We start from the raw sequence: 57,671 nt of genomic DNA, 5'->3' as shown, positions 1-57,671 counted from the left end.
TATGCGCGGGTGAATCTATTTTGGCTGTTGCTGACGGGTGGAACTTATGTGGGAGCTGCGTGAGCCACCGATCGTATTCCTTTACGTAAAAAGCCGCTGATTACTCAGCGGCTTGATCATTGCTTACTGCGGGCCTTGCTTGTCGATCAGGGCGGCCAGAGCTTCATACTCGTCCGGCAGCAGATCGGTCAGCGGGGTACGCACCGGGCCTGCGCCGTAACCGGAAATGGTTGCACCGGCCTTGACGATACTGACCGCGTAGCCGGCTTTGCGGTTGCGGATATCCAGGTACGGCAGGAAGAAGTCGTCGATGATCTTGCCCACGGTGGCGTGATCTTCACGGGCCACTGCGTGGTAGAAGTCCATCGCGGTTTTCGGGATGAAGTTGAACACCGCCGAGGAGTACACCGGCACGCCCAGCGCCTTGTAGGCCGCAGCGTAGACTTCGGCGGTCGGCAGGCCACCCAGATAGCTGAAGCGATCACCGAGGCGGCGACGGATCGACACCATCAACTCGATATCACCCAGGCCATCCTTGTAACCGATCAGGTTGGGGCAGCGTTCGGCCAGACGCTCCAGCAGCGGCGCGGTCAGGCGGCAGACGTTGCGGTTGTAGACGATCACGCCGATTTTTACCGACTTGCACACCGCCTCAACGTGGGCGGCAACGCCGTCCTGGCTGGCTTCGGTCAAGTAATGTGGCAACAGCAACAGACCTTTGGCGCCCAGGCGCTCGGCTTCTTGAGCGTATTCGATGGCCTGGCGGGTCGAACCGCCGACACCGGCGAGGATCGGCACGCTGGTGGCACAGGTATCAACTGCGGTCTTGATCACTTGTGAGTATTCGCTGGCAGCCAGGGAGAAGAACTCACCCGTACCACCGGCTGCGAACAGGGCCGAAGCGCCATACGGGGCCAGCCATTCCAGACGCTTGATGTAACCCTCACGGTGAAAATCACCTTGAGCATTGAAGTCGGTTATCGGAAAGGACAACAGACCGGAAGAGAGGATGGACTTCAGTTCTTGTGGATTCATTATTCGAACACCCTGGGAGCACGTTGTGATGAGAAATGCGTTAGCGCTTCGTTACGTCGTACGTCATCGTACAACTTAACAAGGGAACGTCAATCTCATTTCTTGAAATCGTGCCTGGCTTGGGGCAAATCAGCTTCGATAAAAACGAAAATGCCCGTCTAGTACGGGCTCTGGGTGCGGTGCGCAGAATTTAAATTTAATTTTTAAAAGAGACCGGTTGTCCGAGAACAATCAGAAATCTGTAGATACTCTGTTGCAAGTCAAGCCCAACCAAAAGCCCCTCACCCTAGCCCTCTCCCGGAGGGAGAGGGTTGGGGTGAGGGGCTTTGAGCCATCACTTTCTCCCCAACTTGTAGCCGCTTTGCTCCTCAACGGCTACACGTCGGGAGCGCCCTACCCGCGCTGCGCCTCTGCTTCCTCGTGGGCATGACGCAGGCGCTCGCGGCTGTTGGTCAGGTGCAGACGCATGGCCGCACGGGCCGCTTCCGAATCCTGACGAGCAATGGCCTGGTAGATTTCTTCGTGTTCGCGGTTGAGCCGGTTCATGTACTGCTGCTGGTCATCATGGGCCAGACGCGCCGAATTGAGGCGGGTACGCGGAATGATGCTGGTGCCCAGGTGAGTCATGATGTCCGTGAAGTAGCGGTTGCCGGTCGACAGCGCAATCTGCAAGTGGAACTGAAAATCCGAGGCCACTGCATCGCCATTACGGGCAGTGTTTTCGTTCAAGGCATCCAGTGCGGCACGCATTGCGCCCAGCTGTTCGGCACTGCGCCGCTGCGCTGCCAGCCCGGCAGACTCAACTTCCAGGCTGATACGCAACTCAAGAATCGCCAGCACATCGCGCAGAGTAACGACGGTTGCCGGGTCGATGCGAAAACCGCTCGGGCTCGGTGTATCCAGCACAAAGGTACCGATGCCGTGCCGCGTCTCGACTTGCCCTGCGGCCTGCAGTCGGGAAATCGCCTCGCGTACCACCGTACGGCTTACACCATGAGCCTCCATGATTGCCGACTCGGTGGGCAACTTGTCACCGCGCTTGAGCATGCCGTCGCGAATCTGCTCGGACAGCACCGTCACCAACTCTTGCGCCAGGCTGCGGCGCTTGCGAGGGAGGCGGGGTACGTCGTTGTGGTTTTCCATGGTGAACATTTTTCTCGAAATCAATGGGATCGAAAGCAGGTTTTTAAAGCAGCTGAAAAATCGCCCTGGCGCACCGGACGTCCGTGCTGCTGTGCTTGCGTATGGTCGCATCATAGCTCATGGCGGTTGTACGATCACCAGTTGACCTGCAATACCCCGCTTGTCCTGCCTCAACTGCACAGGGCTGGGAAAACCGTGCGTGGCAAATCTCACACTTTTGAAATGCCTTACGCCAGTTACAGTTCCCTCCCCCCAAGAGCCCCGCTGCGTCTGATACGCATCCTTTAGCTGATTGCCCATGCTCCCTTGACTGCACAGTCAAGCCAAAGGGCTTTAAACATGTTGAATTCGAAAACACGCTACAGGAACGTGCCGCCCCGCTTTCCCCCCCACTCATTAAATCACCGGACTCTCACCGCAGGCCTGATTGCTGCTCTGTGGGCAGTCCCGGCCCAGGCAGTAACGTATGTCGAACAAGGACGCCTGCATGACGCTGCCAGCTGGCATAACGATGAGTTCAAGCGCGAGTGGGGGCTGACGGCCATCGGTGCTGACCACGCGTATGCCCGAGGCTTGAGCGGCCTTGATGTTCGCCTTGGGATTTTCGACAGCGGTACCGATTTGCGACATCCGCAATTTGCCGGAAAAAACCATAAACCCGTCACTCTCGCCGACGCTGGCTGCGCCAGAGAGACCTTTGCAACGGATGACCATGACGGATGCTACCGGGCTGACGGCGATCAGCCACAATTCGACTACACGCTTGAGTTGCCGCAGGACACGCTGCAAGAAGCCCTCGCCAGCGGTGAATATACAGCCCAGGAGCTGGACGACTATCTGAGCAGACAAGGCGCCCGATACAACCCTCACGGCACGCACGTCGCCGGAACAATGCTGGCCAATCGCGACGGCAAGGGCATCCACGGCGTCGCCTGGGGAGCCGACCTGAGCCCGGTCAGAATATTCAGCCACAGCTATGACAGCTACTTGTCCGATAAGGGCGAACTGCAGGTTGATCCAGGCCACGAGGCCTACGCTGCGGTGTTCAAACAATTGCGTGAACAAAATGTTCGCGCCATCAATCACAGCTGGGGTTCACCGAAGGTCTTCCAGACTCTTGATGAGCTGGATGCAGAACTCGAAAGGCAACGCTTCGGCCTGGGCAATACGCTGGCTCAAGGGTCACGGGATGCAGGCTTTTTGCAGGTATGGGCATCCAACAATACCCGCACGAACAACCTGTCTCCCGAAACCGCGCCCTATGCCGACATATTGACGGCCTTGCCGCGCGTGATGCCTGAAATCGAAAAGTACTGGCTGAGCGTGGTCAACGTGAACGACACCCTGACGCTGGCCCCCGGCTCGTTCCGCTGCGGCTACAGCATGAACTGGTGCGTGGCGGCTCCGGGCACCGGTATTATTTCCACCTACATCGCCGGTGAGTTGGACGTCGAAACCCTCTATCAGGACGACGGCGAGATAAACGGAGTGCAAGTCACAAGCGACCGCCCCAGGTTCGGTTATGGCATCGACACGGGCACGTCAATGGCTACCCCCCATGTCACCGGCAGCCTTGCACTTCTTATGGAACGCTTCCCCTACCTCGACAACCCGCAAATCCGTGACGTGCTGTTGACCACTGCCCGCGACCTCGGAGCTCCCGGTGTCGATGACGTGTACGGCTGGGGCTTGATCGACCTGAAAAAGGCCATCGACGGGCCCGGGCAATTGCGGGTTGATACCGATGTCATCATGGACCGCCGGGCCGGGGGCGCCAAAGTATGGCAAGGCGATGCATGGGATGACTGGCGCAACGACATCAGCGGTCCGGGCCGACTGGGCAAAAGCGGCGCTGGCTGGCTACGGCTCAGTGGTAACAACAGCTTTGCCGGTGCAACCCTCAACGGCGGTACTCTGGAGCTTAATGGCAACAACCGTTTCAGCCGCGATGTGAACGTCGAAGGGGGTTTGCTACGGCTCAATGGCACGTTACTGGCCACTGACCTCAACATAAACGGTGGTATCGCGCAGATCAGCGGCCAGCAGATCGGGGCCAACACCTACGTGGGCTCAGGCGGACTGCTTAGCGGTGATGGCGAACTGTCGAGCACCCGGGTGCTGGGCACTATTGTGCCCGGCAGTGGACTGCGGGCAATGACCATCAATGGTGATTACTCACAGGGCCACGGCTCATTGCTGATTGCCAGTGCGGGCCGCCAACCTCATACCCCTGCCCTGCACATCACCGGGCAGGCACAACTGGACGGTGGCACCCTGCGCGTGAACCGCCAGCCCGCTGTTTTTCCCTTGGGCCAGCATTACCGGGTGCTGCAGGCCGATGCAGGGGTCAATGGCCAATTCAGCGCACTGGATCACAGTTCCTTCTCGCCGTTTTTAAGCTTCACCCAAACCCGTGACGATACCGCTCTGGGAATCAACGTAGGCCGCGGCCTGCCACTGGTTGCGGCTGCCCGTACCGCCAACCAGCACGCTACGGCTCGCGGCGCTGACATGCTTGATATGTCGCAGCCCGTTGCACAGCGCCTGACCTCGCTGTTCCCCGACGCGGCCACCAGAGCGCTGGATCAGCTAAGCGGTGAACTGCATGCTGGCACCCGGTCGGTGCAAATCGAAAACACCCGGGTACTGCGCGATGCTGCGCTGGCCCATGCCCGAGGAGCGCTGGACAGCCCAGCCCGGCAAACGGACAACTCACGCCAGGCTGTGTGGCTGCAGCCACTGCTGCAAAGCGGTCGCCTGGACGGTGACGGCAATGCGGCTTCTGTCAGTCACACACTCACTGGATTGCTGGTCGGCGCAGATCATGACTTCGAACAAGGCTCTCGCGCCGGGGTGCTGTTGTCCAGCGGTCAAAGCCGGATAAAAAACGCACGTGGCGACCGGGCCAGTCTCGACGGTTACCAGATCGGCATGCACGCGGGGCACACCTGGAATGCGTTCGGACTGTACGGCGGACTCGCCTATGGCCAGGACCGGATAAAAACCAGCCGTTACGTCAGCTTTCCCGGCCTTGATGAAAAGCTGTCAGCCGACTATCACGGCCGTACCCGACAAGCCTTTGTTGAAGGTAACTACCGCGTGCTTCAAGGCGCATGGAACTGGCAACCCTTTGTGCAATTTGCCCGCGTCAACAGCCAGACTGACGGGTTCCGTGAGCGCACCGCAAAGAGTGCGCTGCAGGGGCGTGCAGCCAGCAGCACGGTTAACCTGGCCACCGGCGGCTTGCGTTTCAAGGTGGATTTGAACAGCACCTCAACCGGCCCCTTCGGGCTCAGCCTTAACGGCAGCGCCGCCTATACCCACGCCAGCGGCGATCTGTACCCGACAACCGACGTTGCCTGGCAAGATGCAAGCAACATGCGTATTGCCGGTGTGCCGCTGAGCAAAACGGCGCTGCAACTGAACCTGGGCGCTGTAGCCCGACTCAACCGCAGCAGTTCCGTGAGCCTGGACCTGAAAAATCAGCGCGGGGAACGCTCGAACGGGCGAAGCGTATCAATTCAGTATCAGTTCGAGTTCTGAAGACTGATCATCCTCGGCATCGCTCACGACAAATGTGTCGTCCGGGATCCAGAACAAAAACGGGTCCCGGGCCGGACGCTCGTCATAGGGCCGCACACGCCCTTCCTCATCGACTGCACCTGCACGCCGAAATCCATACACATGACGGCGCTCGACATGAATGCTTGGCGCCGCGCCTTCGCCGCTGGCAGGCTCGATGTTCATGGCCTTCAAGGTAGCCAGCAAATCATCAATGATCTGCTGGCGATCGAGGGTAAAGGCCGATGCAAAGCAGCGCCAGAAACGCCATCCCGCACGTTCCAGAATACGCTGGCGGCGCATGTCGCTGTCCCAGCGATCCGGTCCGTGGAAACGGTCGCCGTCACATTCGATGGCCAGGCGGCTGTCGTTGTCGCCCTCTACTACCATGTCGATGCGATATGCCCCCACGCCCACCTGTGGAATCACCCGATAGCCACGTCGGGTCAATTCATCGTACATCTCGCGCTCAAAGCCGGATTCGCACAACTCGCGCAAATCACTGACCTGGGCAGCATCCTGGGTAAAGGGTGTCTCGAAGTGCTCAATCAAGCCGCGGCGCAAACTGTCCACAGGGCTGAGGTCCGTTAACTCGACACTGCGCACCAGGTACATGCGATCCCGCGCCCGCGAAGCGGCCACGTTGAAGCGCTGGGCTATCGAGTCGCGGCTATTGGCAAAGCAATCGCCGGGAGATGCCACCATGCTCAGGAACATGATGTCGCGCTCCTTGCCCTGGAACGTGCGGGCATCCCCACAGCTGATCTGGAACTGGGTGATGACCTCTTCTCCCAGCTCTTTGGTCAGCATCTGCATGATCTTTTGCGCTTGCTCGGCGCCCAGCAGCGAGACCACACCTATGCTGCGCCCGGCGATCTGCGGCAGGGCGATCAGGCGGCGGATTTCCTCGACTATCACATGGGCTTCGCCGAGGTTGAACTTGCCTTTCTTCTCCCCGTCCATGACCAGCAGATCCACCAACGGCGGGTCAAGACGCTCAGTCATCATCGGCAGGCGCAGCGGTTTGAGCTCGTGGTTGTAGAACTCGCGCTTGGAGTACTCGATGATCGGCGCCACACAGCGAAAATGCTCGCGCAGCATGGTGCCACTCTTGGCAAACACCACTTTGAACAGGTCGTACAGCGAACGCTCGGGGGACATCAATGGACGGTAGAGCCCGACCTGATTGCCCAAGAAGCGCGCCATCATGCTCTGCACACGCTCTTCTTCCATGCCGATACCGTCCGGCGAGACCTGTTTGTCATCGCCCACCACCAGCACTTTTTTCGCCCGCAACAACGCTGGCAGCGCCGTCAGGTCAGACTGGGACGCCTCATCGATAATCACCAGATCAAACGCACCGTACTGCGCAGGCAGGCTCTCGCAAATACGGTAATGAGGCATGATCCAGCACGGGATTGCAGAAATCGCAACATCGGCCGCCAGTCGCGCATCCTGACGATAACGCCCGGCGCGCACGCCGGTACCCTTGCCGATCTTGCGAATTGCGGTGCGATACAGCTCAAGGGCTGCCCTGACACTTGGCGTGGCGTTTTCCGACAGGCGCAACCAGGTTCGCTTGACCACCGCATCCTGATAAAGACGCGACAGGCTTAGTTCCAGTTCACCGCGCAGTTTGAACAAACGCTTGAGGTCTTCGCGCCCGTCGATGCTTTCGAGATAACGGGCCAGACGGCTCAAGCGCCACAGGTCCAGGCAGTTGTCCGGCAGCAGGCCATCGATCGGCCCTGTGCCCGGCTCTTCACGCAAACGGGCGGCCCAGAGCAGACCGCCACTTTGCGCGACGAGGTCGGTGACGCGCTGTACAGTCTCAAGGGCTGCGGCCATGGCCATCACCCGGCGTAACTCGTCCATCAGCCCGGACCATTGGGTCTGCAGAGTGGCTATATCGACCTGCGGCTGGCCAAGACTCAAATCCAGAAAGCCTTGCAACCGCTCACTGATATCACCACCGCAACCGGCCAGCGCTTTGTTGAAGGTTTCCTTGATAGCCCAGGTGGCGGCCAGACGATGACGCATCAGGTAGTGGCGCAAGATGCTTTCGGCCTCGGCCAATACCGTGGCGTTGCTGCGCAACTGACTGACGTCGGCCCAGCCCGGGAACAACTGTTTAAGCTCGCTGCTGGCACGGGTTTCACCTTGCTCGGCAAGCACAATCGCGTCGAACTGCTCAATCGCCCGAGCTGCCGCCATCAGTTGGTCGGCGTCGGTTTCCAGCGTCGGCAAGGGTATTTCGGCAGCCAGTGCATTCCAGCGCAGCAGCAAGGTGCGGCTGTGTTGCAGGAAGCGCACAAAGGCTTGCACGTGTTGCCAGTCCTGGTCGCTTTGCGGCTTGCTGCCCAACACCACAATGGCGTCCAGCAACTGCTTTTGCGTGCCCTTGCCAATCAGGCCGGACAAGCCGAATGGACGTCGTCCTTCGGCCAGGTTATCGATGGCACCCACTAGTTCGGGTTGCGTGTGCAGCTCGAACGACAGGCTTACCGGTCGGGCCACAAAGGCCTTGCGCCCTGCCAGAGTCTCTTCAATCTCGCCCTTGAGGCTGGCGAACAGCGCCAGCACATCATCGTTGCCACCACGCATCAGGCAAGCCTGCATGGGCGCGGCCCAGTGATGGCCCGAGGTGTTGATCTGTGTGCGCAGGGCTTGCAGTTGGCCCAAATGCTCGGCCAGCGCCTGGGCCTGCTCCAGGGTCCGGGAGCTGTTATCCAACAGACGCGGCACTTCGCCAGTGCTTTCCTTGAGCTGCAACTGGCTTTCCTGTGCCAGATCCTGATGCACCTGAATCAGTGTCTGCGCGTCCGGGAAGTCGGCCAGTTGCGGCAGTTTCTGGCCCAGATAGCTCAGCGATTCCTTGAGCTCAAGCCGGGCTTCGCGCAAGGCAATGATGTCTTGCAACGTGAAGCGCGGGCGATGCTCTTCACCCACGCCGATCCGATCGGCAAAACAGTTGATCTCGGCTTGCGCCGCCGCCACTTGCAAGGCCGCATGGGTGGGGCTCAGGCGTTCACCGTCAATTTCCAGGTCCGACAGGTTACGCTCGGCCCAATGGGTGATCTCACGGTCCACGCTGGCCATCTGACCGTGAAGAGTATTGATTTCGTCGTCAATCTGGCCAATTTCGCGCTTATACAGTGCTCTATCTATGCGCTGTACTTCGGCTGAAATCTTTTGAATAGCGAATTCGAACTGCTTCATGCCATCCGCTTCGCTGCTCAGCAAGCTGATCGCCAGCGGGCGAATCTCTTCCGGGAGTTTTTCCTGCAGTACTGCCAGGGCCGGGTCTTTCATCGACGTCACCAGCACTCGCTTGCCATTGGCCAGGTAATGGCTGATGACGTTGGCGATCGTGTGAGTCTTGCCCGTGCCGGGCGGGCCTTGCACCACCACCCCGTCATGCACCTCCAGCAACTGGATGATTTGCACCTGCTCATCGTTGTACGGCTTGGGGAAGTACAGCTCGTGTACCTTAGCGGCTGGCGCATCGCCGCCTTGAGAACCACTGACGTAGGACAAACCACGAAACGGTGGTAGGGCCACGTCCTCCAGCACACTGGACGGTTCAGTGAGAATGGCCCGCAAGGCCGCCGGCAACTCATCGGCTTCCTCGATCCCGCCTTCAAAGCGAGCCAGGTCTTCAATAAACATATTGCTGTCGCGGGTTCGGGCAAACAGGCACCAGGTATCGGTGACGCACAAGAACTCTGCGGCCTTGGGTACTGAACGATCACCTTCGGCCAGCGTCACCGGCAAAAACTGACCATGGGCATCAAGCAAGGTCGACGCCGAACGAATCACCGGCTCGTAACTGGCGGCGTTGAACGGGCTGATACCGGCCTGATCCTGTTTGAAAAAATCCTTGGCCAGGGTTGCCAGCGGCCCGACGCCGGCAATATCGGCCGCCACATAGGCATCCACTTCCAGTCTGGGCTCAGCGGCACGCGGGCGTACTTCTATCGCCATACTGTCGGGGTTGATGGCAATTTCAACCAACTGGCTGATTAACGGGTAATGGATGACACCGACCACGGGATGTTCCCACGTCGAAACCCCCAGCCCCCACACCAGCTCCAACTGTGCGTCGCCCAGGTTGCCCTGCATCTGTTGCACCAGCATAAACAGCTCGGCATACAGCTCAATGCTTTTGCGGCGCTGCTTTTCTTCTGCGGCCCACAGGCGCCAAGCCGTTTGACTGTAGGACTTGAACTGCGCGCGGATCTCACCGGCGTCCAGGCAGTCTTCCAGATTGACCCACTCTTCGACGCTGACGTCTTCATCGATCTGCAGGGCCACAGGCATCAAGCGTGAGCGCTCGTCCTCGGAGATCGCCGTGCTGTTGACCAGGACCTCCCGTGCCAGACGCACCTTGAGTACAGGCTCGGTCTGCGGGGTGCCCTTGAGCTCGATCCACAACGCAAGCAATGGACTGAGTGGGGCTGGAGGTTTAGTCTCATGCAAGCGTTCAAGCTGCAGCCAGACTTCGTCTTCCTCACCGTTGTGCAGATCCAGACTGACTCCGGGTAACGCTCGCAGTTTTTCTTCGCTGGCACTGAAAGCGTTGTGTTGGCTGAGAGTTAACGCTGGCCGCTTTTGCATCAGCGCAGTCTGTTTAACAAATTCGATCAGGCCGGCGAGACGGGCACGTACTGTTTCCATGGGTGAGCTGAACCACTTCGATAAGGGGGCACTTCGATAAAATCTGGAAGCGCCAAGTAAAAGCGAAATTTCCTACGATGACCGATACGATACAGAGGTTCTGGTGGTATTCAGATACATGATTTTGTAAAAACGTCCCGCGATAAAAGACGGTCCGGTTATTTCCGAGAAGGTCACTGGTTATGCTGTTGAAGTTTTAATCACTCAACGCATGTCTTCGCAGCTACCCATGGTCAGGCATTTCAAAGCGCACAAAAAAGGCCCTCCCCGAAACCGGGGAGGGCCTTTTGTTTAACGCTGGGGGAATTAGCCCAGGTTAACGCCAAAGTTCGAAGCCAATGGCGCCAGGCCACCTGCAAAACCTTGGCCGATTGCCTTGAACTTCCACTCTTCGCCATTGCGATACAGCTCGCCGAACACCATCGCGGTTTCGGTGGAAGCGTCTTCGCTCAGGTCAAAACGTGCCAGCTCTTTACCGTCAGCCTTGTTCAAAACACGGATATAGGCGTTAGATACCTGACCGAAGTTTTGCTTGCGGCCATCCGCTTCGTGAATGGTCACCGCGAAGGCCAGTTTCTTGGCTTCTTGCGACAGACCCGCCAGGTTGACGTTTACTTGCTCGTCGTCACCGTCACCGGCGCCCGAACGGTTGTCGCCCTGGTGCACAACGTTGCCGTCCGGCGAAGTCTTGTTGTTGTAGAACACAAAACTGCCGTCGTTCAGCACTTTGCCGTTCTCACCAACGATAAACACCGAGGCGTCCAGGTCGAATTCCTGACCGTCAGTCACCCGTGGGTCCCAACCCAGGCCTACAACCACTTCGGTAAGGCCCGGTGCTTCTTTGGTCAGGGAGACGTTGCCGCCTTTACTCAGACTTACTGCCATGTTCGTGAACCCTTATATGAAAAGTTGATGGGGTGCAGATTAAAACTTCAGGCCGTAGCTTTCCGCCAACGGCTTGAGACCGCCAGCAAAGCCCTGGCCCACAGCGCGGAACTTCCACTCGGCGCCATTGCGATACAGCTCGGCAAAGATCATCGCGGTTTCGGTGCTGGCGTCTTCTGCCAGGTCATAACGCGCCACTTCACTGTTGTTGTCCTGGTTCACAATGCGGATGAAAGCATTGCGCACCTGACCGAAGTTTTGACGGCGAGCGTCAGCTTCGTGAATGGTCACGGTAAACGCGATCCGGTCGATGTCGGCGGGCACTTTGGACAGGTCGACCTTGATCGCCTCGTCATCGCCGTCGCCTTCACCGGTACGGTTGTCGCCCGTGTGTTCAACCGAGCCGTCAACGCTTTTGAGCTGGTTGTAAAAAATGAAATCGGAGTCAGCGCGTACTTTACCGTCAGCCTTGAGCAAGAAAGCGCTCGCATCCAGGTCGAAGTCTTGACCATCGGTGGAGCGAGCATCCCAGCCCAGACCCACGAGGACTTTGGTCATCCCGGGGGCTTCTTTGGACAGAGACAGGTTGCCGCCTTTGGAAAGGGAAAGTGCCATGTGTAGTTCTCCTTAGTAATGTGCGATCAAGCTTTCGTGTCGTTGTTAACGTCGGATTGCTCTTCTTCCTTACCGGGAAAGATGATGCTGGCCACGATACCGATAGCCAATACCACCAACACCACAATCAGACTGGTGTTTGGATCAATTTCATAACCATGGCCAAACAGGTGATCGGTTGCGTTCAGGGCCAGCTTGCCGGCAATAAAGAACAACAGCGCGATAACCGCTTTTTCCAGGTGCACCAGGTAACGTTTCAGTGCTTCCAGAACAAAGTACATGGTCCGCAGACCCAGAATGGCGAACATCATGGCCGAGTACACGATCAAGGGTTCACGGCTCACGGCAATCACGGCCGGTACGGAGTCGAAGGCAAACAGAATGTCCGAAACCTCAACTACCACCACACACAAAAACAGTGGGGTCGCAAAAAGAGCGCCCTTGCCTACAAGGGTCATTCCCTTGTTCTGCGGCTTCGTGATCTCTTTTTCAAGCTCTGTACGTGAAACAAAGAAATTATGTCCGTGCAGCTTCGGCCAGACAGGGAACAGTTTTTTCGCAAAACGGTAGGCGATGTGCTTGGAGTAATCCTCCTCCTCATCCTCTTCCTTGCTGCGCAGCATCATCACTGCGGTCCAGGCCACGACCACGGCAAACAGCACTTCGACCCAAGGGCCAAACGCCAGCAGGCCAGTACCGATCGCCACGAAAATCAGGCGGAATACGATGGCGCCGATGATGCCCCAGTACAGAACACGGTGACGCAGCGCGTCCGGGATCTTGAACCAGGCAAAAATCGCCATGAACACGAACAGGTTGTCGACGCTGAGCACTTTCTCCAGCGCGTAACCGGTCACGAACAGGCTGGCCACACTTGGGCCGTGGGCCACATACAGATAGCCCGCAAACATCAGCGAGATCACCACCCAGAACACCGACCAGACGGCGGCGTTGGTCAGCGAGACCGGTTTATCGCTTTTGTGGGTAAACAGGTCGATTGCCAGAGCAATGACCGCCAGAGCCACAAATACAGCGATGGTAGTTGGCGGAAAGCCAATTGCCGTGTTTTCCATGATGTCCTCAGAGATCAAAATCGCCAGGGTTCAGCCCCAGCTCATTGCAGATAGTGCGGCAGGCAGCCCGCTCACTTTCATCAAAGTTGCCGTCGGCGCTACCGATTGCGCAGCAAACACGCACCAGCAGCCGGGCGGCATCTTCTTTTTTACGTAGCTGACCGATCGATTTCAGCGCTTCCGCACGACCGATCTGCTGGTCAAACTCAAACTTTTCGCACACCGAGTTGAAGGCCTTGATCACGTCCTTGACGTCAAAGACCTTCAGCTCATTCGAGTTTTGAATAAACCCGACCATCTTCTGTTTTTCGTCGCTGCTGATGTTGCCATCGGCAGCGGCCACCAGTGCGCACCCGGAAACCACGGCTTCCATGAACTCACGGTTCTTGAACTTGCTGACTTCCGTCGACAGCTTGTCACGGGCGGCGGTAGCGTTGGTTTTGAGCCATTCGAGCATTGGAGTCACCTTGTCAGAAATTGCAGGTACGGCGCCTGGTTCATCAGGCGGCCACTTACAGAGCGCTCATTTGGAACCGGCAGCCCAGCGCATGCCCCAGCCGAAAGCTTTATCCATATCGGAATGGCCCTTGAAGAACTCAACCCGACGGTTGACCTTCACGCTGCCACCGACGTTTTCAAGCAAGGCGATAGCGCACATGCCTTTGGTCCCGCCCTCTTCGCTCAGACGCACTTCAATCGGCGGCTCGCCGGGGATATACAGGGTGATGACACCGTCGGTCGCCTGCCAGTTCGGCGCGCCTTCGTAGATGAACGCGTAAACCAGCACGCGACGCATCTTGCGCCACTCCTTGCCATTGATACGCAGCCACTCGCCGTCGCTCACGGAGCCGGTGCGGTCGTCGCCCATCAACTGGATAAACGGCTCGTCACGGAAATCACCGAAGGCATTGCCCAGGGCCTGGACCGCGCCTTTGCGGCCGTTTTCCATTTCGTACAGGCAACCCACGTCCAGATCGATGCCGCCCGACTTGCCGGTGGCCTTGTTGCGCAGGGTTGCGAAAAAGCCGCCAGCACCACCGGCGCCGCTGTCATTCGGGTGGGTGCGATTCCAGTTCAGGTTGATCTTGATCTCGCCGAAATCACCGTCCTTTTTCTCAAGGCTGATGGACGGACGCTGCTTGTCCAGAGTGATTTTCGACAGATTGATCTTCGATGCAGGTGCAGCAGGTGCAGGCGCTGGCGGTGACACAGGTGTCGGCGCGGCTGCCGGAGCAGGTGCCGGAGCGGGTGCCGCGATATCAACACCAAAATGTTGAGCCAGAGGCGCCAGGCCACCGGCAAAGCCCTGGGCCACGCAACGGAACTTCCACACACCCTGGCGGCGATAGAACTCACCCAGGATCAACGCGGTTTCCTGCATGCCCTGGGTCGGAATCGGTGCGTCAATGCCGCCACTCACGGTGACAGTCAATTGCGGGAAGGCATCGAAGCGGGCCTTGTTCTCGTAGATGGTCGCAGTCAGGGCGACTTTCTCGATGGCCGGGTCAATGGCGTCCAGATTGACACTGAACACACTGCGACCTGCCGCCGATTCCATCAGCTTGACCGCGCCATTGTTGACGCTTTGCTGGCCGAAGAAGCACATGTCGTTATCGCCGCGCACCTTGCCCGACTCATTGAGCAAGAACGCCGATACATCCAGGTCTGCGCCAGCCACCGGGGTGTAGCTGACGGTGACGCTCAGGGTGCCACTGGCAACGCCCGTATTGGCGCCTGGAGTCAGGGTAGTCATGCGCGCACCGCCTGGGCCGCATCAGTGGCCAGATCCTGGGCGGTACGGCCATTGGCCACGGTGCCAATAGCGGTCAGGTCCCAGCCCGCCGATGTGCGGCTGATGTACGCCATGACCACGCCGGTGTGACGGCCCTTGTCCGACAGGTTGAAGCGCGCCAGCTCTTTGCCGGTCAGCTCGTCAACGATACGGCAGTAGGCGTTTTCTACTGCCTCGAAGTTTTGCCCGGTAAAGGAGTTGACGGTAAACACCAGGTGTTTGACCCCGGCCGGCAGTTGTTCCAGGTTGACCTGGATCGACTCGTCGTCACCCTCGCCCTCACCCGTACGGTTGTCGCCGGAGTGAACGATAGAGCCGTCATTGGACTTGAGCTGGCGAAACCACACCAGATCCAGTGGTTGTTTGGCACTGTCGAGCAGGATGCACGAAGCATCAAGGTCGATGGCGGCATCACTGCTCAGCAGCTTGGCGAAAAAACCGCTGGGCTTGACCGGGTCCCAGCCCAGGCCCATACGGATTTTCTTGAGACCGGTTCCCGCTTCTTTCTCGAGAGAGATGGTTTGATTCTTGGACAGCGAAATGGCCATGAAGCGTCTCCTTGTCTGCACTGATGCATGATAGGTATTGAGTGATTATTGACATGCTTTGCTTACGCCTGGCTTACAGCTCCTCGCGCAAGCACACGTCAAGTGGCCGCTTGCGCCGCCACAGCGCGTGAAATTCACGCCAATGCGGCTCTTGAGCGGCCCCGAGCATTTGTTCATCGCCCCGGGTGTCACCCCAGGCACGTAGTTCGTATTGGTCCAGAGGCCCGTATTGCGCCTCCAGCCGAATGACTTTTTGTTCACAGCGACAGTTGATGCCGTCGATATCGCCGGTGAGCACGCCATCGACCGAGGCCAGCCGTGTTCCGATCAGGCCGATACCGAGCTTCTTGGCAAAAGGTGTGAGCACCAGCTCGGGGGACGCAGAGCAAATCGTCACCTTGGCGCCCTGCTCAATCTGGTTGGCGACGGATGTTAAGCCCAAAGGCCGCATTAGACGCTGCCAGGAAACGTCACAAAATGCTTCGGCGCGTTCCTTTACCCAGGCCTCTCTGGCACCGGTCAAGTAGACCGCGATAAGTTTTTCTTTCAGCGCATTACGCGAAATCCTGCCCAGCAGGTAGCAAGCGGTCGCCGGGATCATCCGCAGCAGACGCATCGCAAACAGTCGATTGCCAAAGGCAAAGCGCAAAAACGGCACGAACGTGTCGTGATAGGTCAGCGTGCCATCGAAATCGAAGGCAGACAGGACCTGCTTTCCTTTAACCGGTGTTTTCAAAACGTCGTTCAACCCACTAATTCAGCCAATCGCAGGCTGCCTCCAAAAGTGTCCGACGGGCTGGCAATTTCAGGGCGAACCCCTTGCCAATGTGCCCGTTCAATAATTGTTTGCGCCCATTTGTAATGGGTTGCGGGCTCGCACATGGCGTCGTTGAACTTGAACACCGCAGGCGCCGCCTCATTCAATATGTGGCGTGCGCTGTTGAGATCTTCAAGACTGACTTGCAACGCCCTGTGGATAACTGCAATTTGCGACGGGTGGATCGCGGTTTTACCCACAAGCCCGTGGGCCATATCCAGCGCCAGCTCTTGCTCCATCAAGTGCGGTGCATTGAGCTGTTCAAACACCGGCGCGGTCAGGGCAAAACCTGCCGAGCCCATGATCCCGCACAACATGGGAATCACATAGCTCATGGGCGTGCTGTACAGCGTCATCGCTTGAGGGCGACGCAGGCCCAGGCACCCCATCAAGTCGTTACCGCCAATGCGCAGGGCAATAATACGCTCTGGTAGTAGCTCCAGCATGGCGCTGCGCAGTTCAACCATGGCGTTGGGGATAAAAACGTCTGCGGTTTCCAGGGTGGGCATCAACATCAAGTCTTCGCGGGTGACCGCCTGCTGCCACTCGCAGATATTGCCCAGACTGAGCTTGGGCACGACAAAACCGTCGACATGACGCATCAGCGACCAGTCATTGAGGACGGCTGCCATCGCGGCATCCCGTGGCCGCACAAACAGGATCGGCCCGCCGGACGGTCGACCGCCACGCGCCTCGATGCCCAACAGCAGGTTTTTCAGGTTGTTCAGCCCCTGCTGCACGTCAGTTTCGGCCACGGCGTCTTCCAGGCACACCACCAGCGAGCGCAAACCCTGGATCTTTTCGCCCAGCACCACATCCAGAATATCGGGACGGGTAGCCGGCATATAAAGTGTGGCGCCCAAGGCATAGGCTGAGTGCTTGATCATCAGCGAACACTCCTGATTACGGTCACGGCGCGATACGGCCCCAACTGATCGCCGACTTCCTGAACCTCAATATTGGCCTGACGCGTCAGGTGCAGCAGCAGTTGCACGTCCTGATCGTCACGGTTGCGCACCAGCACGTGGTCCGGCACACGGCGCATGACGGCGCGGGTGGCCTCGGCGATCCCCGGTTTGACCCGGTTGGGGTTGGTCACCGCAAACCGGGCCGAGATACGTTCGACCGCAGCCACGGCCGAGTGTTGCAATGCGCCAGCCTGCTCCGCCGTCCAGGGCAGGGCCGCGGCCTGAGGTGCCAGTCGCGCGCGCTCGGTTTCGATGCTGTGGATAAAACTCATGGTCACGTCGTGTTCCGCCAAATGGTCATACACCACGCACCCATGCAGGCCCGGGTCTTGTGGCCATATGGAACGCGAAACCAGCCCTGAAACCGTCGCCCCCAGGATGCCAGATGGGATCAGCCAGTCTTCTGCCGAGGCGGCCAGCCAGGCACGGCCACAGGGGTCGGCCAGCACCACCAGACGCGGGTCGGCTGGAAAACGCGAGTCCCCTGTCAGGCTGTCGCGGATCTGGCCGCTGATCGCCCCTTTGCCGGTCCAGCCATCGACAAACACGATGTTTTCCGCACCGTGGGCCTTGATGATAGCTTCGAGCGCGACGTTGTCGATTCCACGGTCACGAATAATGCTGATCCCGTAATGCGCAGCCTCGCGCCCCAGATCGAGCAATGCCCTGCGCAGCAACACACCCAGCGGCAAACCCGCGCGCACAAACGACACCAGCGCAATCGAGGGGCCGTTGTAGCGCTCATTCAAAGCCTGGGCCAGCGCCTGCACATCACCCGCCATACGGGCACCGTTCTGGGCCAGGGCCAGTTGATAGAGGCTTTTATGGGTGCCGGACGGCGCATGTTCCTGGCTGATCATTTCGGAGTAATGGCGCTGCTGGGTCTGGATCAGGCGCTCTTTTTCCTGCACGTCGGTGACTTCTATCTGCATGGCGCGCAGTAAAAAGTGCACGTCATCGGCGGCATAGCTGCCACTGCCCACGGTCTGCAGCCCTGCGAAGGCATTATTCATGATCGACGCTCGCCAGCACATGCGCCGCCAGCTGGCCGCGCTTGGGTGTGCCCCACCAGTCGCATTCGGCCATAAAGCCCAGGTCCGACACACTGTCGCCAAAGCCCAGCAGCGGGCGTTTGCCGTTGATCGCCTGGTCGCGGCGGATCCACTCACGTACCGCTTCACGCTTTTGCAGGGTGATGGGCAGGAATGCCAGATTGTTGCCATTGCCATGCACATACAGGCCGTCGAGCAAGCCCCGCGCCCTGACTTCGGCCAGCACGGTGAGCAGCGCCTGATCGGTTTCGTTGTTGTGCTTGGTGACCACGTAATTGGCCAGGCCATGCTCTTCAACCACCCAGCCACGCAACGAGAAACCCAGTTCGGCGCCAATGGCCAGGGTTTGCTCGCTCAACTGGTGCAGGCGGGTTTGCTCCGACGCCAGCTCGTCGCACATGCGCGCATGCCAGACCGGGTCCAGTGAACCGTCCGGGTTGAGAATCACCCCGCCGTGAGCACAGACCGCGCCGTGCACAAACGGCAACTGCACGCGCTGATAGGCTTCGATGCTGCGTGCGGTCACGGGGACCACGTCACTGGTAGCCAGCAGCCATTCCACAAAGCTCTTTTGCGTCGCGCTCATAAAGCCGTTGGGTTGGCCGTCCACGTCCAGGGTGGCGGTAAAGCGTGGCTCATCGCCCATTTTCCGGGCGGTTTGAAACAGGGTGTCGTCCAGATCAACGAACACCAGAGGGCGATTACTGTTCATCAACGATTACCTGCGCATTCAATGCGCTAACCAGCGCCGGGTCGACGGCAGCGGCCGGGGTTTCGCTGCAGATCAGCACCCGGTCAAACTGGCCGGGGGCGACGTTGTAAAGAAAGTTGGGGATGCCCAGGCCGTAGTTGTCCGAGAACGACAACGCATGATCGATGGCATGGCCCAGGGCAATCGGCGAACGGCTGGTAGAGCTGAAGTGCACGTCGGCACCCGCCCGTTCAAGGCGCTCGGCCAACAAAAAAGGACGCCAGACAAACTCGCTGGTACCGATCACCAGAATCCGTTCACCGGCAGCGACCTCCAGGCCCGGCGCCAGCGTGTCGTGGTGTTCGCGAACGCCCATGCGGCCCCAGTCGCGGCTCGCGTCCAGTGCCCAGTCGCCTTGGGCAACACTGCCCACTTCGGGCATTTCTGGCAGTTCTGCGGTTAAATCTTCGGCGAACGTGTAGCGACCGTCGAGTAAAGCCACGCTGCTGACGTGATCGCCCATGGCTGTACGCACGGCATCACCGGACCAGTCGGTCAGGGTGGCAGTAACGATGCGCTCGATCGAATCGAGCCCCGCCTCGGCCAGCGCCCGGGACAGATTGATAAAGGTATTGCCGGTGGATGCTTCATCGTCCACCAGCACCAGCGAACGGGCGTTGAGCATCATCTCGCGGGTTGGCGCGTCTTGCGGCAGGTGCAGCAAATGCGAGCTGGCGTGGCTGTGTTCCTCTTCAAAGCGGGCAAACAAGGCGCTGCCCGTAGGGTGACGGCTGCTGCACAGGTACACGCAATCATTACGGGTCTGGCTCAGGGCACGGTGTACCCCGGCACCGAGCCCAACGGCGGTTTCGGCCATGCCGATCACCAGCACCGGCCCGGGCAAATCAGCAGGAATCTTGCCGGCAAGGGCATTGAAGCTTTCTGCCATTAATGAGGGCCGAGCCGGAATATGCCGGCCCAGTACACGCGAAACAAACAGAAAGGCCCGCTTGGGATTGCGCCGCTCGGCAAAATCGAAAAGTGCCTGCGGAGCAAAGGTCGATGCATTGACCTTTACCTCCAGACGACCGCGCTTGAGGTTTGCATGCAAAACCTTTGGTTCGGTCATGGGGTTAGCGCTATTCATCAACTTTTACTACCTGAAATACATAAAAAAATGGGGGACGATCGGCGAGTCGATAACTTTAAACAAGCGAAAAATAGTTACCGAAAACGTCAAATCACCCCAGGAGCGAATCGCCGCGAACCGGCACGACCACGGTGATCGCCTTGACCTGCACATCCTCGCGCCAGGCGCTCGGGGGCACTGCCAGGCCGAGGCGGCGTGCGGCAAAAATGCCTGGCAGGTTGACCCCGGCTTCACGGGTGTAGCCGATGCCGCCGGAATAACGCAGGTTGATTTCCAGCAGGTGCGGCTGTCCTTCGGCATCATCACGGGTTTGTACATTGACGATGCCGTCGCACTTGAAGTGCCGCGCGGCCTTGATCGCCAGCTCGACGGCGGCGCCATCGCGCTCGAACGTCTGCATCAGGCCCTGCTTGCGCCGCCCCACATAGGCCACGGCCTCGCCCGCTTCGCAGACCATGTCCACCGAACACTCACTGCCAGGCATATAGGGCATGACCAACAACGGCTTGGGCGCATCCGACTGGCCGTAGGCCTGGGCAAAGACGCTGGCATTGACCTCATGGGCGTCGGCATTGGCGAAACTGCGGAACGGGTCGACGTTATCGGCCAGTCGCCAAAAGCCCTGGCCGTAAATGCCGCGCGTGGGTTTGACACAGACCTGACCGTCACGGGCCAATTGCGCGTAAGCCGCTTGCAGTTCGGCACGGGTGCTCACGGTTATAGCCGGGATGCACGCCAACCCGGCCGCCAGCGCTTCGCGAGTAAACGCCGATTTGTCGTCGACCCGTTCAAAGGTGTCCAGGTCCAGCGCGCCAGTGACCAATTGCAGCCCGGCCGCCTCGAACTCGGCGCGGTGCGCTTCATAGACCTGGCCCACACGCCCGGCCAGCACCACCTTGATCTGTTGGGCACGGGCCTGCTCGATCACCCAGCCGATGCGTTCCTGGTTGTCTTGCGGTTCGCGCCAGGCGATATCCGCCAACCCGGTAATTTCGGGGCGACTTTGTCGGTGCGAGGCGAATATCCGTACCGTCTCCGGTAGCGCCGCCCGGGCACCTGCAATCACGTCGCGTTGGCTCGATTGCCCTTCAAGAAACCAGATCATGAACATCCCTTGGTACGCATAAACGCGGGAGTCTAGCGGATGGGGGCCAGCAACACCCTTAGTCATTACGGGAAGGCCGTGTAACCAAATATGAAATTAATTAACTAAATAGTTCATAATGTGCGGCATCGTGTCGCGCCCCGTCGTCGACACTTCATATAAAGGAGCTTCTGTAGATGTTTTTCTCTTCCCGCGCCCTGCTGAACACCAGCCTGTGCGGCGGTCTGTCATTGCTGGCCCTGACGCCTGCCTGCGTACTGGCCGACACCACCGACAACCTGATGAACCGTTCGACCCTGACCGGCGACTGGGGCGGCGAACGCCAGAAACTGGCCGACAAGGGCGTCAAACTGACAGGCGACTACAACTCGGAAACCTTTTCCAACTTGCATGGCGGGATCAAACACGGCACCCGTTATTCGCAGCAGGTGCGCATCGGTGCCCAGTTCGACATGAGCAAATTGCTCGGCACTGCGGATGCTGGCCTGGTGCAAATCACCATCAATGATCGCCGCGGCCACAGCGCCTCTGAGGATCTGGTAGGCAACCGCCTGCCAATTCAGGAGAACGCCGGCGGCAACTACACCCGCCTGTCTGAGTTCAGCTACCAGCGCACGCTGTTTTCCGAAGACCTGACCACCAAGCTGGGCTTTATGCCGATGGGCAACGAATTTGGTGGCATGCCGTTGTTGACCAGCTTCGTCAACGCCGGTTTTTGCGCGCACCCGCTGACCCAATCCAATGGCAGTGGCTGGACGAACTACCCCACCGGGCACTGGGGCGCTGAACTGCGCTACACCGTCAGCCCGGCCCTGACCCTGCAAACGGCACTGTTCCAGGTCAACCCCGAGTACAACAGCCGCTCCTCCGAAGCCTTCAGCATGACCACCAAAGGCACCACGGGGGCGATCATGCCGCTGGAGGCGATCTTCACCAACAACGCCTGGCTCAACGGCCAATACAAAGTGGGCTGGTACTACGACACTTCCAACACCCGCAAGATTGGCAGTACGCAAAAAGCCAACAACCGCACCGGTGCCTATGTACTGGTCGATCAGGCCATCTGGCGTGACGAGCAAGACCCCGATAGCGTATTGCGCGCCTTTGGCCAGGCGTCCAGCAGCAATGCCGCCACCTCGCCGATGCGCCACTGGTACTCGGTGGGCCTGGTCAAGCAAAAGCCGTTTGCCAGCCGCCCTAAAGACAGCATCGCCTTTGCTTATGGCCGCGCCGTATTCAACTCCCGCTCGCGGGATGTCCAGGAGGCTGCAGCCAGCAGCCCGGAGCAGGCGGACATGATCGCCAGCCTGGACAGCGGCGAGCAGCTACTGGAACTCAACTACGGTGCGCAAGTCACGCCGTGGCTGCTGCTGCGCCCGGACGTGCAATACATCATCGAGCCCGGTGCTTTCTATGGCACCAACCGCAGCAATGCGCTGGTAGCGGGCTTGCAGGTTAAAGCGACGTTCTGACCAAAAACCTCTGTAGTCGCTGACGAGGAACGAAGGTTGCGATCGAGTGCGAAGCAGTCGCAAATCAAGCGAGTCGGTTTTGTTACGATCGCTTCTCAACCGTACGCAGCCTTCGTTCCTCGTCAGCGACTGCAGATGCACTGCTTTCACAATTCGTTAAGGATTGCCCTTCTATACTCCAGCGCAGTATTCCATTCGATTGCTGCCTGGTAGCCCAATGCGTCTGACTCGTCCTGCTCTGCTGTTATTACTGCTCAGTTGCGTGCTGTTGTTTTTTGCACTGGGTAACCATCAATTGCAGGGCTCGACCGAGTCTCGTGTGGCGGGCATCGCTATGCAAATGCATGTCAGTGACGATTGGGTTACCCCCAATCTGCTCAACCAACCCTTCCTGGAAAAACCACCCCTGAGCCTGTGGCTGGATGCAGGCGCCATTCGCGTATTCGGCGGCGAACTGTACGCCGTGCGCCTGGCCTCGGCCTTTGCCGGGCTCTTTTGCGTGCTGTTGCTCTACGCCATGCTGCGCAAGCTGGGGCGCCCCACCGCACTGGCCTGGACAGCGGCGGCGATGCTGGCAACCATGGGCATATTTTGGGGCAACGCTCGCCAGGTAGGCGAAGATGCCTTGCTGACCCTGGGCGTGACCATGGTCTTGCTTGGGTTTTTTCATGCCAACCGCCAGCCCGGCTTTGCACGGGGCAGCTGGCTGCTGTTTGCCGCCGGGATCGCTATAGCCAGCTTGAGCAAAGGCGTTCTGGGCCTGGCATTGCCGGGAGTGGTGATTTTTGTCTTTCTGCTGTGTGAAAGCCTGATCGAAAAACGTTTCGTGCTGCGCAACTGGCTACGCCCCGCACTGTTAACCCTGCTGGGGCTCATCCCGCTGACGATCTGGCTGTGCCTGCTGTATCAACGCGGCGGCATGCAGGCGGTCAGCGAACTGCTGCTGACCAACAGCGTTGGGCGCTTTAGCGGTTCCTTCGTCGAAGCCGGGCATTACGAACCCTTTTACTACTACCTGCGAAAACTGCCCGAAGCCTTCCTGCCGTGGAACCTGCTGACCTATCTGGGCCTGTGGCACTTTCGCAAACAGCTGCGCAGCAACCCCTTTTTGCTGTTTTTCTGTGTATGGCTGGTAGCACAATTTGTGCTGCTCAACCTCGCCTCCAGCAAGCGGGCGGTGTACATGATGTCGATGGCACCCGCCGCCGCCGTGATTGCAGCCGAGTACGCCAGGGTGGTTCTGGACTGGCTGTACAAAAAAAGTGCGGGCTCGGCACTGGCAAGATTCCTCAGCGACAACCATCTCCCCCTGGCCATCGCGCTGCTGACCGCGCTGGTGGCTGCCTACCTGTTGGCAGCCCATCGGGCCCCGCTGGCCGACAAGGAAGAGTCCTTCCAGCCCCTGGCCGCCCGGGTCATGAGCCTGCAAGCCAGCGGTAAACAGGTCGCCCTGCTGCGCCCCGACGAACGCCTGGGCGCCGTGGTGTTCTACAGCCAGCAGTTGCCGCACACACTCAGCTCAACAGAAGAATTGCAGGCATTCCTCAGTGCATCGCCCGACAATATTGCCCTGGTAGAAAAACCGGAGGTACCGGGCATGGCCCTGAATACTCTGCAGAAGATCAGCGTGGGGCGACACGACTTCTACTTTGTCTGCCTGGCCACTTCAGCCCCGTAAATTTGATCCCGGGCAACACAAGCGCAGATGGCGTGGCCGATCACCGTGCATTGGCTACGCTCCTTGGACACTTCCAGACCAAGGAGCCAGCCATGACCATCGGTATATCCAGTAAAACCCTGAGCGACTACGACGCTCACCTGGCCTACAACACGGCTACCGCTTTCCTGCGCAAATCCGACCTGGCCAATTACCTGATCGATCAGCTTGAGCAACAGCACGTAAAACTCACTGTCGAGGTCAGCACCGACCCGGCACTGGCCAATCAGGATGTGTCGAATAACGGCGCGATTGTCTGGAACCTGCTCAGCAACGCCGCCCCAGGCCCCAACCTGGCTGACGTGACGGCCCTGCTCAGCCGTATTCCGGCACAGCAAAAACCCTACGTCACCAGCCTGTGGTCACTGATGCATTTGCTCGCCGTGGCGTGTCAGCAATTAAACAGCCAGCTCAACTTCCGCGATGCCGATGCGACCTGGCCCTGGCTCGATGAAAAAGTGCTCAGCGCCAACGATATCGAAAACGTGGTGGCCCGCGAACTCAGCGATCTGCCATTGCCCGATGAGCAAAACTGGGAACGCCTGCTCAAGCGCAATTGATGGGTATGGAATAACGTTATGGGAGCGAGCAGGCTCGCTCCCACTGGCGGGGGTCAGAACTGCGAAGCTTCATACCCGTGACGGTTGCTGGTGGTTACCACCGGCACAATGACCTTCCAGTCTTTGGGCTCGATAAAACCGAGCATTTGCGGATTGCCGTTCGCGCTATCGGTTTTGATAAACAACGAAGCACCGTAGCCAAACGTGGTGCTGGTGGACAGGTGCATGTCCAGCAACAGTTGGTCCATGCATTCGCTGTGGCTCACCAGAATCAGGTTATGGCCCGCCACTTTGTGCTTGAGAGCATCACGCAACATGCTGCCGCGGCAGTTGAACAGCCAGTCTTGCGCCTCTACAGGGTGGACAAACATGGCATCTGCGGTTTGCCGGGCGCGGGTCAGCAAGCTGCTGTAAATATCGGTGCTCCCCAGCCCCAACTGCTTGAAATCTGCCCCCAGTGCCTGAACCACGGCTTCGCCGCGCACGGTCACGCCGTCCATTGGCCCCAGGCATTGCGCCGAAGAACGGTCGCAACGCTCACCGTGACGGACCACGGCAATCACATCACCTTTGGCCCAGCTATCGGTCAGCGACAACACGTGGTCGGCATGGCTGGGCTGTGCCAGATCAGGCGGTGCCGCAGGTGCCAGCAGCGTCAATGTCAGCGCAACGGCCAGCGCAATTGCCACGATCACTACCAGCGCCTTTTTGTAACGAACCAGGCCGCGACGCAACAGCGAACGGTTAATTCCGGTCAGATCAAGGCTCAACGTCACGATGCTTATGCCCCCTGCGGCAGTCAGTGATCACACTGACGGACACCCTATAGCGCGAATATGACAACGGGTCGCTTCGCGGCCCGGCGGTAAAAACAGACTTGCACAAAACAGCTCTCTATTAGCTGAACATAGCCTAGAAAAAGGGAGGTCAGAGGCAGGTGAAACGGATGTGAAAAAAAACGTAAAAGCAGGACATAGCCACACTACCCAAATGGATATGTTGTTATGTGAACTGGCGCTAAACAAAACGTTTCAGCTCTGACGAATGCAGCCGATACCCCTCCAATACAACACTCGGCTGGGTCAAAAAAAATAATTCCCTCCAGCGAACTTAGATCATGCGTGCAGCGTTCCTGGAGAACTCTATGAATAGATGGCTGAGCAATATCAGCGTCAACCTTAAACTGTCCCTGGGCTTTGGCCTGGTACTGGCCCTTACCTGCGTAATGGCCGTCTGCAACTGGATCAGTCTGGACAAGATGATTGATCGCAGTAACTGGATGAGCGACATCACCCGATTAAACACCGCGTTTACCAATCTTCGGGTTACGCGCTTGCAGTACATGCTCACCGATGGCGACGAAACTGCCGCACAAAATGTACAGGCCAGCATTGATGCGTTTTCTGCACAGCAAAGCCAGTTGATTGCCACCTTCCAGAGCCCGGAAAACCTCAAGCTTCTTAAAGAGCAGCAAGCCATCATTGGCCGCTACGAGCGTGCGCTGGTGACCATGCGCAAGGCCTATGTCGAGTCTGCCGTATCGCGGACCAACATGGACCGCAGCGCTGCCCTGGCACAGGACGCCATTGCGACGTTGCTCAACCGCGCCCTGCAACTGCCCGCAGGTGATGAAAACCGCTTTGCCATGTTCCAGACCGTGTCTGAAGTCCGTGAGCAGTTCCTGCTCTCGCGCTACCAGGTGCGTGCCTACATTGCCGCACCCAACCCCACCACGGAAAAGGCCGCCCGCCAGCAACTGGACGCTGCCATTGCCAGCCTTGACCGCCTCAGCTCGCACTTTGCTGCCAATGCCGGCGACACCCTGCGCACCCTGACCAAAACCATGGATCAGTACCAGGAAGCCCTGGAGCTATACACCAGCACCGACAACACCATCATTGCCATGCGCAAGGACATGACCGAATACGGCACCAGCATCCTTGGCCGCAGCGATGAGCTGTACAAGATCCAGCTTGAGCGCCGCGATATCGAAAGTGCCGCGGCCAACAGCACGCAATTGATCACCACCCTTCTGGTCTTGCTGTTCGGTATTACGGCGGCCGTGATCATCACCCGCCAGATCACCGTGCCGCTGCGTGAAACCCTGGCCGTGGTCGATCGCATTGCCGGTGGCGACCTGACCCATAACCTGCGTGTTACCCGTCGCGATGAACTGGGTGTGTTGCAACAGGGCATTGCGCGCATGGGCACCACCCTGCGCGAGTTGATCAGCGGTATCCGTGATGGCGTCAGCCAGATCGCCAGTGCTGCAGAAGAGCTGTCCGCGGTGACCGAGCAAACCAGTGCCGGGGTCAATAGCCAGAAGATCGAGACCGATCAGGTGGCCACCGCCATGCATGAAATGACCGCCACCGTGCAGGAAGTGGCGCGCAACGCCGAGCAAGCCTCGCAAGCGGCAGCAGCCGCAGACAACGAAGCCCGCGAAGGCGACACCGTGGTCAACCAGGCGATTGACCAGATCGAGCGCCTGGCCGTGGAAGTTGGCCGCTCGACCGAAGCCATGGCCGTGCTGCAACAGGAAAGCGACAAGATCGGCAGCGTGATGGACGTGATCAAGGCCGTGGCCGAGCAGACCAACCTGCTGGCCCTCAACGCCGCGATCGAAGCCGCCCGTGCCGGTGACGCAGGGCGCGGTTTTGCCGTGGTGGCCGATGAAGTGCGTGGCCTGGCCCAGCGTACGCAAAAATCCACCGAAGAGATTCAAACCCTGGTCGCAGCCCTGCAAAGCGGCACCCAGCACGTGGCCACCGTGATGCAAAACAGCCGCACCCTGACCGACAGCAGCGTGACCCTGACCCGCCACGCAGGCACCTCGCTGCAGGGCATTACCCGCACGGTGTCGAATATTCAGTCGATGAACCAACAGATTGCCGCTGCTGCCGAACAGCAATCTGCGGTCGCCGAAGAGATCAGCCGCAGCATCGTCAACGTGCGCGACGTTTCCGAGCAAACCGCAGCGGCGAGTGATGAAACGGCCAAGTCCAGTGTTGAACTGGCGCGGCTGGGTAACCAGCTGCAAGAGATGGTCAGCCACTTCAAGGTGTAAAGCGATCAGTCCCCTCTCTCTTCGGGAGAGGGGTAGTCAGGGGCTCCTGACCTTATTCGTGCTGAACCCGGGCGCGCTTGAGCAACTTCTTGCTGCGCTCGGACAGGTGTAACACCCGCAGATGCTTGCCTGCTTTGCGATAGCGCTCGCGCAGAGTGTCCAGTGCCGCAATGGCCGAGTAATCGACAAAGCTCAAATGACGACAATCAAGTGTCACCTGCGCCGGGTCACCGGCCGGGTCGAACTGCTTGAGAAACGCGGTAGTAGACGCAAAAAACAACGTGCCGTGGACACGGTATAGCTTGCTGCCGTCACTCTGCATATCCGCGTCGGCGTACATCTGACGGCCCTGCTGCCAGGCGAAATTAAGTGCCGCGATAACCACCCCGCACATCACCGCCACTGCCAGATCGGTAAACACGGTGATCACCGTCACCGCAATAATCACCAGCACATCGTTGAGCGGCACTTTGTTGAGGACTCGCAAAGAGGCCCAGGCAAAGGTCTGCTGCGACACCACAAACATCACCCCCACCAGCGCTGCCAGCGGAATGCGTTCGATAAACGGCGACAGAAACAACACAAACAGCAAGATCATCACCCCGGCCGTCACCCCGGACAAGCGCCCGCGTCCGCCGGAACTGAGGTTAACCACGGTCTGGCCGATCATTGCACAACCGCCCATGCCGCCGAACGCGCCCGAGACCATATTGGCCGCGCCCAGTGCCACACACTCGCGGTCCGGGTAGCCGCGGCTTTCGGTTATTTCGTCAGTCAGGTTGAGGGTCAGCAGGGTTTCCAGCAGGCCAACCACCGCCATCACGATCGCATAGGGCGCGATGATGCCCAAGGTCTCAAGCGTCCAGGGAATCTGCGGCAGGTTGAAGCTCGGCAAACCACCCGCGATGTGCGCCATGTCGCCCAGGGTGCGGGTCGGCAGGCCAAGCAGGTACACCGCCAACCCGACGCCCAGAATGGCCACCAGCGCAGGCGGCGCGGCGCGGGTCAGACGTGGCAGCAAATAGACAATGGCCATGGTCGCAGCGACCAGCCCGATCATCATGTACAGCGCCATGCCGCTGAGCCAGGTGTCGCCGTCCTTGAAGTGATCCAGTTGGGCCATGGCAATCACGATCGCCAGGCCGTTGACGAAACCCAGCATCACCGGGTGCGGCACCATGCGCACCAGCTTGCCGAGTTTGAACAGGCCGAACGCCAGCATGATCAGCCCGCTCAACAGCACCGTGGCCAACAGATACTGTACGCCGTGTTGCACGACCAGGGCCACGATCACCACCGCCATCGACCCGGCGGCACCGGACACCATGCCCGGCCGGCCGCCAAACAGCGCGGTCAGGGTGCAAATGATAAACGCGCCATACAACCCCATCAGCGGGTTGAGATGGGCAACCAGTGCGAACGCAATGCACTCGGGCAACAGGGCGAAGGACGTCGTGAGCCCGGCCAGGACATCAGCGCGCAGACGTGAGAGTTTCATGGTTTACCTAAAATTCGGGACGGGGAAAACGGAGGGAGTTACAGGCAACAGATGGTAACAAATTGTGCAGGCTATAAAACCATTGTGGGAGCGAGCCTGCTCGCGAAGTTCCTTAAGGAGACTTTCGCGAGCGGGCTCGCTCCCACACTTGAGGTCACACGAGTGAAGAGCTTACTTCACCACCATCCCCACACCACGGCCACGCGGGTCGGAGGCGGTTTCAAGCGCTGTACCCTTGACCTGGATCGCCTGGATATCCCCCATGTTCCAGCCCTGATCCTCCAGGGTGTAACCCATTGCCTTAAGCTCGTCAGCCACCTTGCCGGTGAGCGGTGCATAGGCGTCGAAGTAAATCGTGTCTTTGGGCAGCAACTGGTGATGCACACGCTGTGCAGCAACGGCTTTTTCCAGTGGCAGGTCGTAGTCGTAGATATTGTTCAGCACCTGGAAAATCGAGGTAAAGATCCGCGAGCCGCCCGGTGTACCCAGCACCAGCGTGACCTGACCATCGCGGGTCACCAGGCTTGGGCTCATGGAGGACAGCATGCGCTTGCCCGGCTCAATGGCGTTGGCATTGCCACCCACCACACCAAAGGCGTTGGCTACGCCAGGCTTGGAGCTGAAGTCATCCATTTCATCGTTCAGCAAAAAGCCCGCGCCCTTAACCACAACACCGCTGCCGTAATCCCAGTTCAGGGTGTAGGTATTGCTGACCGCATTGCCCTGTTTGTCGACGATGGAGAAGTGAGTGGTCTGATGCGGTTCCAGGCCCGGCTTGACGTTAGCCGTCGCAGAGATCGCTTTCGGATTGACCTCTTTCGCACGCTTGGCGATATAGGCCGGGTCGGTCAGTTCAGCAACGGGCATCTTGCCGAAAGCCGGGTCACCCAGGTAGTCGGCGCGATCGGCGAAAACGCGTTTTTCGATTTCGGCCAACAGGTGGATGTACGGCGCAGAGTTCAGTTCGACGCCTTTAAAGTCTGCGGCGCGGTCTTCTTTAATGCCGATCAACTGTGCCAGAGCGATACCGCCCGAGCTTGGCAGTGGCGCGGTGTACAAGGTGTTGCCACGGAAATCGACGCGCATCGGCTCACGCCAGTTGACCTTATACTCGTTCAGGTCTTGCTTGGTGATCAGGCCTTTGTCTGCTTGCATTTGCGCGACTAGCAGATCGGCAGTCTTGCCGCGGTAGAACTCCTTGGCACCCTGGTCGGCAATGCGTTCCAGGGTCTCGGCCAGCTCTGGCTGCTTGAAGGTTTGCCCGGGTTTCATGCTGCCAAAGTAATCACCGAAGTTGGTGGTGCCCTTGAACAGCGCCAGCGCATCTTCGCGGTACTGGAATTGCTGGTCGGCCACTTTAAAGCCGTTTTTCGCGTAACCCACAGCCGGGGTCAGCAGTTCGGCCCAGGGCAACTTGCCGAAGCGCTGATGCGCTTCCCACAGGCCCATCACCGTACCCGGCACGCCGGCAGCGCGGGAACCGACCAGGCTCAAGTTCTCGATGATTTCGCCTTTGTCGTCCAGGTACATATCGCGGCTGGCGGCTTTGGGGGCCGTTTCGCGATAGTCGAGGAAGTAGGGTTTACCATCGATATACATCGTCATAAACCCGCCACCGCCGATATTGCCGGCTTCGGGATAGGTCACAGCCAGGGTAAAGGCAGTGGCGACTGCTGCATCGACCGCATTGCCACCTTTTTTGAGAATTTGCGCAGCCACTTCGGCGCCGTATTGATCAGGTGCGGCGACTGCGCCGCCGTTCAGGGTGACGGCATACGCCGAAGAACTGGCAACGATGGCAGCCGTCAGGGCCAGGGTTTTGAACCACACAATGCGCATTCGATACATCCTTTTATTGTTATCAACTGTGGCCGAACCTTGTCTGAATTCGGCGACATTTTCAAACAACAAAAGCAAATGGTGGGAGCCAGCCTGCTGGCGAAGCAAGCAACTCGACCGACCTGTACCAGGGCAGTGATGCTTTCGCGAGCAAGCTCGCTCCCACAGGGGTCAGGCGTGTGCTTTATGTGTAGGCGCCGCACATAAATGCAGTAGGAGGCCTTACAACATTTCATCCTTGATCCACTGCACCACACTGTTGCGCTTGGGTGCCCAGCCCAGCAGTTCACGGGCGTTTTTGCCCCGCACGCGGCTGTTGGAACCCAAACCGTAGTTGGCCATTTCATAGCCCCACTCGGCTTCGGCATCGGCCAATGGCCAGTCGTGGGCTTGCCCCAGGTCCAGGGCTTGAGCAATGGCGTTGCTCATGTCGGCAAAGGCCGCTTCGCCGCTTTCAACAAAATAGAAGGTACCCGCCGGGGTTTTCGCAAGTGCCAGCAGGTACAACGCCACCACGTCTTCGATATGCACGTTGGACCAGATATTCTGGCCTGTGCCTACATGGCGTACCACACCGCTTTTACGCGCTTGTTTGAGCAGACGCGGCAACTGCACGCTGTCGCGGTTGACGCCCAGGCTGTGACCGTAGATCAGGGTGTTGCAGATCACCGCCGAGCGCACGTTATCCTGCGCCGCAGCGAGAATCAGGTTGTCGATGGCCACCCGCGCGGCCTTGTCCACGGTCGGTTCAGGCAGTTGGCCTTCATCATAAATGATGTCGCTGGCCTTGCCGCCCGATGCATCGCCCACAATGCTTGAACCGCTGGTGTGCAAGAACACTTTGCCGCTGCCACGCAGGGCATCGAGCAAGGCTTCGACGCCACCACGGTGGTCGCTGCTGGCGGCATTGATGACAGCATCGGCCTGGCGCGCCTGAGCGGCAAGCAAGGCGCTGTCATTCAGGGTGCCAATGACCGGGGTAATGCCCAGGGCGAGCATCTGCTGTTCTTGCCCGGTACTACGCACCAGACCGGTGACCTGATGACCGGCCTTTACCAGTGCCGTGGCAATCGAGCCACCGATAAAACCTGCTGCGCCGGTTACGAAAACATTCATGCCATGACTCCCGTATGAGTAAGTAATGGCGCCAGTATCGAAGAGTCATGGCCGTGGAAAAACCCGTGGCAGGCCAATTCAATCTTGCGTGCAGATCACGAATAAGCCTCGGATTACTCCCTGAAACAAGGCCCCGCATATCCCGCCAGCTTGGCCTGGATAAAGTCCAGAAAGCACTGGATGCGCAGCGCCAGCTGCGAGTTGCGGTAATACACGGCATGGATCGGCTGGCGATAGCCGCTGTTGAACTCGCCCAGCACCACGCACAGGCGCCCGGTGCTGATATCTTCGTGGGTCATGAAGTGCGACAGGCAAGCAATGCCCTGCCCTTGCAGCGCCAGATGGCGCACAGTTTCACCGCTGGAGGCGCTGATGGCAGGCTGGATGGGCCAGCGGTCACCCTGAGCATAACGCAGCGGCCACTGGTTGAGGCCATCGTTCTGGGTAAAACCGATCAGAGTGTGGTGGGCCAAATCTGCAACATTTGTGGGCATGCCGTGGGCGGCGATGTAGTCCGGACTGGCGAGGATATTCAGCGGGCTGCACCCCAGGGAGCGGGCATGCAGGGTGGAGTCGGCCAGGGTGCCGATACGAATGGCAATATCGGTGCTTTGTTCCAGCAGGTCGATAATCAGATCGTTGCTGTTGAGTTCCAGCTGAATCTCGGGGTAAAGGGCGCGGAACTCGGGGATATACGGCACGATGGCATGCAGCACAAACGGCGCGGCGGCGTTGATGCGCAAGCGCCCGGAGGGGGTGCGCTGGTGCGAGATCAGGCGCTCTTCCAGCTCGTCCATCTGCTCAAGGATCAACTTGGCCCGTTCGAAGAAGAACTTGCCTTCCTCGGTCAGATCCATACGCCGGGTGGTGCGGTTGATCAGCGTGGTTTCGAGCTTGGCCTCCAGGCGTGAAAGCGTGCGGCTCACGGCTGACGGCGTTTGCCCGGCCTGCTCGGCGGCAGCGGAAATCGAGCCGCACTCGATCACCGAAACAAAGATTTGCAGCTCATCTGATCTGGCTTTCACGCGGTCGACCTTATCTACGTGTGGGAGCGGGCTTGCTCGCGATGGTATCACCGCGGTTCGTCATAACAACCGAGCTGCCTGCATCGCGAGCAAGCCCGCGCCCACCCCGGCGTCGCTTATGCCTTGAGGCCAAACACCTCTGCCAGATGCTGCTCGTAACGGGCGGCATCGACCTCTGGCTGCGGACGCTTCATCACGTCAACACACAAAAAGGTCGGCAGGCCGGTCATGCCCAAAAACTCATTCGCTTTATGGAACGGGAAGTACACCGCGTCCACGCCCTTGCCTTCAAAGAAGTCGGCCGGGTCATCGAACGCCTGCTGAGGTGCGTTCCAGGTCAGCGACAGCATGTACTGCTTGCCTTGAATCAGGCCGCCGCTGCCGTAGCGCTGCGAAGCGTCGGAACGGGTGCGGCCGTCACTGGCGTAGAGTTTGCCGTGACCCTCGGTGAATACTTCATCCATGTACTTTTTAACGATCCATGGCGCGCCCATCCACCAGCCCGGCATTTGGTAGATGATGACGTCAGCCCAGAGAAATTTTTCCACCTCTTCGGCGATATCGTAGCCTTCGTCGATATGGGTCACTTTGACTTCAAAACCCTGACGATCAAAAAACGCCAGCGCAGTGTCGTGCATGGTCAGGTTGTAGCGACCATCGGAGTGGGCGAATTTTTTCGCACCGTTAAGCAAGAGTATTTTTTTCATCATCAGCCTCCAGGGGGTTAAACCCTCAGCGCTGTTGAGCGACAGGGGGGTTCAAAAACATGTCGGCAGAATATCGTTGCCCTCCCATGAGAAAAACCCGTGATGGGTCAAATCACCTTTGCTGCTAAAGCACGAATCTATTGTCAATTGTTGATTAGCAAGTGAGTACCCAGCAGCGCCATGCCACTAAAAAACACCCGTTTAAACAGCAAGGCGCTGATGCGCTGGCGCAACCATTGCCCCAGCCACATGCCGAGCATGGCGGGCAATAGCGCCAGCAATGAGGCATTGAGCTCAGCACCAGCCAGGTTGCCGCGCCAGTACAGCCCCGCGGCCAGGGCTAATGTGGAGACGCTGAAGGACAAACCCAAGGCCTGCACCAATTGGTTTTTGCTCAGGCCCAGGGATTGCAGATAGGGCACGGCAGGGATCACAAACACCCCGGTGGCCGAGGTGATGACCCCGGTGATCAGCCCGCACACCGGGCCCAGCCAGGGTTCCCGTTGTGGGGCGACGCGCAGGGTGGGCAGGAACAACCCGCTGAGGGCATAAAGCAACAGGGCCGCGCCCAGCGCTCGTACCACCCAGCTACCGCCGTCGATACTGAGCCAGAGCATGCCTAACGCGGTGCCGATAAAAATCCCCAACTGCATGGGCCACAGGCGTTTGACCAGCGTCAGCAACTGGCCGCCTGCGGCCAGTTGCCAGGCGTTGGTCACGATGGACGGGATAATCAGCAGAGCCGCAGCCTGCGCCGGAGCAATAGCCAGCCCGAGCATACCCATGGCGACAGTCGGCAGGCCAAGGCCAATGACGCCCTTGACCGTACCGGCCAGCAAAAAGGTCATAATCACCAGCAGTGACAAGGCCCAGCCCAGGTGTTGGTAAAACTCGACAAGTGTTTTCATGGGCCTATGCTGGGGCATGGGCCAGCGCCTGAAAATGCGCCATATACAGAGCCAGCCTCTTGCCAAGCGATAGTCTGGACACAAACCCCTTGTGGGAGCGGGCTTGCTCGCGATTCAGGCGACTCGTTCTACCTGAATGACCGCAGCGATACCATCGCGAGCAAGCCCGCTCCCACAACACGCCCGCCCTAGGGGTAAGGACTTTTCATGCACTTCGATCTGGTTGACCTGCGTCTGTATTTGAATGTGCTGCAGGCAGGCAATATCACTGCCGGCGCCAGCCTCAGCCATTTGTCGCTGCCTGCTGCCAGTGCGCGGATCAGGGCGATGGAGGCATCGCTGGGCGTGGCTTTTTTGCAGCGTACGCGCCGTGGCATCAGCCCTACCCCTGCCGGGCAAGCGCTGGCACAGCACGCGCGGCTGCTCTTGCAGCAGGTCGAGCGCATGAATCACGACCTCAGCGAGTACGCCCAAGGCTTCAAAGGCCGTGTGCGCCTGATGTGCAACACCGCTGCCCTCACCGAATACCTGCCCGAGTTGCTCGCCGACTTTGTGCGCCAGCACCCCACTATCAGCGTCGATCAACAAGAACTCACCAGCCTGCGCATTACCCACGCGTTGCGCCTGGATGCAGCCGATATCGGCGTGATCTCCAGCGCGGTCGACACCCGTGACTTGCAAACCCGGCCGTTTCGCGATGACCCACTGGTGCTGGTCATGCCCCTCGACCACCCGCTGGCTCACTCGCCGCAGCTCTCGTTCAGCGACACCCTGAGCCATGACTACGTCGGGTTATCGGCCAACAGCGCGTTGGCGGTGTATCTGGAAGAGCAGGCGTTGCATGTGGGTGTACGCATGCAGGTGCGGATTCGCGCCGAAGGTTTTGACGCAGTGCTGCGCATGGTCGCCCGGGGCGCCGGGCTGGGGATTGTGCCCAGGGCCACTATCGAACGCTGGCAGGCGCCGCGCACGTTTAAAGTGATGAACTTGAGCGAGCCCTGGGCTGACCGCAAATTGCTGTTGTGTGCCCGCTCGTTTGCGCAATTGCCAGCCTATGCAGTGGCATTGCTGGAAGCGTTAAGCTTGTAAGAATAGTCGCCGTTTGCTATCAGCCTGTATGCCTTAGTTTTTACCAAGAGTAAGATCCGGGGCTTGCGAAACCCGGGGCACCTTTGGCCGCGGGTATTTTTATCCAGTTTTGAGAATAACAACTCACAGGGCACCCGATGGCTGACGCTAACTCCCCCCCGGTCACACTTAAACGCGGTTTGAAAAATCGCCACATCCAGCTGATTGCCTTGGGCGGCGCTATCGGTACGGGCCTGTTTCTGGGGTCGGCGGGTGTGCTCAAGTCGGCCGGGCCGTCGATGATTCTTGGCTATGCGATCGCCGGCTTTATCGCATTCCTGATCATGCGCCAACTCGGTGAAATGATCGTCGAAGAGCCGGTGGCCGGCTCCTTCAGCCACTTTGCCCACAAGTACTGGGGCGGCTATGCGGGGTTTCTGTCGGGCTGGAACTATTGGGTGCTGTATGTGCTGGTGGGCATGGCCGAACTGACGGCCGTGGGCAAGTACATCCAGTTCTGGTGGCCCGAGGTGCCAACCTGGGTCAGCGCCGTGGTGTTCTTTGTACTGGTCAACTTGATCAATACCCTGAACGTCAAAGTGTTCGGCGAAATGGAGTTCTGGTTTGCCATTATCAAGGTGGTGGCGATTGTCGGCATGATCGTACTGGGTTGCTACCTGCTGTTTAGCGGCACCGGCGGCCCGCAGGCGTCGATCAGCAACCTGTGGAGCCATGGCGGGTTCTTCCCCAATGGTGGCATGGGCTTGCTGATGGCCATGGCCTTTATCATGTTTTCCTTCGGTGGCCTGGAGCTGGTGGGTATCACCGCCGCTGAAGCCAGCGAGCCGAAAAAGGTCATTCCCAAGGCCATCAACCAGGTGGTGTACCGGATTCTGATTTTCTATGTGGGCGCACTGACGGTGCTGTTGGCCCTGTACCCGTGGGACCAGTTGCTGGTGACCCTGGGCGCCGGCGGCGATGCCTACGGCAGCAGCCCGTTTGTGCAGATCTTTGCCCTGATCGGCAGTGATACCGCCGCGCAAATCCTCAACTTTGTGGTGCTGACCGCCGCGCTGTCGGTGTACAACAGCGGCGTATATTGCAACAGCCGCATGCTGTTCGGCCTGGCCGAGCAGGGTGATGCGCCCAAAGCGCTGATGAAACTGACCAAAAACGGCGTGCCGTTGCGCGCACTGGGTGTGTCGGCACTGGTGACGCTGCTGTGTGTGGTGGTCAACTATGTGGCCCCGCACAAGGCCCTGGAGCTGCTGTTCGCGCTGGTGGTTGCCTCGCTGATGATCAACTGGGCGCTGATCAGCCTCACTCATATCAAGTTCCGCAAGGCGATGGCGGTACAGGGCGTGACGCCTTCGTTCAAGGCATTCTGGTTCCCGTTCAGCAATATCCTGTGTCTGGTATTCATGGCGGTGATCGTTTCGGTGATCTGGATGATCCCCGACGTTCGCGCGTCGGTGTATGCGATTCCGGTGTGGCTGCTGATCATCTACGGTTTCTATGTGGTGCGCCTGCGCACTGGCAAGGCTCTGGCCAACTCGCACTAAGCATTTGGCTGTTACAAAAAAGCCCCGGTACTGAAAACAGTACCGGGGCTTTTGCGCATCTGGGGGTCGGAACCAGGCATCTGTCAGAGTAACGCTGCGGTTAGGGTGAGGTTCGATAACCCATCACCGGAGGTCTTATGTCTGCGCCAATCACCGTGCTTCGCGACACCCATCCCCTGCCCGTGCTCGATGCCTGCAAATGGGAAAAACTCGAGGGCGACCCCCATACCGTCAACCTCAACGCCTACACCAGCGAAGACGGCAGCAAGATCATGGGCACGTGGATTTGCACGCCCGGCAAGTGGTATGTGGAGTATGTGAAGTGGGAATACTGCGATTTCCGTGAAGGCTATTGCATCATCACCCCAGAGGGCAAAGAACCGATCCATCTGCGGGCCGGGGATATCTTTGTGGTAGAGCCGGGCATGAAAGGCACATGGGAAGTGGTGGAAACCGTGCGCAAGTATTTCGTTTTTGCCTGAATGAAATCACGCAAAAAACCGGGAGCCCGCCCGACGCGGGCTCCCGGTAAAACGACCCGTTACTGAGGTTTACGATAGCTGTTGATGATGGCCGAGAAGTCCTTGCCGCCTTCGCCGCGCAGGCTCATGGCCTGATACAGCTGTTGCGCCACGGCGCCCATCACCACAGGCTGGTGGGCCTGACGTGCGGCCTCGGTGGCCAGCCCCAGATCCTTGAGCATCAGCTCGGCACCAAACCCGCCGGTATAGCCGCGTGATGAAGGGGCCGTCTCGACGATGCCCGGCCACGGGTTGTACACCTCCGAGCTCCAGCAGCGCCCGGTGGAGCTGTTGATCACCCCGGCCAGTACTTCGCTGTCGATACCCAGTGCAGCCCCCAGGGCCATGGCCTCGCTGACGCCGACCATGGAGATCCCAAGCAGCAGGTTGTTGCAGATTTTAGCCACTTGGCCGGTGCCCACATCCCCGCAATGGACGATGTTGCGGCCCATTTGTTCGAGTACAGGGTGCAGGGTGTCGAACAGCGCCTGGGAAGCGCCGACCATAAAGGTCAGGGTGCCCGCCTGCGCGCCGCCGGTACCGCCGGACACCGGCGCATCGGCCATCTGCACGCCCTGTTTGGCGGCTGCAGCAGCGACATCGCGGGCGGTCTGAGGGTCGATGGTGCTGCAATCCACGGCGGGTACACCGGCGCCGATGCCGGCCAGCACGCCGTCCTCACCCAGCCACACGCTGCGCACATGGGCAGCGGCCGGGAGCATGGTGATCACCAGTTCAGTGCCTTGGGCGGCCTCCCGAGGTGAGGTGCTGATATGGCCACCCAAGGCGGCCAGCTCAGCGAGGATGCTTTGGTTCAGGTCAAACAGGTTCAACGAATGCCCGGCCTTGAGCAGATTGCGCGCCATCGGTGCGCCCATATTGCCCAGGCCGATAAATGCGATATTCATACGGGTGCCCTCAACGAAGATTGATGGTTGTGTTGACGCCATCGTTCACGCTGTCATCGTCGAACCAGCGACTGGTGACGGTCTTGGTTTGAGTATAGAACTGCACCACTTGCTTGCCGTACGGGCCAAGATCGCCGAGTTTCGAGCCACGGGAGCCGGTAAAGCTGAAGAACGGCACAGGCACCGGGATCGGAATATTGATACCCACCTGGCCCACATCGATTTCAGTCTGGAACTTGCGTGCTGCAGCGCCGCTTTGGGTAAACAGGCCGGTACCGTTGCCAAACGGGTTGGCGTTGACCAGTGCAATGGCCTGGTCGAGGGTATCGACCTCAATCACCACCAGCACAGGACCGAAAATTTCCTGGGTGTAGATTTGCATATCGGTGGTCACGCCTGAAAACAGGGTCGGACCGATAAAGTTGCCTTGTTCGAAACCCGGGACTTTGATGTTGCGGCCGTCAAGTTCAAGCACTGCGCCTTCCTTGATGCCGCTTTCGATCAACCCCAGCACCCGCTCTTTCGCACGTTTGGAGATCACCGGACCTACATCGGTACCCGCCTCGCTGCCGGCGTTGACCTTGAGGTTTTGCGCCAGCGCCTTGAGATCCGGCAGCCATTTTTTCGCCGCCCCCACCAGTACCACCACCGAGGTAGCCATACAGCGTTGCCCGGCCGCACCAAAGCCGGCACCGACCAGCGCGTTGAGGGTTTGCTGACGGTTGGCATCGGGCAGGACCACGGCGTGGTTTTTCGCGCCCATCATCGATTGCACACGTTTGCCGTGACGGCCCGCCAGGTCATACACATGGGTACCGACGGCGGTTGAGCCAACAAACGAAACCGCCTTGATATCGGTGTGGGTGCACAGCGCATCGACCACATCCTTGCCGCCGTGTACGACGTTGAGCACGCCTGGCGGTACGCCGGCTTCCAGCGCCAGCTCGACCAGCATCAAGGTCGACAGCGGGTCTTGCTCGGATGGCTTCAGAACGAAGGTATTACCGCAGGCAATCGCCATCGGGAACATCCATAGCGGAATCATGGCCGGGAAGTTGAACGGCGTGATCCCGGCGCAAACGCCGATTGGTTGGCGCAAGGTGTAGGTATCCACCCCACCCGCTACGTTTTCTGCGAATTCGCCCATCTGCAAGGTGCCGATAGAGCACGCATGCTCGACTACTTCCAGGCCACGGAAAATATCGCCCTCGGCGTCGGCAATGGTTTTGCCTTGTTCAGCACTGAGGACGGTGGCGATGCGTTTGGAGTGCTCACGAATCAGCGCCTGCAGCTTGAGCATGATGCGCATGCGCGCGCCAATGGGCGTCAGCTTCCAGGTCTGGAAGGCGCGCTGGGCACTGGCAATGGCGGCGTCGACTTCCGAGGCGGTGGCAAATGGCACTTTAGCCAGCACTTGCTGAGTGGCCGGGTTGACGATGTCGTGCCACTCGGTGGTCTGCGACTCGACCCATTCGCCATCAATCAATAAGCGGGCGTTTTGATACGGGGTGTTAGAAACGCTCATGGAAGTCTCCGGAATTATTCTTGTGAGTACGGGCGTCCAGATTGGTCGCAGGACTGTTTTTGGAGTATAGGTGTGCGTTCTTCTAATAAGAACGCACATAAAAGCCGGTCAAACATGCAAAAAAACATCACATCGCTAAGTGCATTGAACTGGGACGACCTGAAGTTTTTTCTCGAGGTGGCCCGCACCCGCAAAGCCAGCAGCGCGGCCAAACGCCTGGCGGTGGACTACACCACCGTGTCGCGGCGCATCAGCTCGCTGGAGGCTGCCCTCGGTACGTTGCTGTTTGAAAAGTCGCGCACCAACGGCTTCACCCTGACCAGTGAAGGCCAGCGTTTGCTGGGCTATGCCGAGTCGATCGAAAGCACGCTGCACATGGCCTGCGAGCAGGTGTCGGGGTCGGGCGTGGCGTTGTCGGGGCATGTGCGCATGGGCTGCACCGAGGGGTTCGGGAGCTTTTTTGTCACCCCCCAGCTCAGCCATTTTGTCGATGCCTACCCGGCCATTTCGGTGGACATCCTGCCGCTGCCGCACTTTATAAGTCTGTCCAAGCGCGAAGCCGATATCGTGATCGCCCTGGAGCGCCCGGAGCACGGGCCTTATGTGTGTTGCAAGCTGTGTGACTACCGCTTGCAGCTGTATGCCACCCAGGAATATCTGGACCAGCACCCGCCGATCCACCGGGCGGCGGATTTGGCCGAGCACACCTTTATCAGCTATGTGGACGATCTGGCGTTCAGCTCGGAGCTGCTGTACCTGGCCAACGTGCTGCCCGGCGCCAGCGCCAACCTGCGCAGCACCAGTGTGATTGCACAATTTGTGGCGGCGCAGCAGGGCCGTTCTCTGGCGATTTTGCCGTGCTTTCTGGCCGCTCAGGATCCGCGCTTGCTGCCGGTGTTGCCGAATGAGGTCAATCTGACGCGGCAGTTCTGGATGTACTGTCGTGAAGATCTGAGGAAGTTGAAACGCATCACCTTGCTCTGGGATTACATCCGCGAAGTGACGGAACTGAATGCGCCGCTATTGCTGGGTGAGACCCGGGGCATGAGGTTTGTGGACTGAGAATTTACAGGGAGAAAGGGAGGCCCATCCTAACAATGGCCTGTGTGCCCTTGGCAACGATTTGTGACAGGACTGATACAGGAGCAGACAGTCGAAACTGTCTCTTACGGTGGCGCACACAGCCGCAATAAGAACCCCATGTGGGCATCGGCTGGACACCTGCACGGGTGCCCAATCTGTCACCTGAGTTGGAATTGTCATGTGGCGAACGTTATTCGAAGTCGATTTTTCTGGCAGTTGGAGCGCGGGTGGGGAAATGGTCCGTAGCCCCATCGCCGTCACCGCCAAAGCATGCCTAAAATTGCCTACGCAAATACCACGAGTAAGCCAGATGCTTGCATCGAGGACATTGTGCGGCCTACAGATTCGAAGCAAAGTCAGAATGGGGCTAAGTGCTTGCTGTAGCCAAATTTAACACCTGATGCGAAAAACCCCCCGCATTCTCGCTGTTTTGTACAGCTCTGGCACTCAGGCGCGTACTCATTCTTCCAGTCGCTGATTGATTTACGGTAGTAGGGCTGGATGTCTGAATTCACTAAGCACAGCTGATGGTTATAGACCGAGATATTCATGCCGTACTTGGCCAGAATTCCAACCGATTTGCTGAGCGTGTCTTTGTACTCAACTGGGTCGATCCAAAGCTCATCGAGATTGGCCCTGGTGAAGCCCATCATCTCAAGGCCCATCAGCGCCACATGATCAACAAACAGCAGATTACGTGCGATGAACTCACACAGTTCAGGCAGGCGCTGCACCGATAACTTGTGAATGACCACACGGATCTCAACTTTCTGGCCCAAGCGCTTCAGATTGAGAATGCCCTGAATGGTTTCGTCGAATGCGCCTTGAGCCTGGACGATGTAGTCATGCAGCGTCGGATCGTCTGAATAAACAGGGATTCCGATCATCGCATCGAGCAACTCAATCTGCGCATACTTTTCAGCGAACGCTGGATCTTTAAAACTGCGCCCGTTCGAGAGAATGTGGATTGCGGTTCTCGGCAGATAACTTTTGGTCAGGCTGATGATTTTAAGGAAGCGCTCCCGATTGGTTGTCGGCTCGCCCCCAGTAAAACCCAACTCGCGAGTATCTCTTGGAATAAGCGGAATCAAGCTCTCGATTTCGTCAAGTATCCACGAGTCATCAGCTGCCTTTGGCGGTTGTGAACACATAAGACAGTAATGATTACACTGCTCGGTAACCAGTATGCTGTTGTGCTGCGACGACGCTCGAAAAAGAACGCTAATGCTCTGTCGATCAGCTGAAAGCCGAATAACGTCACCATCACCAATGTAGCTGTATTCATTCGGCAGGATCGAGTAATCCGAGTCGGAAGGCAGTACCTCAACCAAATGTCGATGTTTCTCTAGTAGAAGGTAGTGCGCGAATCCTCGGGGGATCTCCTGATCGGAAATAAAGTAGGCTATTTCCCGTCGCAAGACTTCAGGCAAACTCCGGCGAGTCGACACCTTAAGCAGCGTGAGATCCCTATGAACATCAACCGCATGAATACGGATAATCTTTCCGCCGAGTTTCAACATCTGTTAGCCCAACCCATAAAAATCCGTCTTATTTGCTCATCACTTTCCATCAGCTCAATGAGATGTTTGAAAATCGCCATATTTCGCTTACAGAAAGATGACTCAGGTTTTCTTGCTACCACGTCCTTGTGTATGGCGTGATGGTAGACGGGCTCAGCTCCACAGTAAGGTTCAAACGCACAGTCAGAGCACATTGGAGCGCTTAAGGTGAAAGAGTTCTCCAGTGCATCCAAAAGCTGATCAGAGAGGATGATCTCCTCATATGAGTGCTCAAGAATGTTACCCAGACGGAACGTATGATCACCCATTTCGGCAAGCATACGGCTTTCATCTGAGGCGTAGACCGATCCGTCGTAGTTGAACACGATGGCTGCGATACCAGCACCGGCAGGGTTCATCAAGTCAACAAACCCAGGGTCGCCTGATGTCAGCATTTTTGTCACTACGAGTGAAGAGTACTGCTCTACAAATCGTATGCCGGCCTTGTTTAGCTCAAGGATATACTCAAGACCTTCCTTGTAAAATTCTAGCCAGCGCTCCGTATCATACGACATGAATTTTTTGGTCTTGATCGCAAAGCCGTATGGGGAGAGCGTACGGAGGAAGATGCCATCAAAGCCCAAGCGCAAGTACTCATCAATGATGTCGCGCGCTCGTGGCAAGCTCTTATCTGTGGTTGTCATCAGGGCTGACACTTGGTCATAGCCGAGGGCTGCACGGGCTTTCTGCAAGCCTTCCTCGAAACGCTGATGACTATCTCGGCCTGGTCGCGGGCGATTTGCATTATGCAGATCCATTGGCCCGTCGAGCGAAGATGACAGAGCGATGTTGTGCTGCTTACAGAAGTCGAGCACATCATCGCTCAATAGCGAAAGCGTGGTAGCAATGACGAACTGTAGGTCACGCCCTTCTCTGACATTACGTTTTTTGGCCTCAAGAACAACGTACCTCACCATCTCGAAGTTCAACAGCGGCTCGCCACCCTGAAATTCAATTTTGATAGCTGGATTGGGAGACCTAAAGGCGAAGTCCAGTGACTTGTCCGCCATCTCTGTGGTCATGTCGAATTCGCCTTTGCTTTCCGACTGCCTTGAAACCTGGCAGTACGGACAGCTATGGTCGCACCGAAGAGTCACTACAAAGATATGCAAATTGGTAAACTCGGCCAGCCTGGACAATCGCGTGCGAATCTTGAGTGCCAGGAGTTGCAGTGGCGTTTGCTCATTGGTGAAGCGAATAAACTGCTTGGATCGAAGAGTAGGGATCAACTCTGATGAAAGTGGAAGTGTCTTGCTAATGATCGGTTCAAGCATCGGCACTGGTATTACATGAAATTCGCCGGCCATGTTGGTAATGACGTACTCGCTGTCATTCAGACGGTCGAATTTAAAGGGCAGTAACTCGTAGGGACGTTGCTGCGCGTAGAACTCCAGCTTTTGGAATTTACTCACTAATCAGTCCGGTTTTTGAAAAGGCTAGTCCGAGTATCAGGTTCTTGATCGGTTGCGTCTCAACTGCCAGTCGGTGGCGCAGTTGATAATCTAGCGCATCCTTCTTGAACTCTTGGACGGCAAACAGAAAGGACTGCTCGTCAACACCGAGATTCGATGATAAAGCGCAGACAAACTGCCCCCCATCGGGCGTGATATCAACCGTCAGGACATTGATCGATCGATAAGCAGCTTTCTGCAAAACCTGCGCATCATAAAGTCGCTCATCAAAAACGAGCTTATGAGAGAAATTCATTATCGACCCGAATAGTGGGAGCTGTGGGAACTGTGCGAGGAGTGGGAGCTATGGGAGCTGTGGGAAGCCATCATCTGTCCCTGATCCCCGCGCTTGAGAACAAAGGCGAACAGATCGTTACCACCGCGAACCAAAAGGTTCTCGCTTTGAACTACAGCTTGAAATGTGTTCTTTGCTTCCGAGTTGGGCTCGACAGGCTCATAAGTAGATAGAGCGCAAGCCTGCTCTGTAGCTACGGCTGCGGCCAGAGTGGCCAGGGGAACCAGAAAGGAGCGCTTTTTCATTGTGGGATATCCCTATCGATGTATTGATTATCTGTTGAGTGCCGGTGACGCGCACCAATGATATCAATTTGAAATCAACTAATGGCCTTTTACTCATCACAGTCCGACAGACGACCCCCTGCTCAATTCTGACGGCTTGAAGCAATGGGCTATAAGTCGATAAAAACCAAGGCGCTTCATTGATTGTATTAACCTTTCGCGCCTTCCAGCTCTGGTTGTACTACCGCGAGGACCTGGGCAAACTCAAGCGGATTACCTGTTGTGGGATTACATCCGCGAAGTGACGGAACTGAATGCGCCGCTATTGCTGGGTGAGACCCGGGGCATGAGGTTTGTGGACTGACCCCAAACCCTGTGGGAGCGGGCTTGCTCGCGATACAGACACCGCGGTCTGCCTGAATGATCGCGGTGATGCTATCGCGAGCAAGCCCGCCCCCACAAAAAGGGGGGGAAGTACGAATCTCTAGTCGGCAATCACCACAATCGACACACGGCGGTTTTCCGTACGCCCGGCGCGGGTGTTGTTGCTGGCTACCGGCTCGCGGCTGCCCAACCCGCGGATCTGGATATTGTCCGGGCGCATGCCGACTTTGGTCAGGGCCTTGACCACACTGTTGGCACGGCGCACGGACAGTTGTTCGTTGTAGGACTCCTTGCCGGAAGAATCGGTGTGGCCATCGACCCGTACGCGCTGGATATCTGCACCCAGCAGGGCGGTACCGATGCGCTCGACGATTTCCTGGCTTTGCGCGTTGAGCACTTCAAGGTCGCTGCCAAACAGTACTTTGCCCGACAGGCCGAACGCCCAGCCCTCTTCAGTCAACTCAAAGCCCTGCTCCTTCAATACCGCAATCTGCGCCGGGGTCAGCCCCTTTGGCGGGGCAGTCTGGCAGCCGGTCAACGACAACGCGGCCAACAACAAGGCAACGCTGAAAAACTGCAGATAACGCTGGGTCAATGCACGCATTTTGGGGGTTAGCTCCTGGTAATTACGGTGTTTGCGGGGTGCTCCGACTCCGCTACATGTTGCCCGCCCCGGTCGAGGCGTTTTGCCTGGTACATCGCCGAGTCCGCTGCACTAAGCAGCTCCTGGGCGCTTGTACCATGTTCGGGATAGACCGCGATGCCAATGCTGAGCGAGGTCACGACGCACACCTGCCCCGGCAACAGAATCGGCTCAAGCATGCTGGCGATGATCTTGTCCGCAATGCGCTGGGCGTCTTCGATTTTGTGCAGCGGGGTCAGCAAAATCGCAAATTCGTCACCGCCCAGGCGCGCCACCACGTCGTCTTCACGCAGTTGCGCACGGATGCGCGTGGCCACGGCGACCAGCACCGCGTCACCGGCGGCATGGCCGTAGGCGTCATTGATGCCCTTGAACCGGTCACTGTCGAGAAACAGCACGGCGGCCTTGTCCCGGGTTTTGTTGAGCGAGCGCAGGGTGCGCGTCAGCCGCGTTTCAAAATAGGCACGATTGGGCAGGTTGGTCAGCGAGTCGTGGCTGGCCTGGTGGGCCAGGGTTTCATTTTCGTTTTGCAGGTGGCTTTGCCACGACTCCAGCTCGTCGAGCAAGGCATTGAAGTCGTTGCTCAGGCTATCCAGCTCGGCAATATGCGCAGGCGGCACGCGACGATCAAACGCGCGTTCGCGGCGGGCGGCGTGGGCCACTTGCGCCAGTTGCTGCAACGGCCCGGTAATCCCGCCCAGCAGCCGGCGCGAAAGGTACAGCGCGCTCCAGGCACTGAGCGCGGTACACAGTACTACGCCAAGCAGGCCGCTAAGCAAAAAGCGCAGCATATTGGCGCCATGCCCACGCAGGACCACGCGGCCAACTTCGCGCCCTTGATGCAGGATTGGCACCGTGATCGGCTGCTCCAGCAAACTGTCGGCCAAGAGCATTTCGACCCTCGACAACAGACCGTTTTCGGGCCGTTGCCATTGCGCGAGCAAATCACCATCGGCGGTGTAGACCCGCGCCTCGGCGACCGCTTCGGTTGAGGCGATCAAGGCCAGTGCCTCAGTTGCCGCCCCGGGGTCGTCAAACACCACGGCCGCTTCCACGGTGTAGTTGATTGAGCGGGCAATCAGGTGCAGGTTGTGATCGGCATAAACCTTGAGTGCCAGCACGCCCAGCAGGGTCATGGAGGCGCTGGCCAGTGTTACTGCCACCAGTGCCACCCCCAGATGCCCACGGCGCAACACCGAGCGCAATCGGCGCCGGTTTTTGGGGGCTCTGGAAGTGATCATGGCTGCGCCGCCCGACGGCGTGACAGTTGCAACACGCTGGGGTGAATACGTACACCGCTGCGGGCTACGGAGTCGAGGTTGACCTCGAACGACACTTGCTCATCACGCACATGCAGGCAAAACAGGCTGCCCACGGTGCATTGATCACCGTCTTCGCTGATGCTCAGCACCGCTTTGGAATTAAGTCCGGTAAAAAGTCCGCTGCGCTCGGCAGCGCTGAGCTTGCCCAGATACACCGCGTTGCAGTTGCCGGCTATGCCCGGATCACTGACCAGCACGCGACGCACCTGCACCGGCCGGCCACTGGATTGGGTAGCCCCCTTGAGCAAATCATCGGTGTATTCGGTCGGACCGATCACACACAGCTGCAATTGCGCGGGCTCGGTGGGCCAGCGCGCATAACTGAGGATGCCAAGTACAACCTGGGTCACAGCCTTGGCGCGCTGATCAGCCAGGTTAATGGGCACTTCAGGTTGAGCCAGGCAAGGAGCGCTCAGCAAAAACAGACAAAGTGAAAGCAGTCGCAGCCGCCATCCAAAGTGCTGTTCAGCCGATGAGACGGCCACGTCCATGCGGGATTTCTCTGAGATCTTTATAGGAATAGTGTCGTAACGATAGCACGCCCAGTGTATTAACTGTGATACAGGTCACATTGGGCGTGCCATTTCTTGTGGGAGCGGGCTTGCCTGCGATACAGACGGCACGGTCTGCCTGAAAAACCTCGGTGATGCCATCGCGAGCAAGCCCGCTCCCACAGACACGCACCCAGATCAGGACCAAGACTTCGGCTACCCCAGCCCCAGCATCAACCCGCTCAGGCGCTTGACCTTACGCTGTACGGCCTCTTCAAAAACCCCGGCACGCGGTTCTACCAGACTGAACCAATGTTTGGCCCGGGTGATACCGGTATAGATCAACTCTTTGGTCAACACCGGGTTGAGTGCTTCGGGCAACACCAGCGCCGTGTGGGAAAACTCCGAGCCCTGGGATTTGTGTACCGTCATCGCATAGACCGTTTCAACATCATTGAGCCGGCTGGGCAGTACAAAACGGATACCGCCCTGCCCGTCATTACGCGCAAACGCCACCCGCAATACATGACGCCGGGCCTGACCATCAGCCTCGGGAAGCTTGAGGGCGATGCCAATATCGCCGTTCATCAGCCCCAGCCCGTAATCATTGCGAGTCATCAGCACCGGACGGCCTTCGTACCACTGCTGGTCGCCGTCAATCAGCTTGCGAGCAAACAAAGCGCGGGTGATGCGCTCATTCAGGCCTTCGACACCCCACGGCCCTTTGCGCACCGCGCAGAGCACCTGGAAAGCCTCAAATGCTTGCAGTACGCTGCCCGCCCAGGCTGCCCAACAAGGGGCTTGCAGTTCCGCTTCAGCGTCAGGGCGCTGCTCACGCAACACTTCGAGGTAATGCCGATAGCCTTTGGCCTCAGTGCCTCGCCCTTCCAGTGCCAGACGCTCAAAACTCCGATCCTGCTCCCCCTTGAGGGGCAATGCGAAAAGATCGGCATGGCTGCCTGCCGCCAGTAAGGCCCGTGCCTCGCGAGGCTGTTGCTGGTTGACCAGCCGCGACAGCTGGCCAATACCGCTGCCCTCACCAAAGCGCCGCGAATGACGCAGCATCACCACTTGCTGGGCCAGCGGGTGCGTACCGTCCAGGTCTTGCTGCAAGTCGCTGGCGCTGAGGTTTTCACCACTGACCTGCTCCAGCCAGCTACGGGTTTGTGGGGTATACCAACCCGCCTCGGCATCCCGACACAAATCCCCCAATACGGCACCGGCTTCAACCGACGCCAACTGATCCTTGTCACCCAGCAGCACCAACCGTGCGTGGGCAGGCAAGGCATCGAGCAAATTGGCCATCATTTCCAGGTCAATCATCGACGCTTCATCCACCACCAACACATCCAGCGGCAAGCGATTGCCCGCGTGATGACGGAAGTGACGCGTGCCGGGCCGACTGCCAAGCAGACGGTGAACAGTGGTCACGTCACTGGGGATTTTTTGCCGAACCTTGTCGTCTACTTCCAGCGATTTGACCTGCAAACTGATGGACTCGGTCAGCCGGGCGGCTGCTTTGCCGGTCGGCGCTGCCAGGCGAATGCGCAAGGGCGCGCCCGCCTCTACCGCCGGGGCTTGCAGCAACGCCAGCAAACGCACCACGGTGGTGGTTTTACCGGTGCCGGGGCCGCCAGTGACGATGCTGAAAGCACCGCGTGTAGCCAATGCACACGCCAGTTTTTGCCAGTCAATCGGCGCATTCTGTGCCGGGCTGCCGAACAGGCCGTTCAAGCGTGCGGGCAAATCCGTGGGGGTGGCTTCAGCCTCTGCCAGACGCTGGCGCAAAGCGCTGTCGATTCGACGCTCATAAGCCCAGTAACGCCGTAAATACAGACGCCGCTCACTTAGCACCAATGGTCGACTGGCCGCATCCGCTGACGACAGCCCGGCATGTTCGACCAATGAACTGGTTTGCAAGGCCTTGCACCAGGCATCGCCATCCAGCGCCTCAAGCAGTTGCGAAGGCAGCAGCATGGCGCCGGTTTGCACATCGCCTTCGGGGGGCAAAGAGAGCGCGAAATCAGGCTCTTTCAGGGTTTCAAACAAATCCAGACATACATGCCCGTGGCCCAGTTGATGGCTGGTCAAGGCCGCGGCCAGCAGCACCAGCGGATCACCCTGAGGGTCGCGCTCGTGCAGGAAAGCCACGAAGGCTTTGTCCAGCGCGCGCAACCAGCCACGCTCAACCCAACGTTCAAGCAACAGCAACAAATCCTCGGCACGGCTCAACGGTTGCAACAGGGCCAGGCTTTCGGCCGTCAACGGCGTAGGCAACAATTCGGCAAACGAACGACTCATAACAACACTCCCTGTTCCCACGCCGGTTCAACTGTTTTCGGCAGCGGTTTGCCCTGGAACATCAGGTCCAGGCTCTCGATCAATAGTCTGGGTGGCCGGGTGAAGAATACCCCCTGCCCCTGGGAGCGCGTGCCGCGCAAAAACAGATACAGCGCGCCGCCCATGTGCTGGTCGTAGTCATAGCCGGGTAGCCGCGCCTTGAGCTGACGGTGCAGGGCCAGCAGATACAGGACGTACTGCAGGTCATAGCGGTTATCCAGAATCGAGGCGGTCATCGCCTGTTCGGTGTAGGCCGAATCATCCGCGCCCAGCCAGTTCGATTTGTAGTCCGCCACGTAATAACGCCCCTGATGCTCGAAGGTCAGGTCGATAAAGCCCTTGAACATGCCATTCAACAGGCTCGGCTCAGCCCCCGCACGCGGCGCACCGCCGTGGGTATGCTGACGTACCAGTTTGTCCATCTGCACAACATCGACCTTATGGCTGGCAAACCAGAATTCCATTTCAATCTGGTACTGGCTCAGCTCGCTCAATACCACAGCGGGTTGGCCATTATTCAGACGCAGCGGTTCATCTTGCAGATGCTGCAACCAGTCACTCAGGGTCTCGATCCAGCCTTGCCAGCCGCGCCGGTTACAGCGGCGCGCCACGGCGTCCTTGATCGACAACGGATCAGCCTTGAAACCTTCACTGCCGGCCCATTCGAGTAGACCGTGGAGAAAGGTCCCGGGATTCGGCCCACGGGGAAAGCGATGGATATCGCCGCCGCTGAGTAACACATCCCGCGGCGCATCCGGGTCGAGTCGTTCATCGTCCGAGAGCTTTTGCGCCAGGGCGCTTTCCGGTGCTTCAGCGGGGCTGAGACTGTCACCAATACGCAATGCACTGTAGGAAGCAATCCACCAGTTTTCGGCAGCACGCCGGCTCGGCACCAGCGGCTCAAGCAAGGTGGCCTGATTGAGCGGCGGGTAAAAATGCGCATCGTCCGCGGCAGGCACAGGCAAGCACTGTATACCGGGGCAATTATGCTGCAGCTCTGCCAACCAGCTTTGCAAACCCGCCGACTCGGCCAGCATCGCTCCGCCACCCAGCAAGTACCCCAGGGCTGAAAGGTGCAGCACAGAGCGGTTGTTGTTGCCCCGCTTAAGGTCGGCAACACCCAGCCAGCACGCATGCCGGGCACGGGTCAGGGCCACATAAAGCAGGCGCAGGTCTTCGGCCAGACGCTCGTCATCGGCCTGGGCGATCAGCTCTGGCGTCGGCTTCAAACTCACTTGGGCGTTGCCGGCAGCATCGTGAAAATGCAGGGGCAAACGGCTGCCATCCACAGGTTTGGTCGAGCAGATAAACGGCAAGAACACCAAGGGATATTCCAGCCCCTTGGATTTGTGGATGGTCACCACTTTGACCAGTTGTTCATCACTTTCCAGGCGCAGGATCTGCTCTTCACCCGCCTGCCCCGACAAGGCCAGGTGCTCGGCCAAATGGCGGATCAACGCTTGCTCACCGTCCAGTTCGGCTGCGGCTTGTTGCAACAATTCGGACAGGTGCAAGACGTTGGTCAGTACGCGCTCACCATCAGGGCGGGCAATCAGCGCCTGGGGCAGTTCAAAATCGTGCAGCAAGCGGCGCAACATGGCGAGCACCCCTTGCTTGCGCCAGGTTTCGCGGTAACCGCGGAACTGCATAACGCGTTTTTCCCACGCAAGCTCGTCCTGATTCAGACGCTCCAGCTCTATCAGTGGCAGATCCAGGGTGATGCAAGCCAGTGCAGCACGCAGTGGACGCTCTACGTCAGGTTCGGCGCAGGCCTTGAGCCAGGCCAGAACATCGTGCGCTTCCTGAGCGGCGTAGACCGAATCCTTATCTGACAGGTAAACGCTACGTACACCCCGCGTCGACAACTCTCGTCGAACCGCCTGCGCTTCCTTACCGTCCCGAACCAGAATTGCGATGTCGGCAGGCAATACACCGCGTAACGGTTCGCCGTCCCTGGCAAAGCCGCAGCGACCTTGTTGGCCACCATTGAGCAACTCGACAATCTGGCTGGCACACGTCGCAGCCAGTTGCTGGCGATAAACCACACCCGAGACCGGCTGCTCGGAGGGCAATTGCCAGAGGGTCAATGCCTTGCCCGGTACGCCATCCAGTAGCAGGACTTCTTTGCGTCCCTGGGCCTTGACCGACACAAAGGGCACCGGATTTTCAGCACCCTGGCGGAACAGGAAGGCACCGCGCCCGGTTTCACGCTGCTCGGCACGCTCAAATACGTGGTTTACGGCTTCGACCATCGCGTGGCTGGAGCGGAAGTTGGTGTCCAGCGTGTGCAAGCGGCCATTGGTGGCGTGCCGGGCGCGCAGGTAGGTGTAGATGTCCGCTCCGCGGAAGGCATAGATCGCCTGCTTCGGGTCACCGATCAGGAACAGGCCGGTGTCGGGGCTATTGTCTTCGATACGGTAGATGGTTTCGAAGATGCGGTATTGAACAGGATCGGTGTCCTGGAATTCATCGATCAGCGCCACCGGGAACTGCTCGCGAATCAGGCTTGCCAGGCGTTCGCCGCCTTCAGCCTGCAACGCCGCGTCCAGACGCAGCAGCATGTCGTCAAAACCCATTTCGGCACGGCGGCGCTTCTCTTCCTCAAAACGCACACTCACCCAGTTTGCCGCATGTTGCAGTACCGCGGCGTCCGGGGTAGGCAAAGCATCGAGCGCGGCCTTGAGGCCGTACATCGCGTCCAGCCCAGGATGCTGTGGTGCCGTGCTCTTCCAGGCTTCGGCCATGCCGTCAGGGGTCAGTCGCGTAAAACCAGTGCCAAGGTCGAGTTGCTCCTGGGTTTCATCCGCAGCCCATGCGCTGAGCTTTTCAAACCAGGGCTCGAAATAGCGGGCCTGCATTTTCCGACCGTCGACGGCTTTAGTGGCCACCCCTTGCAGGCAGATTTCGCGCAGCTCTTGTGCCCATTGCAGCCAAGGCGTTTTGAGCTGCGACAACGCCTCGCGGCGCTCCTGCAAGCAGGCTTCGATCATTTGCGCCGGGCTCAGCTCTGCATTGGCCGGTTGGCGTGAAGTGCCAAACAGGGCCCGAACCCGTGGTAGCAAGGCAGCGGGACCACTCCAGTTGGCACGCACCCAGTTCAGCGCGTCGCCCTGCATGGGGTAGCAAAACAACCGCCAGTAGTCACGCAGCACTTCACCCAGCAAATCGCTGTGGTCGGTTTCCAGGGTCTGGGTAAACAGGCTGCCACTGTCAAAAGCATGCTCGCGCAACATGCGCTGGCACCAACTGTGGATGGTCGAAACAGCGGCCTCGTCCATCCATTGCGCGGCGATATCAAGACGCCCGGCGCAAGCGGCCCAGTGCTCCGGGGCAAACTGATCGCGCAGTTGCTCGACCAGTGCATCCGGGGCATCTATCTCGCTGCGAAAATACCGCGCGGCTTCAGCCAGACGAGTGCGGATGCGGTCGCGCAGTTCTTTGGTGGCTGCGTCGGTAAAGGTCACTACAAGAATTTGCGGTGGTAATAATTCACGGCCAAAACCAGACGCTTCACCCCCATGCCCCAGAATCAAACGAAGGTAGAGCGCAGAGATAGTGAAGGTTTTGCCGGTGCCGGCACTGGCTTCGATCAACTGGCTACCGCGTAGGGGAAATGCCAGGGCCAACGGTAATGTTTGCTCGCTCATTAGCGGGATGCCTCGCTGTTCAATGAGCGCCAAGGCGCATCAAAAAGGGGTCGATAGAGGGCATCGCACCACTCTTCAAATTCGTTGCTGGCCATCAAGGCCGCGTAGTCAGGGAACTGGCGGGCCAGTGCTGCGCTTTCGCGGCGCTCTCCATCACTGGTCTGGCCGTCACCTTCGTAAGCCTTTTGTGCAGCGGCTACGGCCTTGCCCGGGTCAGTCTGTGCCAACCAGGCGAAAGCGGTTTTCACAGCAATTGGCAGCGGGTGACTCATGCCGACTTTCCAGGCCACCAACAAGTTGCCCAGAATCTCACGAGCCTGCTTGGTATCCAGTGGTTCGAGCAGCAAGGTGTCATCGCTGGCCACCAGCGCGGTGGTCATGTGCAGGCCACTGGCGCACGCGGCCAGATGGTTGACCCACGGCCGGGTCAAACGGTGCCATTTGCGGGTTTTAATCGCACCAATACTATTGGGAATGGTGGTGATGGACAGCAGGCCTTGGTCACTGCGTTGGTGCAGATTGCCGAGCCAGCCTTCCAGCGTCAGGCCGTGATCTTCAAAACTGACGGGCAGTGCATTGTTTAGCGGCACTGGCCAGAGGGCCAGGAGCTGCTGATAGCGTTGCAGTACATCGGGCAAGGGCTCGATCAGTTCGTGTTGCAGACATTCACCAAACCCGGCCATAGGCAACAAGCCGCTGCCCTGCAGACGTTGGGCGCGGTTGTGCAAGGCGCTTTCAAGCTGATCGGGCTGCGCCAGTGCGGCTTCGAGCAAACTGTGACTCAGGGTGTAGCGTTGCAATGCATCCAGCACGAAAGGCTCTTCATCGGCCAGTGGGACTTCGGCGGCCTCGAAGAACACTTTCAAACGTTGGCTAAAGAAGTGACGTACAGGGTTACGCAAAAAGTCCTGAAGTTGCGTCAGGTTTAGTGGTTCTTCCTGAACGTGCTCAGCCAGCGAGCTGGGTTGCGTCGGCTCTGGCTGCGGCGCGTGCAGTCGCTGCCATTCACGGGCATAGCTGAACAGATTGGTGTTGCCTTGATGAAAGTAGCGGGTACTGAAAGGTTGCAGCGGATGCTCTTGGGTCATGGCTTGCAGCAGATCTGCACCGCCCTCCAGGTGCCAGCCACTGGCAAGGTGGTCACGTAACTGGCCAATCAGCACGCAGGCAGGGCGCTCGCTATTGTCGCGAATACTGCGCCCTACCCAGCTGATATAGAGCTGATCACGTGCCGAAAGCAGCGCTTCGAGTAACAGATAACGGTCATCTTCGCGGCGGGAACGGTCACCCGGACGATAGTCACTGCCCATCAGGTCGAAGTCCAGCGGTGGCTGTGCCCGCGGGTAGTCACCGTCGTTCATGCCCAGCAGGCATACCAGCTTGAAGGGGATGGCCCGCATCGGCATCAGGGTGCAGAAGTTAACCGCCCCGGCCAGGAAGCGTTGTGACAACTTGCCTTGATCAAGCCCGGTTAACCAGGCTTCGCGTACTACGGTCAGCGGTAACTCATCTTGCAGGCCCACCAGTTCACAGGTTTCGAGCCAGGTTTCGCGCAGTTCTTCAAGCTGGGCCAACAGGTAATCGTCGTGCTCGGTTTCAGCCTGGAAAAACAGCTGAACCAAGGCTTGCAGACGCACGCCCCACTGCTGCGGCAGCGCCGGTTGCGAAAGCTCCTGATGGGCAATTTCCAGCGCATCGAGCAAAGCCACCAGCGGGCCGATCAGTACAGCATCCAGACCGCCGATCTCGTCGTAGGGCTCAATGCCATCGCAGGCCTCACCACTGCCTACGGCATACCCGAGCAACATGCGGCGCAAGCCGAAACGCCAACTGTTTTGTTCAAGCTGCTGCGGCAGGCCAAGGCCTGCGCGTTGTTCAGCGTTCAATCCCCAGCGAATGCCCGCGCCTTCAATCCAGCGATGCAGGGTTGGCAGGTCGCGCTCTTGCACGTTGAAGCGTGCGCGTAGCGAAGGCACATCCAGCAAGTCGAGAATTTCACTGACCGGGAAACGGCTGTCAGGCAACTTGAGCAGGTGTTCAAGAGCAATCAATAACGGGTCACGGCCGCGCTGGCCCTGGTCGGCCAGGGTGTAAGGAATAAAACGGCGATCGTCGCGCTCAATTTGACCAAAGACGGCCCGGATATGCGGCGCGTAGCTGTCGACATCGGGCACCATCACAATCACATCGCGAGGCTGCAACTGAGGGTTTTCGCTAAATCGAGCAAGTAACTGGTCGTGAAGGATCTCTACTTCACGTTGCGCACTGTGGGCAATGTGAAAACGGATTGAATGATCTTTATCTAAGTCGATGGCAGGCCACAGCTCACGGGTTTCGTTAAGCGGGCGCAACTCAAGAATGTCGTCCTGCAACTGATTAAGCAGATTGAGAGGTTCAACTTCGCTGAACAGGTCGATTCGGCCATCACGAAAGGCAGCACGGTAGCTGTTGGGGTCGTCGTAGCTATCAAGCAGGTTGATGTAGTCGCGACCTTGCTTACCCCATGCTGCGAGCAAGGGGTGGGCGTGCTGGTGCAAGGTATCCAGATCAAGGGCAGTAGGCATCCCGCTCTTGCGGGCCTGACGTTTGTATTGATGACGCAGCAGATCTTTATCCGCAACGATGTCAGACCAATGATGGCGACAGGGGTTATGCACACACAGCAGCACTTGGCTGAAACGGGCCAGCCCCGCCAGGGCTTCGAGTGCTTGCGCGGGCAATGAGGAAATCCCGAAAACAATTACCCGTGCCGGCAAACCGGGCGGGGCCTGTTCAAGGCTGCCGATCTTGTCCATGAAACGCTGATGAACACCGGCACGGCTTTGGGCCATACCTTCCTCACCGACATCAAGCAGGAGTGCACGCCACAACTCCGCCTGCCAGCAATTGGCCGGGCTCAGGGCCGGGCTTTCCCCTCGCGCATTACGCAGTTGATGGCGACCGGCAGCCCAGTCTTCAAGCCAGTCAGCACGGTAGACCTGGTATTGGTCGAACAGGTCAGCAAGGCGTTCCGACAGTTGATAGCGTTTGCGCAAGTCGCTGTCGTGAGTGAGGAAGCGTTGCAGGGGCTCGAAGTGCGGCTGATCAATAAGGGTTGGAAGCAGGCGCATCAGACGCCAGGTCAGCGGAGCCTTGTCGAGCAGTGACTTGGCGGGAATTTCTTCGCTGCCCAAGACCAGTCGATAGAGCTGCCACAAGAATGTGCCCGGGAGTTGCACATCGATGGCTGCCGCGATGCCGCAGCCACCGAGATCATCCTCCTGGGTATCCTCGGCCAGAGCCAGCTTCAGCCATTGGGCGATACCGTTACTCTGCACCAGAGCAATTTCGTTCTCCAAAGGTGCCAGTGGATATAGCCGCATCCAGCTGACGACCAGGTTGCGTAACTCATCCAGGCGGTTGCCATGAACCACCATAAATCCCGCATTGAGAGACGTAGCAACCGGCATGACGGCATCCTTAGGAGAAGGCAAAATCCAAAGGCGAACCTTAACATTGCTCGACCAGATTGGTGGAGTTCAAGGTGTGAGAGCAGGACTGAGACGCACCGAACTTTTCTCGGCGCAAAAACAAACCCCCTGTCTGCGTTAGCAGACAGGGGGTTTGGAATTTAATCTTGACGATGAC

General features: G+C 58.6%; 43 protein-coding genes and 2 pseudogenes. 11 read left to right on the top strand and 34 right to left on the bottom strand.

All coding sequences use genetic code 11. The features are described from left to right. Window positions 1-123: 123 nt before the first annotated feature. Entirely contained in the window at window positions 124-1,035 is a 912-nt protein-coding gene (gene kdgD / locus CJU81_RS16555) for a 5-dehydro-4-deoxyglucarate dehydratase (protein ID WP_095037502.1), read from the bottom strand. A 393-nt stretch (window positions 1,036-1,428) separates the two neighbouring features. Beyond that, window positions 1,429-2,178, bottom strand: a complete 750-nt coding sequence (locus CJU81_RS16550) for a FadR/GntR family transcriptional regulator (RefSeq protein WP_095037530.1) — start codon at window positions 2,176-2,178, stop codon at window positions 1,429-1,431. 339 nt (window positions 2,179-2,517) lie between these two features. Here CJU81_RS16550 and CJU81_RS16545 point away from each other — a divergent pair, with 339 nt between their 5' ends. Continuing rightward, window positions 2,518-5,721 (top strand): autotransporter domain-containing protein, encoded by a 3,204-nt coding sequence (locus tag CJU81_RS16545; protein ID WP_095037501.1) that lies wholly within the window; start codon window positions 2,518-2,520, stop codon window positions 5,719-5,721. On the opposite strand, the gene CJU81_RS16540 is transcribed toward CJU81_RS16545, so the two are convergent. The 13 genes from CJU81_RS16540 to CJU81_RS16480 all read right to left on the bottom strand — a co-directional run bounded on the left by CJU81_RS16540 (window position 5,695) and on the right by CJU81_RS16480 (window position 21,112). Continuing rightward, window positions 5,695-10,416: an AAA domain-containing protein gene (locus tag CJU81_RS16540; RefSeq protein ID WP_095037500.1), complete on the bottom strand. Its 4,722-nt coding sequence runs from the start codon at window positions 10,414-10,416 to the stop codon at window positions 5,695-5,697. The two genes, CJU81_RS16545 and CJU81_RS16540, sit on opposite strands and share 27 nt — an antisense overlap. A gap of 306 nt (window positions 10,417-10,722) precedes the next feature. After that, window positions 10,723-11,301 (bottom strand): TerD family protein, encoded by a 579-nt coding sequence (locus CJU81_RS16535; RefSeq protein WP_095037499.1) that lies wholly within the window; start codon window positions 11,299-11,301, stop codon window positions 10,723-10,725. Window positions 11,302-11,340: 39 nt separating this feature from the next. Beyond that, the gene (locus tag CJU81_RS16530) at window positions 11,341-11,916 is read right to left on the bottom strand and encodes a TerD family protein (RefSeq protein WP_016783512.1); all 576 of its coding nucleotides are present in this window, start codon (window positions 11,914-11,916) and stop codon (window positions 11,341-11,343) included. Window positions 11,917-11,942: 26 nt separating this feature from the next. Further along, window positions 11,943-12,989 (bottom strand): TerC/Alx family metal homeostasis membrane protein, encoded by a 1,047-nt coding sequence (locus CJU81_RS16525; protein ID WP_016783513.1) that lies wholly within the window; start codon window positions 12,987-12,989, stop codon window positions 11,943-11,945. Window positions 12,990-12,996: 7 nt separating this feature from the next. Further along, window positions 12,997-13,446 carry a tellurite resistance TerB family protein gene (locus CJU81_RS16520; RefSeq protein ID WP_016783514.1) on the bottom strand — a complete coding sequence of 150 codons (450 nt, stop codon included), beginning with the start codon at window positions 13,444-13,446 and terminating at the stop codon, window positions 12,997-12,999. Window positions 13,447-13,512: 66 nt separating this feature from the next. Then, window positions 13,513-14,742 carry a TerD family protein gene (locus CJU81_RS16515; RefSeq protein WP_095037498.1) on the bottom strand — a complete coding sequence of 410 codons (1,230 nt, stop codon included), beginning with the start codon at window positions 14,740-14,742 and terminating at the stop codon, window positions 13,513-13,515. Continuing rightward, window positions 14,739-15,329 carry a TerD family protein gene (locus CJU81_RS16510; RefSeq protein WP_095029749.1) on the bottom strand — a complete coding sequence of 197 codons (591 nt, stop codon included), beginning with the start codon at window positions 15,327-15,329 and terminating at the stop codon, window positions 14,739-14,741. The genes CJU81_RS16515 and CJU81_RS16510 overlap by 4 nt, the downstream gene beginning before the upstream one ends. A 73-nt stretch (window positions 15,330-15,402) precedes the next feature. Then, complete coding sequence (locus tag CJU81_RS16505; RefSeq protein ID WP_095037497.1) at window positions 15,403-16,077, bottom strand: HAD-IB family hydrolase; 675 nt, start codon at window positions 16,075-16,077, stop codon at window positions 15,403-15,405. Next, window positions 16,074-17,033: an HpcH/HpaI aldolase/citrate lyase family protein gene (locus CJU81_RS16500; protein WP_095037496.1), complete on the bottom strand. Its 960-nt coding sequence runs from the start codon at window positions 17,031-17,033 to the stop codon at window positions 16,074-16,076. The genes CJU81_RS16505 and CJU81_RS16500 overlap by 4 nt, the downstream gene beginning before the upstream one ends. Next, window positions 17,033-18,127 carry a cysteine protease StiP family protein gene (locus CJU81_RS16495; RefSeq protein ID WP_095037495.1) on the bottom strand — a complete coding sequence of 365 codons (1,095 nt, stop codon included), beginning with the start codon at window positions 18,125-18,127 and terminating at the stop codon, window positions 17,033-17,035. The genes CJU81_RS16500 and CJU81_RS16495 overlap by 1 nt, the downstream gene beginning before the upstream one ends. Next, window positions 18,120-18,878, bottom strand: coding sequence for a trehalose phosphatase (locus tag CJU81_RS16490; RefSeq protein ID WP_095037494.1), 759 nt, complete (start codon window positions 18,876-18,878; stop codon window positions 18,120-18,122). The genes CJU81_RS16495 and CJU81_RS16490 overlap by 8 nt, the downstream gene beginning before the upstream one ends. Beyond that, the gene (locus CJU81_RS16485) at window positions 18,868-20,004 is read right to left on the bottom strand and encodes a phosphoribosyltransferase domain-containing protein (RefSeq protein WP_095037493.1); all 1,137 of its coding nucleotides are present in this window, start codon (window positions 20,002-20,004) and stop codon (window positions 18,868-18,870) included. The genes CJU81_RS16490 and CJU81_RS16485 overlap by 11 nt, the downstream gene beginning before the upstream one ends. A 94-nt stretch (window positions 20,005-20,098) precedes the next feature. Further along, window positions 20,099-21,112: an ATP-grasp domain-containing protein gene (locus CJU81_RS16480; RefSeq protein WP_095037529.1), complete on the bottom strand. Its 1,014-nt coding sequence runs from the start codon at window positions 21,110-21,112 to the stop codon at window positions 20,099-20,101. Window positions 21,113-21,288: 176 nt separating this feature from the next. On the opposite strand from CJU81_RS16480, the gene CJU81_RS16475 reads away from it, so the two are divergent. From CJU81_RS16475 to CJU81_RS16465, 3 genes are all read left to right on the top strand, one after another. After that, window positions 21,289-22,584, top strand: coding sequence for a carbohydrate porin (locus CJU81_RS16475; RefSeq protein WP_095037492.1), 1,296 nt, complete (start codon window positions 21,289-21,291; stop codon window positions 22,582-22,584). A 217-nt stretch (window positions 22,585-22,801) separates the two neighbouring features. Continuing rightward, entirely contained in the window at window positions 22,802-24,262 is a 1,461-nt protein-coding gene (locus CJU81_RS16470; RefSeq protein ID WP_095037491.1) for an ArnT family glycosyltransferase, read from the top strand. Window positions 24,263-24,354: 92 nt separating this feature from the next. Continuing rightward, a complete protein-coding gene (locus tag CJU81_RS16465; RefSeq protein ID WP_095037490.1) occupies window positions 24,355-24,861 on the top strand; it encodes a hypothetical protein in 507 nt (168 codons plus the stop codon). 53 nt (window positions 24,862-24,914) lie between these two features. On the opposite strand, the gene CJU81_RS16460 is transcribed toward CJU81_RS16465, so the two are convergent. Continuing rightward, on the bottom strand, window positions 24,915-25,637 hold the full coding sequence (locus CJU81_RS16460) for a histidine phosphatase family protein (RefSeq protein WP_176464859.1): 723 nt from the start codon (window positions 25,635-25,637) through the stop codon (window positions 24,915-24,917). 341 nt (window positions 25,638-25,978) lie between these two features. Between CJU81_RS16460 and CJU81_RS24450 the strand changes: the two are divergent. Continuing rightward, window positions 25,979-27,073, top strand: a pseudogene (locus tag CJU81_RS24450) (methyl-accepting chemotaxis protein); the annotation flags it as partial. Further along, the gene (locus tag CJU81_RS24445) at window positions 27,065-27,928 is read left to right on the top strand and encodes a methyl-accepting chemotaxis protein (RefSeq protein ID WP_371928121.1); all 864 of its coding nucleotides are present in this window, start codon (window positions 27,065-27,067) and stop codon (window positions 27,926-27,928) included. The pseudogene CJU81_RS24450 and the gene CJU81_RS24445, both read left to right, overlap by 9 nt. Before the next feature lie 52 nt (window positions 27,929-27,980). Here the strand turns inward: CJU81_RS24445 and CJU81_RS16450 are convergent, their stop codons facing one another. The 6 genes from CJU81_RS16450 to CJU81_RS16425 form a co-directional block, all read right to left on the bottom strand. Further along, window positions 27,981-29,426 carry a SulP family inorganic anion transporter gene (locus CJU81_RS16450; RefSeq protein ID WP_095037489.1) on the bottom strand — a complete coding sequence of 482 codons (1,446 nt, stop codon included), beginning with the start codon at window positions 29,424-29,426 and terminating at the stop codon, window positions 27,981-27,983. A 171-nt stretch (window positions 29,427-29,597) separates the two neighbouring features. Next, complete coding sequence (gene ggt / locus CJU81_RS16445) at window positions 29,598-31,265, bottom strand: gamma-glutamyltransferase (protein WP_095037488.1); 1,668 nt, start codon at window positions 31,263-31,265, stop codon at window positions 29,598-29,600. 222 nt (window positions 31,266-31,487) lie between these two features. Then, window positions 31,488-32,381, bottom strand: coding sequence for an NAD-dependent epimerase/dehydratase family protein (locus CJU81_RS16440; protein WP_095037487.1), 894 nt, complete (start codon window positions 32,379-32,381; stop codon window positions 31,488-31,490). Between the two features lie 113 nt (window positions 32,382-32,494). After that, window positions 32,495-33,406 carry a LysR family transcriptional regulator gene (locus CJU81_RS16435; protein ID WP_095037486.1) on the bottom strand — a complete coding sequence of 304 codons (912 nt, stop codon included), beginning with the start codon at window positions 33,404-33,406 and terminating at the stop codon, window positions 32,495-32,497. 116 nt (window positions 33,407-33,522) lie between these two features. Next, the gene (locus CJU81_RS16430; protein WP_016783532.1) at window positions 33,523-34,113 is read right to left on the bottom strand and encodes an NAD(P)H-dependent oxidoreductase; all 591 of its coding nucleotides are present in this window, start codon (window positions 34,111-34,113) and stop codon (window positions 33,523-33,525) included. A 143-nt stretch (window positions 34,114-34,256) separates the two neighbouring features. Next, the gene (locus CJU81_RS16425) at window positions 34,257-35,021 is read right to left on the bottom strand and encodes a sulfite exporter TauE/SafE family protein (RefSeq protein ID WP_095037485.1); all 765 of its coding nucleotides are present in this window, start codon (window positions 35,019-35,021) and stop codon (window positions 34,257-34,259) included. 207 nt (window positions 35,022-35,228) lie between these two features. On the opposite strand from CJU81_RS16425, the gene CJU81_RS16420 reads away from it, so the two are divergent. From CJU81_RS16420 to CJU81_RS16410, 3 genes are all read left to right on the top strand, one after another. After that, on the top strand, window positions 35,229-36,110 hold the full coding sequence (locus CJU81_RS16420) for a LysR substrate-binding domain-containing protein (RefSeq protein ID WP_095037484.1): 882 nt from the start codon (window positions 35,229-35,231) through the stop codon (window positions 36,108-36,110). Window positions 36,111-36,247: 137 nt separating this feature from the next. After that, window positions 36,248-37,651, top strand: a complete 1,404-nt coding sequence (locus tag CJU81_RS16415) for an amino acid permease (protein WP_095037483.1) — start codon at window positions 36,248-36,250, stop codon at window positions 37,649-37,651. A 137-nt stretch (window positions 37,652-37,788) separates the two neighbouring features. Continuing rightward, window positions 37,789-38,133 (top strand): cupin domain-containing protein, encoded by a 345-nt coding sequence (locus CJU81_RS16410; protein ID WP_016783536.1) that lies wholly within the window; start codon window positions 37,789-37,791, stop codon window positions 38,131-38,133. A gap of 59 nt (window positions 38,134-38,192) precedes the next feature. Here the strand turns inward: CJU81_RS16410 and mmsB are convergent, their stop codons facing one another. Next, window positions 38,193-39,080, bottom strand: coding sequence for a 3-hydroxyisobutyrate dehydrogenase (gene mmsB / locus CJU81_RS16405; RefSeq protein WP_095037482.1), 888 nt, complete (start codon window positions 39,078-39,080; stop codon window positions 38,193-38,195). A 10-nt stretch (window positions 39,081-39,090) separates the two neighbouring features. Next, the gene (locus CJU81_RS16400) at window positions 39,091-40,605 is read right to left on the bottom strand and encodes a CoA-acylating methylmalonate-semialdehyde dehydrogenase (protein ID WP_095037481.1); all 1,515 of its coding nucleotides are present in this window, start codon (window positions 40,603-40,605) and stop codon (window positions 39,091-39,093) included. A gap of 114 nt (window positions 40,606-40,719) precedes the next feature. Here CJU81_RS16400 and CJU81_RS16395 point away from each other — a divergent pair, with 114 nt between their 5' ends. After that, window positions 40,720-41,667: a LysR family transcriptional regulator gene (locus tag CJU81_RS16395; protein ID WP_095037480.1), complete on the top strand. Its 948-nt coding sequence runs from the start codon at window positions 40,720-40,722 to the stop codon at window positions 41,665-41,667. A gap of 377 nt (window positions 41,668-42,044) precedes the next feature. Here the strand turns inward: CJU81_RS16395 and hxsC are convergent, their stop codons facing one another. The 4 genes from hxsC to hxsA2 are packed head-to-tail and all read right to left on the bottom strand — an operon-like array spanning window position 42,045 to window position 45,238. Further along, the gene (gene hxsC, locus CJU81_RS16390) at window positions 42,045-43,208 is read right to left on the bottom strand and encodes a His-Xaa-Ser system radical SAM maturase HxsC (RefSeq protein WP_095037479.1); all 1,164 of its coding nucleotides are present in this window, start codon (window positions 43,206-43,208) and stop codon (window positions 42,045-42,047) included. Continuing rightward, on the bottom strand, window positions 43,202-44,659 hold the full coding sequence (hxsB, locus tag CJU81_RS16385) for a His-Xaa-Ser system radical SAM maturase HxsB (protein ID WP_095037478.1): 1,458 nt from the start codon (window positions 44,657-44,659) through the stop codon (window positions 43,202-43,204). Before hxsB ends, hxsC begins: the two co-directional genes overlap by 7 nt. Then, complete coding sequence (gene hxsD, locus CJU81_RS16380) at window positions 44,652-44,954, bottom strand: His-Xaa-Ser system protein HxsD (protein WP_095037477.1); 303 nt, start codon at window positions 44,952-44,954, stop codon at window positions 44,652-44,654. The genes hxsB and hxsD overlap by 8 nt, the downstream gene beginning before the upstream one ends. Then, window positions 44,954-45,238 (bottom strand): His-Xaa-Ser repeat protein HxsA2, encoded by a 285-nt coding sequence (hxsA2, locus tag CJU81_RS24365; protein WP_095037476.1) that lies wholly within the window; start codon window positions 45,236-45,238, stop codon window positions 44,954-44,956. The genes hxsD and hxsA2 overlap by 1 nt, the downstream gene beginning before the upstream one ends. Before the next feature lie 206 nt (window positions 45,239-45,444). Here hxsA2 and CJU81_RS24265 point away from each other — a divergent pair. Continuing rightward, window positions 45,445-45,581, top strand: a pseudogene (locus CJU81_RS24265) (LysR family transcriptional regulator); the annotation flags it as partial. A 120-nt stretch (window positions 45,582-45,701) separates the two neighbouring features. Here CJU81_RS24265 and CJU81_RS16365 read toward each other — a convergent pair. From CJU81_RS16365 to recC, 6 genes are all read right to left on the bottom strand, one after another. After that, on the bottom strand, window positions 45,702-46,205 hold the full coding sequence (locus CJU81_RS16365) for an OmpA family protein (RefSeq protein WP_095037475.1): 504 nt from the start codon (window positions 46,203-46,205) through the stop codon (window positions 45,702-45,704). A gap of 8 nt (window positions 46,206-46,213) precedes the next feature. Continuing rightward, the gene (locus CJU81_RS16360; RefSeq protein ID WP_095037474.1) at window positions 46,214-47,485 is read right to left on the bottom strand and encodes a diguanylate cyclase domain-containing protein; all 1,272 of its coding nucleotides are present in this window, start codon (window positions 47,483-47,485) and stop codon (window positions 46,214-46,216) included. Further along, a complete protein-coding gene (locus CJU81_RS16355; protein WP_095029725.1) occupies window positions 47,482-48,057 on the bottom strand; it encodes a YfiR family protein in 576 nt (191 codons plus the stop codon). Before CJU81_RS16355 ends, CJU81_RS16360 begins: the two co-directional genes overlap by 4 nt. A gap of 216 nt (window positions 48,058-48,273) precedes the next feature. Then, window positions 48,274-50,358, bottom strand: coding sequence for an exodeoxyribonuclease V subunit alpha (recD, locus tag CJU81_RS16350; RefSeq protein WP_095037473.1), 2,085 nt, complete (start codon window positions 50,356-50,358; stop codon window positions 48,274-48,276). Beyond that, window positions 50,355-54,044, bottom strand: coding sequence for an exodeoxyribonuclease V subunit beta (gene recB, locus CJU81_RS16345; RefSeq protein ID WP_095037472.1), 3,690 nt, complete (start codon window positions 54,042-54,044; stop codon window positions 50,355-50,357). The genes recD and recB overlap by 4 nt, the downstream gene beginning before the upstream one ends. After that, a complete protein-coding gene (gene recC / locus CJU81_RS16340; RefSeq protein WP_095037471.1) occupies window positions 54,044-57,493 on the bottom strand; it encodes an exodeoxyribonuclease V subunit gamma in 3,450 nt (1,149 codons plus the stop codon). Before recC ends, recB begins: the two co-directional genes overlap by 1 nt. Window positions 57,494-57,671 lie beyond the last annotated feature (178 nt).

This window comes from Pseudomonas fragi (assembly GCF_002269505.1).
In the GTDB taxonomy this organism is placed as follows: domain Bacteria; phylum Pseudomonadota; class Gammaproteobacteria; order Pseudomonadales; family Pseudomonadaceae; genus Aquipseudomonas; species Aquipseudomonas fragi_D.
Note: the sequence above shows the minus strand (reverse complement) of the source record. Positions and strands in the feature narration are given on the sequence as shown.

Bases quoted from the DNA above. Each gene is read 5' to 3' on its own strand.
- kdgD (WP_095037502.1), bottom strand. From the start codon at position 1,035: ATGAATCCACAAGAACTGAAGTCCATCCTCTCTTCCGGTCTGTTGTCC.
- CJU81_RS16550 (WP_095037530.1), bottom strand. From the start codon at position 2,178: ATGGAAAACCACAACGACGTACCCCGCCTCCCTCGCAAGCGCCGCAGC.
- CJU81_RS16545 (WP_095037501.1), top strand. From the start codon at position 2,518: ATGTTGAATTCGAAAACACGCTACAGGAACGTGCCGCCCCGCTTTCCC.
- CJU81_RS16540 (WP_095037500.1), bottom strand. From the start codon at position 10,416: ATGGAAACAGTACGTGCCCGTCTCGCCGGCCTGATCGAATTTGTTAAA.
- CJU81_RS16535 (WP_095037499.1), bottom strand. From the start codon at position 11,301: ATGGCAGTAAGTCTGAGTAAAGGCGGCAACGTCTCCCTGACCAAAGAA.
- CJU81_RS16530 (WP_016783512.1), bottom strand. From the start codon at position 11,916: ATGGCACTTTCCCTTTCCAAAGGCGGCAACCTGTCTCTGTCCAAAGAA.
- CJU81_RS16525 (WP_016783513.1), bottom strand. From the start codon at position 12,989: ATGGAAAACACGGCAATTGGCTTTCCGCCAACTACCATCGCTGTATTT.
- CJU81_RS16520 (WP_016783514.1), bottom strand. From the start codon at position 13,446: ATGCTCGAATGGCTCAAAACCAACGCTACCGCCGCCCGTGACAAGCTG.
- CJU81_RS16515 (WP_095037498.1), bottom strand. From the start codon at position 14,742: ATGACTACCCTGACTCCAGGCGCCAATACGGGCGTTGCCAGTGGCACC.
- CJU81_RS16510 (WP_095029749.1), bottom strand. From the start codon at position 15,329: ATGGCCATTTCGCTGTCCAAGAATCAAACCATCTCTCTCGAGAAAGAA.
- CJU81_RS16500 (WP_095037496.1), bottom strand. From the start codon at position 17,033: ATGATCAAGCACTCAGCCTATGCCTTGGGCGCCACACTTTATATGCCG.
- CJU81_RS16495 (WP_095037495.1), bottom strand. From the start codon at position 18,127: ATGAATAATGCCTTCGCAGGGCTGCAGACCGTGGGCAGTGGCAGCTAT.
- CJU81_RS16490 (WP_095037494.1), bottom strand. From the start codon at position 18,878: ATGAACAGTAATCGCCCTCTGGTGTTCGTTGATCTGGACGACACCCTG.
- CJU81_RS16485 (WP_095037493.1), bottom strand. From the start codon at position 20,004: ATGAATAGCGCTAACCCCATGACCGAACCAAAGGTTTTGCATGCAAAC.
- CJU81_RS16480 (WP_095037529.1), bottom strand. From the start codon at position 21,112: ATGATCTGGTTTCTTGAAGGGCAATCGAGCCAACGCGACGTGATTGCA.
- CJU81_RS16475 (WP_095037492.1), top strand. From the start codon at position 21,289: ATGTTTTTCTCTTCCCGCGCCCTGCTGAACACCAGCCTGTGCGGCGGT.
- CJU81_RS16470 (WP_095037491.1), top strand. From the start codon at position 22,802: ATGCGTCTGACTCGTCCTGCTCTGCTGTTATTACTGCTCAGTTGCGTG.
- CJU81_RS16465 (WP_095037490.1), top strand. From the start codon at position 24,355: ATGACCATCGGTATATCCAGTAAAACCCTGAGCGACTACGACGCTCAC.
- CJU81_RS24445 (WP_371928121.1), top strand. From the start codon at position 27,065: ATGGGCACCACCCTGCGCGAGTTGATCAGCGGTATCCGTGATGGCGTC.
- CJU81_RS16450 (WP_095037489.1), bottom strand. From the start codon at position 29,426: ATGAAACTCTCACGTCTGCGCGCTGATGTCCTGGCCGGGCTCACGACG.
- ggt (WP_095037488.1), bottom strand. From the start codon at position 31,265: ATGCGCATTGTGTGGTTCAAAACCCTGGCCCTGACGGCTGCCATCGTT.
- CJU81_RS16440 (WP_095037487.1), bottom strand. From the start codon at position 32,381: ATGAATGTTTTCGTAACCGGCGCAGCAGGTTTTATCGGTGGCTCGATT.
- CJU81_RS16430 (WP_016783532.1), bottom strand. From the start codon at position 34,113: ATGAAAAAAATACTCTTGCTTAACGGTGCGAAAAAATTCGCCCACTCC.
- CJU81_RS16425 (WP_095037485.1), bottom strand. From the start codon at position 35,021: ATGAAAACACTTGTCGAGTTTTACCAACACCTGGGCTGGGCCTTGTCA.
- CJU81_RS16420 (WP_095037484.1), top strand. From the start codon at position 35,229: ATGCACTTCGATCTGGTTGACCTGCGTCTGTATTTGAATGTGCTGCAG.
- CJU81_RS16415 (WP_095037483.1), top strand. From the start codon at position 36,248: ATGGCTGACGCTAACTCCCCCCCGGTCACACTTAAACGCGGTTTGAAA.
- CJU81_RS16410 (WP_016783536.1), top strand. From the start codon at position 37,789: ATGTCTGCGCCAATCACCGTGCTTCGCGACACCCATCCCCTGCCCGTG.
- mmsB (WP_095037482.1), bottom strand. From the start codon at position 39,080: ATGAATATCGCATTTATCGGCCTGGGCAATATGGGCGCACCGATGGCG.
- CJU81_RS16400 (WP_095037481.1), bottom strand. From the start codon at position 40,605: ATGAGCGTTTCTAACACCCCGTATCAAAACGCCCGCTTATTGATTGAT.
- CJU81_RS16395 (WP_095037480.1), top strand. From the start codon at position 40,720: ATGCAAAAAAACATCACATCGCTAAGTGCATTGAACTGGGACGACCTG.
- hxsC (WP_095037479.1), bottom strand. From the start codon at position 43,208: ATGTTGAAACTCGGCGGAAAGATTATCCGTATTCATGCGGTTGATGTT.
- hxsD (WP_095037477.1), bottom strand. From the start codon at position 44,954: ATGAATTTCTCTCATAAGCTCGTTTTTGATGAGCGACTTTATGATGCG.
- hxsA2 (WP_095037476.1), bottom strand. From the start codon at position 45,238: ATGAAAAAGCGCTCCTTTCTGGTTCCCCTGGCCACTCTGGCCGCAGCC.
- CJU81_RS16365 (WP_095037475.1), bottom strand. From the start codon at position 46,205: ATGCGTGCATTGACCCAGCGTTATCTGCAGTTTTTCAGCGTTGCCTTG.
- CJU81_RS16360 (WP_095037474.1), bottom strand. From the start codon at position 47,485: ATGATCACTTCCAGAGCCCCCAAAAACCGGCGCCGATTGCGCTCGGTG.
- CJU81_RS16355 (WP_095029725.1), bottom strand. From the start codon at position 48,057: ATGGACGTGGCCGTCTCATCGGCTGAACAGCACTTTGGATGGCGGCTG.
- recD (WP_095037473.1), bottom strand. From the start codon at position 50,358: ATGAGTCGTTCGTTTGCCGAATTGTTGCCTACGCCGTTGACGGCCGAA.
- recB (WP_095037472.1), bottom strand. From the start codon at position 54,044: ATGAGCGAGCAAACATTACCGTTGGCCCTGGCATTTCCCCTACGCGGT.
- recC (WP_095037471.1), bottom strand. From the start codon at position 57,493: ATGCCGGTTGCTACGTCTCTCAATGCGGGATTTATGGTGGTTCATGGC.